37 protein-coding genes and 1 pseudogene (1 of these 38 cut by a window edge) are annotated in these 46,413 nt (G+C 55.8%); 26 read left to right on the plus strand and 12 right to left on the minus strand.

Translation table 11 applies throughout. From position 1 onward, the window contains the following. Window positions 1–328, plus strand: the final stretch of a protein-coding gene (gene pbpG / locus HA51_RS18285; protein WP_084936057.1) for a D-alanyl-D-alanine endopeptidase. It extends 602 nt beyond the left edge of the window; 328 of the gene's 930 nt are visible here — the last part of the coding sequence; the start codon falls outside the window, past its left edge; its stop codon occupies window positions 326–328. Window positions 329–665: 337 nt separating this feature from the next. Then, complete coding sequence (locus HA51_RS18290) at window positions 666–3,110, plus strand: DUF3772 domain-containing protein (protein WP_084936020.1); 2,445 nt, start codon at window positions 666–668, stop codon at window positions 3,108–3,110. A 91-nt stretch (window positions 3,111–3,201) separates the two neighbouring features. Here the strand turns inward: HA51_RS18290 and dld are convergent, their stop codons facing one another. Then, on the minus strand, window positions 3,202–4,911 hold the full coding sequence (dld, locus tag HA51_RS18295; RefSeq protein WP_084936021.1) for a D-lactate dehydrogenase: 1,710 nt from the start codon (window positions 4,909–4,911) through the stop codon (window positions 3,202–3,204). Between the two features lie 155 nt (window positions 4,912–5,066). Between dld and bglX the strand changes: the two genes are divergently transcribed. Further along, the gene (bglX, locus tag HA51_RS18300) at window positions 5,067–7,364 is read left to right on the plus strand and encodes a beta-glucosidase BglX (RefSeq protein ID WP_084936022.1); all 2,298 of its coding nucleotides are present in this window, start codon (window positions 5,067–5,069) and stop codon (window positions 7,362–7,364) included. A gap of 109 nt (window positions 7,365–7,473) precedes the next feature. After that, window positions 7,474–8,352 (plus strand): oxygenase MpaB family protein, encoded by an 879-nt coding sequence (locus HA51_RS18305; protein ID WP_084936023.1) that lies wholly within the window; start codon window positions 7,474–7,476, stop codon window positions 8,350–8,352. Here the strand turns inward: HA51_RS18305 and HA51_RS18310 are convergent. Beyond that, window positions 8,343–8,636, minus strand: a complete 294-nt coding sequence (locus tag HA51_RS18310; protein ID WP_084936024.1) for a hypothetical protein — start codon at window positions 8,634–8,636, stop codon at window positions 8,343–8,345. The two genes, HA51_RS18305 and HA51_RS18310, sit on opposite strands and share 10 nt — an antisense overlap. A gap of 225 nt (window positions 8,637–8,861) precedes the next feature. Between HA51_RS18310 and HA51_RS18315 the strand changes: the two genes are divergently transcribed. The 3 genes from HA51_RS18315 to idi all read left to right on the plus strand — a co-directional run bounded on the left by HA51_RS18315 (window position 8,862) and on the right by idi (window position 12,876). Then, the gene (locus HA51_RS18315) at window positions 8,862–9,974 is read left to right on the plus strand and encodes a suppressor of fused domain protein (protein WP_084936025.1); all 1,113 of its coding nucleotides are present in this window, start codon (window positions 8,862–8,864) and stop codon (window positions 9,972–9,974) included. 256 nt (window positions 9,975–10,230) lie between these two features. After that, window positions 10,231–12,126 carry a methyl-accepting chemotaxis protein gene (locus HA51_RS18320; RefSeq protein ID WP_084936026.1) on the plus strand — a complete coding sequence of 632 codons (1,896 nt, stop codon included), beginning with the start codon at window positions 10,231–10,233 and terminating at the stop codon, window positions 12,124–12,126. 216 nt (window positions 12,127–12,342) lie between these two features. Beyond that, entirely contained in the window at window positions 12,343–12,876 is a 534-nt protein-coding gene (idi, locus tag HA51_RS18325) for an isopentenyl-diphosphate Delta-isomerase (RefSeq protein ID WP_084936027.1), read from the plus strand. Window positions 12,877–13,290: 414 nt separating this feature from the next. Here the strand turns inward: idi and HA51_RS18335 are convergent. Next, window positions 13,291–14,755: pseudogene (locus tag HA51_RS18335) on the minus strand (MFS transporter). Window positions 14,756–14,972: 217 nt separating this feature from the next. On the opposite strand from HA51_RS18335, the gene osmF reads away from it, so the two are divergent. The 4 genes from osmF to HA51_RS18355 are packed head-to-tail and all read left to right on the plus strand — an operon-like array spanning window position 14,973 to window position 18,710. After that, window positions 14,973–15,881, plus strand: coding sequence for a glycine betaine ABC transporter substrate-binding protein OsmF (gene osmF, locus HA51_RS18340; protein WP_084936028.1), 909 nt, complete (start codon window positions 14,973–14,975; stop codon window positions 15,879–15,881). A gap of 3 nt (window positions 15,882–15,884) precedes the next feature. Then, window positions 15,885–17,051, plus strand: a complete 1,167-nt coding sequence (locus HA51_RS18345; protein ID WP_084936029.1) for an ABC transporter permease — start codon at window positions 15,885–15,887, stop codon at window positions 17,049–17,051. Then, window positions 17,044–17,979: an ABC transporter ATP-binding protein gene (locus HA51_RS18350; RefSeq protein WP_084936030.1), complete on the plus strand. Its 936-nt coding sequence runs from the start codon at window positions 17,044–17,046 to the stop codon at window positions 17,977–17,979. The genes HA51_RS18345 and HA51_RS18350 overlap by 8 nt, the downstream gene beginning before the upstream one ends. Further along, the gene (locus HA51_RS18355) at window positions 17,979–18,710 is read left to right on the plus strand and encodes an ABC transporter permease (protein WP_084936031.1); all 732 of its coding nucleotides are present in this window, start codon (window positions 17,979–17,981) and stop codon (window positions 18,708–18,710) included. Before HA51_RS18350 ends, HA51_RS18355 begins: the two co-directional genes overlap by 1 nt. Before the next feature lie 171 nt (window positions 18,711–18,881). Here the strand turns inward: HA51_RS18355 and HA51_RS18360 are convergent, their stop codons facing one another. Further along, window positions 18,882–19,616 (minus strand): MerR family transcriptional regulator, encoded by a 735-nt coding sequence (locus tag HA51_RS18360; RefSeq protein ID WP_084936058.1) that lies wholly within the window; start codon window positions 19,614–19,616, stop codon window positions 18,882–18,884. 151 nt (window positions 19,617–19,767) lie between these two features. Between HA51_RS18360 and HA51_RS18365 the strand changes: the two genes are divergently transcribed. Together HA51_RS18365 and HA51_RS18370 are read left to right on the plus strand one after the other, a co-directional pair. Continuing rightward, complete coding sequence (locus tag HA51_RS18365; RefSeq protein ID WP_084936032.1) at window positions 19,768–20,331, plus strand: helix-turn-helix domain-containing protein; 564 nt, start codon at window positions 19,768–19,770, stop codon at window positions 20,329–20,331. Next, entirely contained in the window at window positions 20,328–20,846 is a 519-nt protein-coding gene (locus HA51_RS18370; RefSeq protein WP_084936033.1) for a GNAT family N-acetyltransferase, read from the plus strand. The genes HA51_RS18365 and HA51_RS18370 overlap by 4 nt, the downstream gene beginning before the upstream one ends. 30 nt (window positions 20,847–20,876) lie before the next feature. Here the strand turns inward: HA51_RS18370 and HA51_RS18375 are convergent, their stop codons facing one another. Then, a complete protein-coding gene (locus HA51_RS18375; protein WP_084936034.1) occupies window positions 20,877–21,848 on the minus strand; it encodes a LysR family transcriptional regulator in 972 nt (323 codons plus the stop codon). 157 nt (window positions 21,849–22,005) lie between these two features. Here HA51_RS18375 and argH point away from each other — a divergent pair, with 157 nt between their 5' ends. Genes argH through HA51_RS18410 form a run of 7 tightly spaced genes read left to right on the plus strand, consistent with a single transcriptional unit; the run spans window position 22,006 to window position 29,024 of the window. Beyond that, entirely contained in the window at window positions 22,006–23,433 is a 1,428-nt protein-coding gene (gene argH, locus HA51_RS18380; protein ID WP_084936035.1) for an argininosuccinate lyase, read from the plus strand. 10 nt (window positions 23,434–23,443) lie between these two features. Then, window positions 23,444–24,322 (plus strand): amino acid ABC transporter permease, encoded by an 879-nt coding sequence (locus tag HA51_RS18385; protein WP_084936036.1) that lies wholly within the window; start codon window positions 23,444–23,446, stop codon window positions 24,320–24,322. Between the two features lie 13 nt (window positions 24,323–24,335). Then, window positions 24,336–25,100 (plus strand): amino acid ABC transporter ATP-binding protein, encoded by a 765-nt coding sequence (locus HA51_RS18390; RefSeq protein WP_084936037.1) that lies wholly within the window; start codon window positions 24,336–24,338, stop codon window positions 25,098–25,100. Window positions 25,101–25,119: 19 nt separating this feature from the next. After that, window positions 25,120–25,941: an ABC transporter substrate-binding protein gene (locus HA51_RS18395; RefSeq protein WP_084936059.1), complete on the plus strand. Its 822-nt coding sequence runs from the start codon at window positions 25,120–25,122 to the stop codon at window positions 25,939–25,941. Window positions 25,942–25,953: 12 nt separating this feature from the next. Beyond that, window positions 25,954–26,799: a polysaccharide deacetylase family protein gene (locus tag HA51_RS18400; protein ID WP_084936038.1), complete on the plus strand. Its 846-nt coding sequence runs from the start codon at window positions 25,954–25,956 to the stop codon at window positions 26,797–26,799. Next, on the plus strand, window positions 26,792–27,679 hold the full coding sequence (locus HA51_RS18405; RefSeq protein WP_084936039.1) for a polysaccharide deacetylase family protein: 888 nt from the start codon (window positions 26,792–26,794) through the stop codon (window positions 27,677–27,679). Before HA51_RS18400 ends, HA51_RS18405 begins: the two co-directional genes overlap by 8 nt. Then, window positions 27,663–29,024 carry an MmgE/PrpD family protein gene (locus HA51_RS18410; RefSeq protein ID WP_084936040.1) on the plus strand — a complete coding sequence of 454 codons (1,362 nt, stop codon included), beginning with the start codon at window positions 27,663–27,665 and terminating at the stop codon, window positions 29,022–29,024. The genes HA51_RS18405 and HA51_RS18410 overlap by 17 nt, the downstream gene beginning before the upstream one ends. Window positions 29,025–29,899: 875 nt before the next feature. Here HA51_RS18410 and HA51_RS18420 read toward each other — a convergent pair. Then, complete coding sequence (locus HA51_RS18420) at window positions 29,900–30,985, minus strand: iron-containing alcohol dehydrogenase family protein (RefSeq protein WP_084936042.1); 1,086 nt, start codon at window positions 30,983–30,985, stop codon at window positions 29,900–29,902. Beyond that, a complete protein-coding gene (speB, locus tag HA51_RS18425; RefSeq protein ID WP_084936043.1) occupies window positions 30,982–31,941 on the minus strand; it encodes an agmatinase in 960 nt (319 codons plus the stop codon). The genes HA51_RS18420 and speB overlap by 4 nt, the downstream gene beginning before the upstream one ends. 124 nt (window positions 31,942–32,065) lie before the next feature. Between speB and HA51_RS18430 the strand changes: the two genes are divergently transcribed. From HA51_RS18430 to ybiB, 3 genes are all read left to right on the plus strand, one after another. Continuing rightward, the gene (locus HA51_RS18430) at window positions 32,066–32,962 is read left to right on the plus strand and encodes a LysR family transcriptional regulator (protein ID WP_084936044.1); all 897 of its coding nucleotides are present in this window, start codon (window positions 32,066–32,068) and stop codon (window positions 32,960–32,962) included. A gap of 54 nt (window positions 32,963–33,016) precedes the next feature. Next, window positions 33,017–35,194: an ATP-dependent DNA helicase DinG gene (gene dinG, locus HA51_RS18435; protein WP_084936060.1), complete on the plus strand. Its 2,178-nt coding sequence runs from the start codon at window positions 33,017–33,019 to the stop codon at window positions 35,192–35,194. A gap of 73 nt (window positions 35,195–35,267) precedes the next feature. Beyond that, a complete protein-coding gene (gene ybiB, locus HA51_RS18440; protein ID WP_084936045.1) occupies window positions 35,268–36,236 on the plus strand; it encodes a DNA-binding protein YbiB in 969 nt (322 codons plus the stop codon). Between the two features lie 242 nt (window positions 36,237–36,478). Here the strand turns inward: ybiB and HA51_RS18445 are convergent, their stop codons facing one another. The 3 genes from HA51_RS18445 to hutH all read right to left on the minus strand — a co-directional run bounded on the left by HA51_RS18445 (window position 36,479) and on the right by hutH (window position 41,196). Beyond that, the gene (locus tag HA51_RS18445) at window positions 36,479–37,636 is read right to left on the minus strand and encodes a M20 aminoacylase family protein (RefSeq protein ID WP_084936046.1); all 1,158 of its coding nucleotides are present in this window, start codon (window positions 37,634–37,636) and stop codon (window positions 36,479–36,481) included. A gap of 310 nt (window positions 37,637–37,946) precedes the next feature. Continuing rightward, window positions 37,947–39,632: a urocanate hydratase gene (hutU, locus tag HA51_RS18450; RefSeq protein ID WP_084936047.1), complete on the minus strand. Its 1,686-nt coding sequence runs from the start codon at window positions 39,630–39,632 to the stop codon at window positions 37,947–37,949. A gap of 10 nt (window positions 39,633–39,642) precedes the next feature. Continuing rightward, window positions 39,643–41,196, minus strand: a complete 1,554-nt coding sequence (gene hutH, locus HA51_RS18455) for a histidine ammonia-lyase (protein ID WP_084936048.1) — start codon at window positions 41,194–41,196, stop codon at window positions 39,643–39,645. Between the two features lie 318 nt (window positions 41,197–41,514). On the opposite strand from hutH, the gene hutC reads away from it, so the two are divergent. After that, window positions 41,515–42,270 carry a histidine utilization transcriptional repressor HutC gene (gene hutC, locus HA51_RS18460; RefSeq protein WP_084936049.1) on the plus strand — a complete coding sequence of 252 codons (756 nt, stop codon included), beginning with the start codon at window positions 41,515–41,517 and terminating at the stop codon, window positions 42,268–42,270. Here hutC and HA51_RS18465 read toward each other — a convergent pair. Further along, window positions 42,254–42,793: a HutD/Ves family protein gene (locus HA51_RS18465; protein ID WP_084936050.1), complete on the minus strand. Its 540-nt coding sequence runs from the start codon at window positions 42,791–42,793 to the stop codon at window positions 42,254–42,256. The two genes, hutC and HA51_RS18465, sit on opposite strands and share 17 nt — an antisense overlap. Beyond that, the gene (locus tag HA51_RS18470; RefSeq protein WP_084936051.1) at window positions 42,790–44,145 is read right to left on the minus strand and encodes a formimidoylglutamate deiminase; all 1,356 of its coding nucleotides are present in this window, start codon (window positions 44,143–44,145) and stop codon (window positions 42,790–42,792) included. Before HA51_RS18470 ends, HA51_RS18465 begins: the two co-directional genes overlap by 4 nt. Before the next feature lie 85 nt (window positions 44,146–44,230). Here HA51_RS18470 and hutI point away from each other — a divergent pair, with 85 nt between their 5' ends. Continuing rightward, entirely contained in the window at window positions 44,231–45,448 is a 1,218-nt protein-coding gene (hutI, locus tag HA51_RS18475) for an imidazolonepropionase (protein WP_084936052.1), read from the plus strand. Continuing rightward, the gene (gene hutG / locus HA51_RS18480; protein ID WP_084936053.1) at window positions 45,445–46,236 is read left to right on the plus strand and encodes an N-formylglutamate deformylase; all 792 of its coding nucleotides are present in this window, start codon (window positions 45,445–45,447) and stop codon (window positions 46,234–46,236) included. Before hutI ends, hutG begins: the two co-directional genes overlap by 4 nt. Window positions 46,237–46,413 lie beyond the last annotated feature (177 nt).

Genomic DNA, 46,413 nt, shown 5'->3' on the forward strand with positions numbered 1-46,413 from the left:
CACCAAGGAAGACACCGCGGTATTTAAGCATCCTAACTATGCGTTGCCATTCCGTAACACCAACCATCTGGTTTACAACAATAACTGGCGTATTGCGTTAACCAAAACCGGTTATACCGATGAAGCGGGACACTGTTTGGTGATGCGTACGGTCATTAACAACCGTCCGGTGGCGTTGGTGGTGCTGGATGCCTTTGGCAAGTACACCCATTTTGCCGATGCCAACCGTCTGCGTGACTGGCTTGAAACCGGCAAAGCCGCCCCTGTGCCTGCCGCCGCGCTGGCGTATAAAAAACAGAAATCTTCGCAGACGGCGAATAACGAATAACCCGGCACCCACAGTGGGCTGTTGTCGTCGCCATTCATGGTGTAATGCTTGTTACTTAGGTGCGTTTCGGTCGCCATTAATGGCGACCCTACGTTGCTCCGTGCGGTTGTTGTAGGGTGCGCATTCATGCGTACCGGGTTAATTACGCACTGATTGGCTTAAGTGAGCGGCATCACGCCGTTTATGGCGACCTTTTTATAAGCAAAATCCCTTATCGTTAGCACCAATGATTTACCGCTTCATTCCTATAGTTTCCGCTTCGGCTACGCTCTACACTGGCCGCCATTCATGGTTAACTGGCAATTATCGGCTGTTCTTACGCTGGAATCTTACTCTTATGTCCAAGCTTCGTTCGCTCTTTACCCCACTATTACTGCTGCTGGTGCTGTTAAGCCCGGCACTGAGTTTCGCGGATGACAACACGGCCGCTGCGGCTCAGCAAGAGGACGCCGCACCGAAAGTGAATCCATCGGTCGAGCTGCCGAAAATGCAGAAAATCCTCGATAAGCTCAAAGGCCAAGTCTCTGGCGATACCAATGAAAGTCAGCTGAACCAGCTCAATGAGATGGCGCTGGAGTTATCCGGTAACGCGGAAACCCTTAGCCAGGCGCTGATCCCGCAGGGGCAGCAGCTGGATGCACAGTTGGCGGTGCTCGGTCCAGCGCCTAAACCGGACAGCGGCGTGAAAGAGACGCCGGAAGTGACGCGCAAACGTGCCTCGCTGGAGAGCCAGAAAAGCAAACTGGATGACCAAATCAAGCAGGCCGATGGCATCAAAAACGGCGCGCTGGTGCTCTCCTCCCAGATCGTCAACCTGCGTCGTGACCAGTTGAAAAGCCAGCTGGCGCTCAATTCTGGCAGTATCTTGGGGCCGCGTTTTTGGGCACCCATGGTCAGCCGTCAGGATTTGGACGGTGAGAAGATCAGCGATTTTATCGCTGAACTGCAGGACACGGCGGCACTCTCCTGGGAGCCGGGCTGGCGTTTTGGCACCATCGCTTGGTTGATTGCGGCGATGTTGGTGATGACCTTAGGTCGTCGCTACAGCGAAGAGTTTTTGGCTTGGGTTAGCATCAATAAATTGCCAGAAGGGCGTCTGCGTCGTAGTTTCCTCGCTGCGGCAATTGCCCTGACTACCTTGGCCGCCGTGGTGCTGACCTTTAACTTTATCTCGCTGGCCTTTACGCGTCGCGATGAAGTTTCCACTGACGTGCAAGATTTTGTTGAGCGCCTGGTGCAACTCAGCGTCTATTGCGGTTTGATCGCGGGGTTAGGTCGTGCTTTCCTGTCAACCCGCCGTCCAAGCTGGCGTTTGCCGAGCATATCTAATGAAGTGGCTCAAGCGCTGAAGCCATTCCCACCAATTACTGCTGCGCTGGTGTTTATTTTCCAAACCGCCGAATCCTTTAACTACAGCGTTGGCACCAGCCTGAATACCACCATTTTCGCCAACGGGTTGACCGCGTTGCTGATCGGGAGTACTGGGCTGGCGATTAGCATGCGCACTAACCGTGTGCGTCGTCGTATGGTGCAAGAGGGCAATGCGCCGGAAGCGAGGCCGACCATCGTCGGATTGGTGCAGCTTGCGCTGACGATTACGGCGCTGGCAATCCTGATTTCACTGATTATTGGCTATGTCACCCTGGCGCGCTTCCTGAGTTATGAAGTGATCTGGTGTGGCATTCTGTTTGGTTCGTTCTACTTCCTTAGCCACTTGGTGAATGACGGCTGTGAAAGCCTGTTCTCTACCAATAATGCCACCGGAAAACGCCTGCAAACTTCGTTAAATATCGACGAACGGCATTTGCAGCAGGCGGCAACCCTGCTCGGTGCCATCTGCAAAACCGTGCTGATCGGCTTTGTCGCCCTGGCGCTGCTTAACGGCACCTTTGCGTCATCTACGCCGATTGAACTGATTCAGAAGGTGATTGAGTTCTGGGGGGGCAAAGGCCTGGAGTCGTTGAACATTGTGCCGGCGCACATGGTCAATGCCATTCTTTGCCTGGTGGTGGGCATTTACGTGCTGCGTTCGGTGCGTCGCTGGCTGGATAAAGATTTCCTACCAAAAACCACCATGGACGTTGGCATGCGGGTGTCGCTGGTGACGCTGTTCAGCAATATTGGATATGTGTTGATCATCCTGCTGACACTGTCGATTATGGGCCTGCAATGGAACAAACTGGCATGGATCGTCAGCGCCTTGTCAGTGGGTATCGGTTTTGGCTTACAAGAGATTGTGAAGAACTTTATCTCCGGCCTGATTCTGTTGACAGAACGCCCAGTCAAAGTGGGAGACTTGGTGACCATCAGCGGTATCGAAGGGGATATTCGTCGCATCAATGTGCGTGCCACCGAAATTCAGCTCAGCGACAAATCCACGGTGATTGTGCCCAACTCACAGTTCATCTCGCAAAACGTACGTAACGCCACCATGGGCAATGCGCAAGGCGTGGTGACCATTTTGCTGACGTTCCCGTTGGATATCGATCCGGTGCGGGTGCGTGAAATTCTGCTGGAGGTTTACGAGGAGAACGAGCGCATTCTGGACACGCCGGAACCTTCGGTGTCATTCAAAGACCTCACCTCGGCAGGGATTGTATTGAGTGTGACGGGCAACGTGGCGGGGCAACGTCAGATTTCCAGCGCGAAGAGTGACTTGCTGTTCGATATTCTGACGCGTCTGCGCAAAGAGGGCATTATGCTGTCTACGCCGCAGACGATGATCATCGAACGCCGTGCAGTGCCTGCTGCGGCGCACGATGAAGGTGAGCCGTTACCCTAATTGCAGCCAACCGTAGCGGCGAGATTTACTGTGCATTTTGACGCAATCGCGTTGCAGAAAGACGCAGCCGCTACGGTAATTTCACTGAGTATCAGACTTTCACCGCCCAACCTTTCTGTTTGCTGGTTTTACCAATCCCTGGATTAAAGGTATTGGTCGGGTCCAACTGGCGGTAAAACGCCTGCAGCTGCGGTTTGGCCTGATACAGATGTCCAACATTGTGCTCGGCCGGGTACTCGGCCCCGCGCTCGCTCAGAATCGCCAGCATTTTCTCTTTTAATGCGTGGGCATCTACACCTTTCTTCACGATGTAATCCTGATGGAACACATGGCAGAAGAAGTGACCGTAGTAAAGACGATGGCTGATGTCTTGGTCAAACTCCGCCGGTAAGCGCTCGAACCACTCTTCATCGTTACGGCGTAGCGCAATATCCAGCGCCAGAATGTCTTCCACTTCATTCGCATGCACCGCGTGATAACGCACGGCGGCTCCGGCAGCGGCGAAGCGATGCAGGAAAGCATGTGCGCCTTCCTTGCCGTCGCAGGCAAAGAACTCACCGCCACCTTCACGGAAATACTCGTGCAGATACTCCTGTGCTTCTGCTACGCCGTCACCGGACATTTTCAACATCAGGTGATGCTCAAACTTATCGCGATACTGCTTCATGCGTTTTGGCAGATGCGCTGGCAGCCAACCGCTGACGCGTTGCAGTAGGCGATCGGTGAAGTGCGGTTTAACAAAACTCAGTTTGCCGAGCCAGGCATCCACGCGACCTTTCAGCGTGAAGAACTGCGGCATTTTGTCAGTGCCGAGTTTGTCGATCATCACAAAGGTGTCTTTGCCGTAAACCTCGGCGATATCGAAAATATCGCGATGCATGTACTCACCGGCCACTGGCAAATGGCTAAACTCGGCCAAAATATGGCGGCGCAAATCGCCCAGTACCGCCGGATCGTTGGTGCCGATATAAAAGACCTGCTGCTTCGGCTCGGTGGGGAAGGTATCAAGACGCACCGCAAACACCGCCAGCTTACCGGCACAGCCTGAGGCTTCGAACAGACGGCGTTCATCGGCGTTAAAACGCGCAGGGGTGTCGGCATGAATATCGCGCACGCGCTCTGCATATTCGTGATCCGAGGCGTGGCGCTCATCCCAGCGCACATCATGTTGCTGCCAGCGATCGTCATCAAGGCGACCCAGTATCTCTTCGGGTGAGTGACCGAGATCCATGCCCAGATGATTCACTAATTTGAGTTTGCCTTCGGCATCAATCTGCGCGTACAGCGCCATTTCGCTATAGGCTGGACCGCGTTTAATCAGCGACCCGCCAGAATTATTACAGATCCCGCCCATCACGGACGCCCCAATGCATGAGGAGCCAATCACTGAATGCGGCTCGCGGCCCAGCGGTTTCAGTGCTTTTTCCAGCTGATACAGGGTGCTACCGGGGAAGGCGAGAATCTGATTGCCGCCATCAATCAGCTGCAATTTATCGAGACGCAGGGTGCTGATGATCACCACCGGGCGATCGTAATCGTTGCCATTCGGCGTGGAGCCTTCGGTCAAACCGGTGTTAGCGGCCTGCATCAGAATCACCGCATCGGCTTGCACCAGCGCCTGCAGTACGCGCCACAGTTCCAACAGTGAACCAGGGAATACCACCGCCAGCGCATCGCCTTCACCAGAACGAAAGCCTTTGCGATAACGCGCGGTCTGCTCCGCCTCCGTTAACAGGTGCGAAGGCCCGACGAGGCGGCGTAGTTCAGCGAGCAGTGTAGGGTGTGAGGTGTTGTTATTCATGAACCTGTCCTTGTCGTTTACGTAGCGCTTCTACTGTAGCACGCGTCAATCGCATGGTCGCGGTGTGACATCAGTGGCTACCTGCTATCCTCATCTTATGGCACACTGCCCCGGTTATTTTTATATTGCGCAGTCACTTAAGAGAACCCGACCTGATGAAATGGATTTGCTCTGTTAGCCTCGCTGTCTCACTTGCCATGCAACCTGCCTTCGCAGATGACCTGTTTGGCCCCCATCCGATGACTGAACAGGCGCGCGACGCCTTTGTGAATCAACTGCTCGGCAAAATGACCCTCGATGAAAAAATTGGGCAGATGCGTTTGATCAGCGTGGGGCCGGATACGCCGAAAGAAGCGGTTCGCGACATGATTCAGCACGGTCAGGTCGGCGCCATTTTTAATACCGTCACGCGGCAAGATATCCGCGCGATGCAAGATCAGGTGATGCAACTCAGCCGCCTGAAAATTCCGCTGTTCTTTGCCTATGACGTGGTGCACGGGCAGCGCACGATTTTCCCGATCCCGCTCGGTTTAGCGGCCAGTTGGGATCTGGATGCGATTGGCGAAGTGGGGCGCATTTCAGCCTATGAAGCGGCCGATGACGGTCTGAACATGACGTGGGCACCGATGGTCGATGTGTCACGTGAGCCGCGTTGGGGACGCGTGTCTGAAGGGTTTGGTGAAGACACCTTCCTGACCTCGCAAATGGGCAGCGCCATGGTGAAATCGATGCAGGGCAAAAGCGCCGCCGATCGTTACTCGATCATGACCAGCGTGAAGCACTTTGCCGCTTATGGCGCAGTAGAAGGCGGACGTGATTACAACACCGTCGACATGAGCCCGCAGCGTCTGTTCCAGGATTATCTGCCGCCGTACAAAGCCTCTCTGGATGCCGGCAGCGGTGGCGTGATGGTCGCGCTCAACTCACTTAACGGCACACCTGCCACGGCCGATGGCTGGTTGCTGAAAGATCTGCTGCGCGGTGAGTGGAAATTTAAAGGCATCACCATCAGCGACCACGGCGCAATCAAAGAGCTGTTGAAACATGGCGTAGCCAGCGATCCGCAGGATGCAGTGCGCATTGCGCTGAAGTCCGGCATCGACATGAGCATGAGCGACGAGTACTACAGCAAATATCTGCCGGGCTTAGTGAAAAGCGGCGCGGTAAGCATGGCGGAAATCGACGATGCAGCGCGTCACGTGCTGAACGTCAAATACGATATGGGCTTGTTCAACGATCCCTACAGCCACTTAGGGCCGAAAGAGAGCGATCCGCAGGATACCAATGCCGAAAGCCGTCTGCATCGTGCTGAGGCACGTGATGTGGCGCGCAAAAGTATTGTGCTGCTGAAGAACTGGCATGAAACCTTGCCGCTGAAGAAAGAGGCGACCGTGGCCTTGGTCGGCCCATTAGCGGACAGCCAGCGCGATATTATGGGCAGCTGGTCAGCCGCGGGTGTGGCAAAACAGTCGATTCCGCTGTTGCAGGGGATGCGTAACGCGATGGCAGGTAAGGGCACGGTACTGTATGCCAAAGGTGCCAATATCACCGACAACAAAGGGATTCAGGATTTCCTCAACCTGTATGAGCAGGCGGTCAGTGTTGATAAACGTTCACCACAGGAATTGATCGATGAGGCCGTCGCTCAGGCGAAAAAAGCCGATGTGGTGGTGGCTGCCGTCGGCGAAGCGCAGGGCATGGCGCATGAGGCCTCCAGCCGCAGCGATTTGGTAATCCCACCTAGCCAGCAAAAACTGCTGGCGGCGCTGAAAGCAACCGGTAAGCCGTTGGTGATCGTGCTGATGAACGGTCGTCCGTTGACGGTGGTGAACGAAGACCGCATGGCGGATGCAATGGTTGAAACCTGGTTCAGCGGCACTGAAGGCGGCAACGCGATTGCCGATGTGCTGTTTGGCGACTACAACCCGTCGGGCAAATTGCCGATGTCCTTCCCGCGCTCCGTGGGCCAGCTGCCGATTTACTACAACCACTTGCCAACCGGTCGTCCGTACAACTTCGCCAAACCGAACAAGTACACCTCGCACTACTACGATGCGGTGAACGGCCCGCTTTATCCGTTTGGTTACGGCCTAAGCTACACCACCTTTACGGTCTCACCCGTGAAGATGTCCGCCAAAACCATGCCGCGCACTGGTACGGTGGAAGCCAGTGTCACCGTCACCAATACCAGCAAGCGTGATGGCGCAACGGTGGTGCAGATGTATCTCAACGATCCGGTGGCTAGCATTAGCCGTCCGGTGCAGGAGCTGCGTGGCTTCAAACGCATTATGCTGAAAGCCGGTGAGTCGCAGACCGTGAGCTTTAAGATCGATGTCGAAGCATTGAAGTTTTGGAACCAAAAAATGCAGCACGTGGCGGAGCCGGGCAAATTCAATGTGATGATTGGTCTGGATTCCGTGCGCACGCAAGACGGACAGTTTGATTACCTTTAAGCGTTAATTTTTGCACCTGATGTAGCGGCGCGATTTATCGCGCCGCACCCAATCGCAGTATATGATATGCCTCAGCGAATTTTGCCAACGGGCATAACCACAGATCACCATGAACCTCCGAAACCGCATCGAGCAGCAAGTCTTTCGCCTTAACGGCCTCTCTCTCAACGAATTCGATATCTCGCAACCTCCTGGCGATCCTGGCTTGTTTGGTCCCGATCACGTGATCTGGCGGGTGCACGGCGACTTTCCATCGATGCTGTGCGGTGGTATTAGCGCGCTGATGCTGCAAATGCTGCACCCGGCGGCGCTGGCGGGCGTGTGGGATCACTCTAATTTTCGGCAGGACATGATGGGCCGCCTGCGTCGAACAAGCCAGTTCATTGCCGTCACCACCTTCGGTAACACGGTAGATGCCAACATCCTGATTGAGCGTGTCAAACGCATTCATCTGCGCGTGACTGGCATCGACAATGCCGGGCAACCTTATGCCGCCAGCGATCCGCATCTGCTCACGTGGGTACACGTGGCCGAAACCAGCCGTTTCCTTGCCGCCCATTTACGCTACAAAAATCCGCAGCTCACGCTGGCTGAGCAGGACCGTTATTACGACGAAGCCGCGCTTATCGCCGAAGCGTTAGGTGCGGAAAAGGTGCCCAAAACGGTACAGGCGGTGGAAGATTATCTGCAGGCGATGCGCTCAGAACTGATCTGTGATGAACGAACGTTGGAAGTGATGCAGTTGCTGATCAACGCTCCTGCGCCAAGCTGGCAGGCCAAACCAGCAATGCGGGTGATGCTGAAAGCCGGGATGGGATTGCTACCGGATTGGGCGCAACAGCAAATTCAACAGCCGATTAGCCCGTTGACTCAGTGGCGCGTGGATAAAGAAATTGCGGTGATTGCAGGCTTACTGCGGTGGTCGATTCAACGCGGTGCTTATGCGCGCGCCATGAAACGCATGGGACGCGCTGCGCATTACAGATGAAGTTCATCCCGCTTTTTCGTGTAGGTCCGGGGTGTTCGCGCTTCTCGCTTCAGCGCGAGTTGGCGCAGTTGATAATCATGGAATAGCATGCCCAGACCTAATCCCAGCAGGGCCAGCGGAAGTAAACTGTAATAGATATCGAGCGGCAACAGTATTAACAGTGCCGCGCCAGCAAGAATAATCGTCAGTGCCGACATGACCCAGGTGTAGCGCATAAACAGCCACACCAAAATCGCGAAAATCACGATATCGCGTAGGTTAAAATCGAGGTTTTGCAGCACCATGCTGGGTTTGTCCGTGAGAGAGAATACGCTGACAATAACATGCGAAGCGGCAAAAGAATGGCGAATTAATTTGATGCTTGTCAGCGCATCATGCTGGCAATGATTAACACTCCTCACGTTTCAAATCAGCACTTTGAGAGTTTTACCCTTGTGTCACATGGTGCGAGTGTCGATCCTGCTCTATTCTCAGGGAAAATGGATCCCTCAAGGCTTTGTCGAGGCGTTATGACACACCAACCTCTGATTGCTGAGGTGCCGAATCAGCAAAATACACTTACTGCGATCGTTGAACAGGACGCGCGTACCGCCTATTTCTACATCTGGCCAAACGACCTGTTCCGCAGTCAGTATGCCGTGCGCGGCTGTTGGCTGCGCAACTTACTGCCGGCACCGGCACGCGAAGATCGTGAAGCGATGGAGCAGGGCATTGCGCCGCTGTTGAGTGCGGAGTATTGCCGTACGCTGGAAGCTGAGCCGATGCTCGATCCCGCCGGTTTGCAAATTCTCTGGGAGCCGAGTGATGACGGTGCAGCGCTGTGGTATTACGGTCAGCTGCTGGCGGTGATCCCCGGCTGGAGTTTGTATCAGGACAAGCAGGTGAGTTTCTCTGCGGGTTGTATTAAAGAGAATCGCCTTACTGCGCCGCTAGGCTCGGCCTCGACCAACGATTACTACGCACGAGCTGAGCAACAGCGCCACTTTTGGCGAGACTGGCATGATGGCCACCTGTGGGATGTGGTCCAGCGCGAACTGATGCAGTGCTATCAGGCTCAGTTTGGTGAATCGGTGAAGTATTACGCCATCGATCAAGGTAATTGGCCACCGATGGCCATCTCCCAGCACTGGCACCAAGGCGTGTGGTATTTTCTGACGCTCGGCATGGGGATTCGCCCGATGCCACAGGTGGATTATCTGTTCGATGAGCTTGCTCCTCAGTATCGCCGTGTTGAATTAGCAATGGCAGTAGATGGTGAGGTGATGACTGAAGCCAATGCGGTTCAGATGGCCAGCGCGCTGGCCGAGTTCGCGCATCTACCTTGGGCGCGCCTGACGTGGATAGGTGAAGGGCACACGCTGGCCTCTGAAGTGGCACCGGTCGGTTTTGAGAGCTTCCTGCTGGCGAATGGGCTGGCACCAGAAGTGGCGCAATTCCGTTTGCCGAAGCGCGATGGCGACAGGCCGAATCTACTGTGGGCAACACCGATCACCGAAGCGGAACGCCAGTTTGCACAGTCAGATGAACGCGGTGGCCAGCAACTCTTGCAGCGTTTGCAGGCAGAAGGGAACGATCATGTCTTCCGACCACGCCAGGAAGTGGTGGACCCTCCCTCTGCCTAATGAAGATGATTTCACCGGGGAGTGACGCAATTTATTGCGCACTTTTCAGCGAAATTTCTGTGCCAAACAGGCGCGATAACCCGCGCCCTTACAGGATTCAACGGCGTTTTTGGACATAAGCGCACCGTTAATAACCCAGCTAATGATCACTTAAATCAACTATTTGCATTTTTGTGATCAGGCTCACCTCAAGTTCCCCGATAACACGCCGTTAACCTCGATCAGGCAACTCGCCAACCAGGGTAAGGGCACATCGATGTTAAAAACTACACAATCTCGTTTTACCGCGACCTTAGTCGCCTTTTTCGTGGTCCTGATGCTGGTGACCGTGGTGGTGATTAATCAGTTTATTGCACCGCAACTGAGCCAAAATGAAAGCCGCCTGGTACGTTATGAAGTGGACGGGCTGGCGGGACGTATTGTTGAACAGATGAACCGGGTACAAGCCCAGCAGCGAGCCATCACGGAGGCCGCGGGCGTGATGGACAGCGCCGCGATCGATACGCTTTTGCCTGCTCTGGTAAACCAATACCAGGACAGCAACGTGTTTGGTGGCGGTATTTGGCCGTTGCCCAACCGTCGCGATCCGGCAAAAGAAAAAGACAGTTCATTCTTCGCACGCAATGCCAGCAATCAGTTGCAGGTCAACACTTACTGGAACTCGGATGCGGCGGATAAATACTGGGAACAGCCGTGGTACAAAGACGGCATGGCAGCAGCGAAGGGGCAGTGTGCCTGGGCGAAAGCCTATCAGGATGCAGCCAGTCCACAACCGCGAACCAACTGTGCCATGGCGATTTACCGTGACGGCACAGTATGGGGCGTGGCAACCATCGACGTGACGCTTGGCTTCTTTAATCAGTTGGCGAAACAGATGGGTGATGCGATTCAAGGCCGCGTATTGATCGTTGAAGCTGATGGCAAAGTAGTAGGCAATGCCGCGCTGCTGGAGGGCACGCCGAAGTTGGAAAATCTGTCTGATACCCAACTGCCAATGGCTACCGCATTGAAAGGTCTGTTGACACAAGCGGGCAGCCAGCCGACACAAACCACCTTCAAAGGCGAAGATGGCGAACACACGCTGTTCCTGCAGGCCATTGCGGGAAGCCCGTGGTATCTCGCCAGTGATGTGCCTTCCAGCTTGTTGGATGCGCAAACCCACAGCATGCTGACGCGTCTGGGCTTGGTACAGATCCCTCTGGCGGTGATTCTGCTGTTGGTATTGCTGGGCTTTGTGCGTGCCATGATGAAGCGTTTAAGCTCGTTGAATCGCAACATCGAAGCCCTGTCGACCGGTGGTGCGGATTTAACGCAGCGTCTGCCTGCCAGCAACAGCCCGGAATTTAACGCTGTGGCGCAGAGCTTCAACCAGTTTATCGAGTATTTACAGGGGTTGATGCGTCAGGTGGGCGACAGTGCGCTGGCGATCACTGCGGCGTCGCGTGAAATTGCGAGCGGCAATGCTGACCTATCAGCACGTACTGAGTCTCAGGCCAGTTCGATTGTTGAGACGGCGGCTTCCATGGAAGAGCTGACGGGCACCGTTCGTCAGAACGCGGACAATGCGACACATGCAAATCAGCTGGCAGATGGTGCATCACAAGTGGCGGCGCGCGGCACCGATGTGGTACGTCAGGTGGTGAGCACCATGGGCGCGATTAATCACTCATCACGCAAAGTGGTGGATATCATCAGCGTGATTGACAGCATTGCCTTCCAGACCAATATTCTGGCACTTAACGCTGCGGTTGAAGCTGCACGTGCGGGCGAGCAGGGGCGAGGATTTGCGGTGGTGGCGTCTGAAGTGCGTAATCTGGCGCAGCGCTCGGCCAACTCAGCACGTGAGATCAAGAAGCTGATTGAAGAGTCTGTCGCCAACATCGATACCGGTAGCCAACTGGTTGAGCAGGCTGGGCAAACCATGGATGAGCTGATGCAAGGTGTGAGCAGTGTGACCACATTGATGAGCGAAATTATGTCTGCCAGCCGTGAACAAAGCATGGGCATCGAGCAGGTTAACGTCGCGATCACCCAGTTGGATGGCAGCACGCAACAGAATGCCGCGCTGGTGGAGCAGGTCTCCGCTGCAGCCCGTGCCATGGAAGAACAAAGCGTGCAGCTGGAGTTGGTGGTGCAGAGCTTTAAGCTGTAATCATGGCGGTGTCGACGCTAATTCAGAGTCACTAACGCGACAAACTGCCTGGCGTGCATTGATGCACACCAGGCAAACCTTGTCACAGATTCCCCCCTTTGACTTAGGGCTGCTAAGATTATCTTCATCGTACCAGCGCACGGAATGTGCGCTTTTTTCTCCGCCGCGCTACGCTCGATTGTGTACAATGGCTGAGAATTATCCGAAGGAGTTGTCATGCCCGCCATTGAAGTTATTCTCGTTGACCACCTCGATCGTCCCACCGGCAAGATGGAAAAGCTGGAAGTACATGAGAAAGGATTGCTGCATCGTGCGGTGACGGTTTACGTGTTCAATTCGCGTCATGAATTGCTGCTGCAACGCCGCGCTAACGGTAAATATCACTGTGGCGGCTTGTGGAGCAACACCTGTTGTGGTCATCCCTATCCGCAAGAATCGACGCGTGATGCCGCTGAACGCCGTCTGCGTGAGGAGATGGGCATGCAACTGGCCCTGACGCCGGTGTTTGAACTGAGCTACAACCTGCCATTGAGCAACGGATTAACGGAACACGAGTATGGTCACGTGTTCTTTGCCATCAGCGATGCAGAGCCAAAACTGAATCCTGAAGAGGCCGATGCCTGGTGCTATCGCTCGATTGAGCAGATTCAGCAGGAGATGCAGGACCAACCTGAGCAATTTACCCCTTGGTTCCTGCATACCTTCCCGCGCATTCCCCACACGCTCGGTGATTTCCGCCTGACGGCATAATAAATGGCCCATAGTTGGGACCATGTTTGCCAGTTCAACATGTTGTGATAACGCAGTCTGGTGCCGCTCTGGGGCTGGCTGTCCTCGCGCCGCTGACGCGGTACCTTCACTTCACTCGTCAGCCTGACGGACCGGCGCAGACGGGACTTTCCCTGTCCCGGCTGCACCTTTCGCCAGCATCCATGCTGGCTCTCCTGGCTTCCTCATTCCGTTCAGCGCTGCGAAATGCCAACCCCAGAGCGGCACCAGCCTGCTTGCTAACATCTGTTTACGCTGTTGGAAAGGGCGCGATGGCCCGCACCAACATGCCCACCCGCGCATAATAAAAAAGGCCGCCATTTCAAGAAAATGACAGCCTCATCAGAACAGGGCCTTAACTAACAACCACTACCCCATGATTAGGGCGTTGTGATCTCAATTGAAGTCTTCTGCATCCACGTCGTAGCCCGATGCTCCCAGCGGATCGCCAACAGCGCCAGTAATCCAATCAGCGGTGCGAGGAAGATCACCCAGAATACGCCGGTGCCGAAGGCTGCCACCAGCAACGGGAAGACAAACAGTGACACCGTGGAGCTGCCACGCATCAGCGTCTGGTTAAAGCCCACGCCGACGCCGCGCAGCGAAGCGGGGTAGCTTAACGACGCAAAGGTCATGGTGTGAGAGCCAGGACCAAACCCCTGACCAAACAGGAACAGCGCCAGCATCGCGATCGCCACGGCGGCTTGTTCGCCACCTTCAGGACGACCAATCAGTGCCAGCCCGAGCAGTGCCACGCACTGGCAAGTGTAACCCGTTACCGACATCTTCCATGCCCCAAGGCGCGGCACCAGACGCACGGCGAGCAATCCCCCGACAAAGGCGAAGAGCAGGTTCAACGCCAGCGACACCAAAATGGTGGTCAGCATGGATTGCGCGAAGAAACTGGAGATAATCACGGGCAAGCCAAACGCGACGGCGTTATAGGCAAAGGAGGAGGCGATGGAGGTGACGGTCGCTAAAATAGTGCGACGACGATAGACACCCTGCAGCAACGCGCCATAGTTGCGCCAGCTGGCCTTGCGAACCGGTTTGGTTTGCGTCAGATCGGCATCATCTGCCACTTGTGCATTGATGTTGTAAGAGCGCTGCAGAATCTCCGCCGCGCCTTGTAGATTGCCCTGATTCGCCGCCCATACCGGAGACTCGCTCATATAACGACTGCGGATGGCAATAATCAGAAGCGCAGGCACGGCGCCAAAACCAAGAATCAAGCGCCACAGCCAATCAGTGTGACTCTCCGGCAGCACGGCGTACAACAGCAACACCAGCAGATAGGAAATACTGATCGCCGCGTACCAGGTGGGGCACCACATCGCCACGCTGGCCGCTTTATTCCCTTGCCCGCGTAATTTGGAAAACTCAGCAAGAAACGCCATCGCCACTGGAAGGTCGATGCCCACACCCAGCCCCATCACAAAACGCGCGCCACCCAACACATATTCGTTGGGGGCAAAGGCGCAGGCCAGTGCGGCAACCACGAAGAAGAACATATCGGCCATAAACACGCGATAACGGCCAATTTTATCGGTGAGATAACCGCCAATCAGCGCACCGACGATAGCGCCAAAGGTGATGGCTGATGCCACCATCCTGTACCGGTCGGGGTGAGATTAAACTCACGAGTGACGTCTTTGATACCAAAGGCCAGTGCGCCCAAATCATAGGCATCGAGAAACACACCGCCCAAGGCGATGGCGACCACGATGCGTGCATTGCTACGCGATTCGTTACTGTGGTTGACGAGATTCGACACGTCAGCCGCGCTGCGAATCCATTTGGTTTCGCCGGTTGGCGTATTCCCTGTCAGCGCAACGTGCGCCGGAGATGCTAAGTCTGACATGATGTTGTGTATTTTATTGTAAAGAGTGGGCCTATGAGAATAATCCTCAGTTAACGCTTTAAAAATTCCATTTGGTTATAAGTCCTGCGTAATGGTTATAAACAATGCGCAATGCATAGCAGAAAAAGCTCGAAGTTCAGCCCTTGACCATCCCCATCTGGTTTCGCCAGGCTACGCTTGATAGTCACAGAGCGAAACATAAGCAGAGGAAAGCGACATGATTAAGCAGGGTTTATTGGGGATGATCGCATTAGCGATGAGCGTGAGTGCGGCCAATGCTGCCGATCCGGTGAAGGTAGGTTCAAAGATCGATACGGAAGGTTCGCTGCTGGGCAATATCATCCTGCAGGTGCTGGATAAACACGGCGTGAAAACCGTTAATAAAATCCAGCTCGGCACCACGCAGGTTGTACGTGGAGCAATTACCGCAGGCGAGTTGGACATTTATCCAGAGTACACCGGCAACGGTGCGTTCTTCTTTAACGATGAGAAGGATGCGGCATGGAAAAATGCGCAACAGGGCTATGAAAAAGTGAAAAAGCTCGATGCGGATAAAAACCATTTGGTATGGCTAACGCCTGCACCGGCCAACAACACCTGGACCATCGCCGTACGAGGCGATGTGGCGCAGAAAAATAATCTTAACTCCCTCGACGATCTCAGTGCTTATCTGAAAAAAGGCGGCGCCTTTAAGCTTGCCGCGTCAGCGGAGTTCATCGAACGGAGTGATGCTTTGCCGGCCTTTGAAAAAGCCTATAACTTCAAGCTGGATCAAGCGCAGTTGCTGTCGCTGGCAGGTGGTGACACTGCTGTAACCATCAAGGCTGCGGCGCAACAAACCTCGGGCGTCAATGCGGCGATGGCGTATGGCACTGATGGTCCGGTAGCCGCGCTAGGCCTGCAAACGTTGACCGATCCTAAAGGTGTCCAGCCGATCTATGCACCCACTCCGGTGGTGCGTGAAAGCGTGTTAAAGCAGTACCCTGATATCGGCAACTGGTTACAGCCAGTATTCAGCAAGCTGGATGAGAAGACCTTACAGCAGCTCAATGCGCAGATCGCCGTGGATGGGCAAGATGCCAGCCAGGTCGCGAAGCAGTGGTTACAGCAGAATAAGTTGCTGTAAGCGGTGATATCTCGGTTTCTACAACCGCGTCAGCAGCCGGTGTTGCTGACGCTGACGCTGCTTATCACGCTGGCCTTGTTTGCAATGCCGTTACTCAGCTTCGCCGCGAATCGGCTGGTCTCCGGTCAACCATTGATGCTTTGGCAGGTGGCGCAATCCTGGTTATTGCTGCTACCCCTGCTGGTATTGTGGCTGAGACTGTGGTGGCAACCTAGCCGACGCAATGCATTTGTGGCTCTGCTGGCGACGGAGGTGCTATTCGCGCTGTTAGTCGCCCTCGGCGGCCATACGGCCAGCGCATTGGCGAACGGCGGCAGCACGCTGGCACGCACGGCTTTTGGCAGCGGGTTATGGTGTGCCGCAGCGCTGGCATTATTGCTGGCAGCGGAGGCGATTCGCCAGCTCACCAATAACACGTCCTGGCGCATCTTGCTGAATCTGCAAATCTGGCTTGTGCCGCTCATGTTGTTACTTAGCGGTTACCTCGACCAACTCTCCCTGCTGAAGGAGTATGCCAACCGTAGGGCGGTGTTTGATGCCGCTTTCAGCCAGCATCTGTTGCTGTTGGGCGGCACCTTGTTACCCACGCTGCTGATGGGATTGCCATTGGGTATCGCCATAGCGCGACGGCCCCGCTGGCAAAGTGCAGCGTTTAACGTGCTTAACCTGATTCAGACCGTGCCCTCGGTGGCGCTGTTTGGTCTATTGATTGCGCCCTTGGCGGGCTTGGCCGCCGCGTTCCCGCTGCTGGCAAGCTGGGGAATTAGCGGTATCGGCCTGGCACCCGCGCTGATTGCCCTGGTGCTTTATGCGTTGTTACCGCTGGTGCGCAGCGTGGTGGCTGGGCTGCAACAGGTGCCGCAAGAGGTGCGGGAAACCGCTAAAGGTATGGGGATGAGCGCACTGCAACAGTTCTGGCATGCCGAGCTGCCGCTGGCGTTACCGGTATGGCTATCTGGCTTACGTGTCGTCGTGGTGCAAACCATTGGGTTGGCGGTAGTGGCGGCGCTGATTGGCGCGGGGGGATTTGGCGCGATTCTGTTTCAGGGATTGTTGAGCAGTGCACTGGATTTGGTGCTGCTTGGCGTGATTCCGGTGGTGGCATTGGCGGTGATTTTTGATGCCGCATTACGCTTACTTTCGGCACTGCTGGAGAGAGCACATGATTGAGTTTCACCAGGTAAGTAAAGTGTTCGCGGGGAAGGAGGCAGTACGTAATCTGACACTGCATATTGAGAAGGGCAGCTTTACGGTACTGATTGGTACCTCCGGATCAGGCAAATCCACCACGCTGAAGATGATCAATCGTTTGGTCGAGCATGACAGCGGGGAGATCCGCTTTGCCGGGGAGGCGATCGAACGTATGGATGCCCGTGCATTGCGACGACGCATTGGCTATGCCATCCAGTCGATTGGCTTGTTTCCGCACTGGAACGTGGCGAAAAACATTGCCACCGTACCTGCGCTACTGGGTTGGCCGAAGGCAAAAATCAATCAGCGCGTCGAAGAACTGCTCGCACTGTTAAATCTGGACACTCAGCTGGCGTCGCGTTTTCCACACCAGCTCTCTGGCGGACAGCAGCAGCGTGTCGGCGTGGCGCGTGCGCTGGCGGCCGATCCGGAACTGTTATTAATGGATGAGCCCTTTGGCGCACTTGACCCAGTGAACCGCCAAGCGCTACAGCAAGAGATGTTGCGCATTCAGAAGCTGTCAGGACGGACGGTGGTGCTGGTCACGCATGATATCGATGAAGCCTTAACCTTGGCCGACCAGTTGGTGCTGATGGACGGCGGTGAAATTGTTCAGCAGGGCCGTCCTGTCGAACTCCTAACGCAGCCCGCTAACGCATTCGCCCGCGAATTTTTTGGACGCAGTGAGTTAGGTGTCCGCTTATTGGCGTTGGGGCGTGCAGGCAGTGCAGCAAGGCGAGGGGAGTGGCTTGAGGGGGAACCCATTGCGGCTACTTTGACCTTGCGTGAAGCATTGTCGCAGTTTATTGCCCGGCGCACGGATAAGCTGCCGGTGGTTGATCAGCAACATCAGCCGTTAGGGGTCCTGCATTTCAGCGATCTGCTGCGCCAGCGGGAGACGAACTGATGCGCTTACTGCGCGATCCACTCTCCTGGCTGTTGCTGGCATTTCTGCTGTTGCTGTGGGGATTACCGCACAGTGGCCCGCTGTTTGCCCACTGGTTTCCGCAGCTGGAACGTCCTCTGTACCAGCAGGAGAGCTTCTGGAAGTTAGCCTTGGCGCACCTCACCCTGGTGCTCAGTGGCAGTACCTTGGCGGTGGTGGTTGGCATAGGCTGCGCGGTATTTGCGACGCGTCGGGCAGGGCGAGCCTTTCGCCCCTTGCTGGAGACGCTGGCGGCCGCGGGGCAAACTTTCCCACCTGTCGCGGTGTTAGCGATTGCGGTTCCGGTCATGGGCTTTGGCGCAGCACCGGCGGTCATGGCGCTGTTTCTTTACGGTCTGCTGCCGATTTTACAGGGCACGCTAGCCGGTTTAGACAGCGTACCGGATAGCAACCGCGAGATTGCTATTGGATTGGGCATGGGAGCATGGCAGCGTTTGTGGCAGATTGAGTTGGCGCTGGCCGCACCGGTGATCATGGCGGGAGTGCGCACTTCAGTGATGATCAATATCGGCACCGCAACCATCGCTTCCACCGTGGGGGCAGAGAGCCTGGGCTCACCGGTGATTATCGGACTGAGCGGCTTTAACACCGCCTACGTCATCCAGGGGGCGCTACTGGTGGCACTGCTGGCGTTAATCTGCGATCGCGTGTTGGAGCGCGTGCAGAGAAAACTCAGTGGCTGGGAAGGATAAGACTGTAACCCACTAACATCATGCCGCCCATGCCACCAATGGCCATCACGGCAAACAGCGTGCCGATGAAAATTTTATTCCAGTTCATATCGGAAACCTGAGAAAAGTCATGGAGTGCGGCATGATAACGCGCACACCCGGCCAGGCAAAGGCCGTGTGTGCGATTTTTCACTAGGAAGGGTCGTGAATATGGACGGCAAATCCCTGCGCCTGCCAGTGTTCGAACTGCTCAAGCTGGCGGCGGGTGGGCTTTTTACCGGTCCAGATAAACAGATTCTGGCCTGGGAACAGCTCGGGACGTGGCATATCCAACGGCTCTGCTAACACATCCATGCGCCAGCCCTGCTGTGATAAACGCCAGGCTTCCAACCAGATGCGGGTGCGGTCTTCTGCCCCCCAGCCAATCATCAGAGCATCCTTACCGGCTTTTTTACGTCCAGAGGCCAGGCAAAATGCGACGTAATCAATCAGCGCACCATCCAGCAAACTGCACATAGTGCGTGCGGTGTTTTGATCTAAGCCGAGGCGTTGACGCACCGGAACAAAGACGTGATCAATCAACGCATCCACCGGATGTTCGCGTCCGATCGTGGCGATTTTTGTTCGGAGTTTTGCCGGACGAACATGACGCAGAACGCTCATTAACTCTTCCTGAAGCGCCCCCCAACCGTCATGCACATTGATCGTTTCGCCTTCCAGTAGGGCTTTTACCTTACCGACAGGCACACCACTCTCAATCCAGCGTTTAATCTCTTCAATACGCTGAACATCTTCATCATCGAATTGGCGGTGTCCGCCTTCGGTGCGCTGGGGTTTTAACAGACCGTAACGGCGCTGCCAGGCGCGAAGTGTTACCGGGTTGATTCCACAGCGCTCGGCAACATCGCCGATACTGTATAAGGCCATAGCATCCTCAAAAATTCTGACCTGCATAACAACACCTTAACCGTCACGCTTTGGTTGTACAATGATTTTTTTTCTGTACAACTTGACGGGGTGCACGATTTTTGGTCACATCTCATATATGAGATTTAATTCCCGTAAATGAGAGGTGACGATGACAGCTTCAAATTCCGATGATCGATTGGCTGCCCGGTTGGCTGAGTTACGCGTGCAACGCGGCTGGTCACTAGACGAGCTGGCGATGGCGACAGGCATCAGCCGGGCATCATTGTCGCGCATTGAGCGTGCAGAGACTAGCCCCACAGCCGCTTTGCTTAATCGGCTGTGTGTGGCCTATGGATTGACCATGTCGCGCCTGTTAAGCGAAGTGGAAGAGGAGGCGGCGCTGTTGTTAAAAGTCGCTGATCAAACAGTGTGGCATGACGATGCCAGCGGTTATCAACGCCGCAGCGTGTCACCCCCTGCGAGTCATTTTAAGGCAGAAGTGGTGGAAGGGGTATTGCGACCCGGCGCTCGTATTGAGTATGACGCGCCGCCGGTACAGGGTCTGGAGCAGCATATCTGGCTGCAATCCGGCGAGTTGACCTTCGCTATGGACGATCAGCGCTGGACGCTTCAGGCGGGCGATTGCCTGCGTTTTCATCTCACCGGTAAATCCTCTTTTACTGCCCACGCGGAAGGCGGGGCGCGTTACATCTTGGTGGTGTGTAAACCATGATTGAGATCGAACAATTATCCGCGACCCAAGCGCAGCCGTTACTGGCGGCGCTGACCGATGTGTTACAGGGCTGCGTGGCGGACGGCGCCAGCGTGGGTTTTATCGATGCGGCAGACCGTGAGGCAATAGAACGCTTCTGGCAGGACAAAATTTATAGCCTGGCAAGCGGCGACAATCAGCTGCTGGTGGCCTGGCAACAGGGCGTGATTGTGGCAACGGTGATGGTGGGCTACAGCGCCATGCCAAACGGGCGTCATCGCGCCGAGATCAGCAAATTATTGGTGCACCCAGGGGCGAGACGTCAGGGGATCGCACGACGTTTGATGCAGCAGGCTGAACAGCTGGCTGTAGAGCGGGGTAAAACGCTGCTGGTATTGGATACGCGCAGTGGCGACGTCGCGACCGATCTCTATCTTTCGATGGACTGGCAGGTTGCGGGTTCAATCCCCGATTATGCAGAGTCCACGGCAGGGGTGCTGGATGCCACCACCGTAATGTATAAAGGGTTGAAGTAAACGCGCCAGCCCACAGTGGCTTGCACCAACTCAGTGCGCGCCTTCGGCATCACTGAGCCCTAACGCCTGCATAAACAATCGAATAATGGGATTAATTTTCCGACCTTTTTTGATTATCAGGCAAAACGGATTTTCACGTCGCACGGTTTCATCACCTAACTCGCAGAGCTGGCCACGTGCAATAAAGGGCGCGGCGTAATGTTCGGGCAAATAACCGATAAAATGACCGGTTAAAATCAGCATGGCGACAGATTCAACCTGCACGGCTTGCGCGCCGCTGTCTTGCAGCGGAATGATGCGGCGATCGTCACGCGGCGTGACATATAAATGATTTATAATCTTCTGCTCACGTAATATTTCCACTGATACTTTTTTATCACAAGATCCAGAATATAAATGATGTGACATAGAGCAATATAATTTCGAATATTCTTTATAAAGCGGGAAGTAATCAAAATCACTTTTCATTTCATAAACTGGCGCAATCCCACAATGAAAACGACCTTCGCTGACGCCACGTTCAATATCATCTAATTGCGCGGTTTGTAATCGGATTTGCACTTTTGGCGCATTCTGGTGCAACTGCTGCACCGCGGCGGTGACGGGGGATTGGGGATCGGAAATGGTGTTATCCACCACGCAGATGGCGATATCACCGAGCAGTTCATTGCGGCTGTTGTGCAAGCGTTCACGGAACAAATTCAGCGATACGAACAGCTCCAGCGTGGCCTGATAGACATTGATACCGTATTGCGTCAGCTCAAAGCCTTCACGCCCACGACTGCATAACGTCATACCTAGCCGGATCTCCAGATCGGAAACCTGTTTGCTGATTGCCGCCAAGCCAATATTCAATTCGTGGCTGGCGGCCGTTAATCCACCGGCTTCTACCACGCATTTAAATACTCGAAGCAATTTTAAATCGATATTACTCAGTGCCAGAACCGCATTGTCGCCGCGATTATTTGCATTGTTTCCAGACTGGGAAACTTTACTTTCCATCTTTGCTATTCAACTCCGGAATAATTGCGGTGAAAGTACAGTGAACCTGAAATATGACGTATTTACCAGCGTGGTAATAAAATAAGTTTTTATTATCACTTCTGAGCTAACCATATCTTTTTCATATTGCTGACGATTATCTGTAAGGAGAAATAGCATGTCTGATAATGCCGAACTGTTATGGGGCGCGCGTTTTAAAGCGGCACCGGCGGCCAGTTTAACCGCACTGTCACGTAGCCCGGATTATTACTTTGCATTGGCTCCTTACGATTTAGCGGGCTGCCGGGCACATGCGCGTGAACTGGCGCGTGGCGACCTGCTTAGCGCTGATGAGCTTGCGACCATGCTCGCGGCGATCGAGGCGCTGGATGCGGATTACCGCGCGGGAAAACTGTATCCGATTGCGGCCGATGAGGATGTGCACACCTTTATCGAGCGTGCGCTGACAGAACGTTTAGGTCCATTGGGCGGCAAACTGCGCGCTGGACGTTCGCGTAACGACCAGACCGTTAACGACCTGCGACTTTACCTGCGCGATAACGGCCGCAAGGTGGTTGCCGCCTTGCTGACATTGCAGCAATCATTGGTGGAACAGGCGGCTCAGCATACCGAAAGCGTGGCGCCGGGTTTCACTCACTTGCAGCAAGCACAGCCGATTGTCTTTGGTCATCAGCTGTTGGCGCATGCCCAGTCGTTTGCCCGAGATATCGAACGGATGCAGGACTGGGATCGCCGCAGTGCGCGTTGTCCACTCGGTGCCGCAGCAATGGCGGGATCGGCGATTGCGCGCCAGCCGGAAAAAGCGGCTGAAGACCTGGCATATCTCGCGCCGTGCGAGAACTCCATTGATGCCGTCGCCAGCCGCGATTACGCCGCAGAGTTCCTGTTCGTTACCAGCATGATCGGCATCAACCTGTCGCGCCTGTGTGAAGAGGTGTGCATGTGGGCCTCGCGCCAGTTCCGCTGGGTGGAGCTGCATGACAGTTACGCCACCGGCAGCTCAATCATGCCGCAGAAGAAAAACCCAGATATCGCCGAACTGACACGTGGTCGCTCTGGCCGCCTGGTGGGCAACCTGATGGCGCTGCTGACCACCATGAAAGCCATGCCACTCTCCTATAACCGCGATCTCAGCGACGACAAACGCAACGTCATCGACGCTGTCGACACCCTGCTGCTGGTGCTGCCAGCGATGGCGGGCATGATGTCCACGCTGAAATTCAACAAGGATGTGATGCGTGAACAGGCGCCCGATGGATTTACGTTGGCAACCGAAGTGGCCGACTGGCTGGCGATGCGCGGCGTGCCTTTCCGTGAAGCCCATGAAATTACCGGCCAACTGGTGCAACTCTGCGAGCGCGAAAACTGTGGATTGTCAGATCTCAGCGATGCGCAATTGCAGGCGGTCGATATACGTTTGACGCCAGAGGTGCGCAGTGCGCTGACGCTGGAAGCCGCACTGGCGGCTCGCAGTGGTTATGGCGGGACTGCACCGGAACGAGTGCGTGAACAGTTGGCTCGTTTGCAAACGCTGATGCAGGACCAGCAGCGCTGGACTGAAGATTACGCTGGCCCGCGTGCCTGAGGAGACGATTATGTCGCAATCGACCCCGGTTGAACCCAGCATCAACAACAGCCGTGAGCAGACACACTACGATCTGGATCGTTATCAGGTGGTGCCACGTCGTTATTACGGACGCATCACCGCATCGGCAGTGATCCTGATTCTGCTGGCACTGCTGGTGAATGCGTTCGCGCATGGCAACATTGAGTGGTCATTCGTCGGCCAGTTCTTTACCGCGCAAGCCATCCTCAATGGCGTGGTGAATACCCTGATCATGTCAGTACTGGCGATGGGGCTGGGCATCCTGTTCGGTGTGGTCACTGCCATTATGTACATGTCGCCGAACCCGGTGTTGCATTACATCGCCGTGGGCTATGCCTGGATCTTCCGTGGCACGCCGTTGATTCTGCAATTGCTACTGTGGTTCAACCTTGCGCTGGTGTTCCCTACCATCGCCATCCCCGGCCTGTTCAGCGTGCAAACTGTCACCATCATGACGCCATTCCTGGCGGCGTTGCTTGGCCTGAGCATCAACCAGGGGGCTTATACCTCGGAAGTGGTGCGCGCCGGTTTGTTATCAGTGGATACCGGTCAATATGAAGCGGCAAAAGCCATTGGCATGCCGCGTCTGCAAGCGCTGCAACGCATCATTCTGCCGCAGGCGATGCGCGTGATTTTGCCGCCCGTGGGTAACGAATTCATCAGCATGATCAAAACCACCAGCCTGGCGAGCATGATCCAGTACTCCGAACTGCTCTACAACACGCAAACCATCTACTTCGCCAACGCGCGCGTGATGGAGCTGCTGTTCGTGGCGGGCATCTGGTACCTGATCATCGTGACCGTGCTGTCGTTTGGTCAAAGTCGCCTTGAGCGCTTCTTCTCACGCGGTCACCGCCAGCGTCAGTAATTGGGAGAGAGAGATGAGAAACATCGTGCGCGCCGTCAAGGTGAACAAATATTTTGACCAGTTCCATGCGCTCAAGGATGTCAGCCTTGAGGTGAATTACGGCGAGGTAATGTGCATCCTCGGTCCCTCCGGTTCGGGCAAAAGTACCTTCCTGCGCTGCATCAACCAACTGGAGAAGATCGATCAGGGTGGCATCTGGGTCGACAACGAATTAGCGGGCTATCGCATAGCTGGCAACAAACTGCATGCGTTGAGCGATAAGCAGATTGCACGTCAGCGGTTGCAAACCGGCATGGTGTTCCAGCGCTTTAACCTGTTCCCGCATAAAACCGCGCTGGAGAACATTATCGAAGGACCTTGCCGGGTACTGCTGCGTCCCAAGCGTGAAGCCAGTGAAGAGGCAATGGCGCTGCTGGATCGGGTGGGACTGGCGCACAAAGCGCATGACTATCCGCAGTCGTTGTCTGGCGGGCAACAGCAGCGTGTGGCGATTGCCCGTGCGCTGGCGATGAAACCCAAACTGATGTTGTTCGACGAACCGACGTCGGCGCTGGATCCAGAGATGGTTGGTGAAGTGCTGGCGGTGATGCGGCAGTTGGCAAAGGAGGGCACCACCATGCTGGTGGTGACCCACGAAATGGGCTTTGCCCGTGAGGTGGCTAACCAGGTGGTGTTTATGGACGAGGGACGCATTATCGAGCAGGGCGCACCAGAAGACATTCTGTTGAACCCGCAAAATCCACGGATGAAAAACTTTATTAACGCGATTCTTCTTTAACGTGACCGGGGTGAAAAACATGAAAAAACTGTTATTGAGTGCCATCAGTGCCGCGCTGTTACTGCAATCTTCGGCTTGGGCGGATATTGCCGTACCCGCCGCGATCAAAGAGAAAGGGCTGACGGTGGCCATCATGCCGAACTACCCGCCGATGGATTTTAAAGATCCCGCGACGAACCAGCTGACAGGCGTGGATTACGATCTCGGTCAGGCGATTGGTGAAAAACTGGGTGTGAAGATCAACTGGCAGGAGATCGCCTTTGAGCAGATGGTCAACGCGGTGGTGACCAAACGCGTCGATCTGGTGATGTCCGGTATGACCGACACCAAAGAGCGCCAGAAAGTGGTCAACTTTATCGACTACTTCAAAACCGGTCCGCAGTTCTACACCTTGAGTTCACACAGTGAGATCAATAGTGCGATGGATCTGTGCGGCAAGAAAGTCGGCACCAGCCGTCGCACCACCTTCCCACAAGAGATTGCCAACTGGTCAAAAGCACACTGCGAAGCTGCCGGTAAACCTGCGATTGTCGTGGTCGGCGCAGAAGGGACTGCGGATGCACGTACCCAATTGCGCCAGGGACGACTGGATGGCGCGGTGCAGGGGAGTGAAACGCTGCCGTACATCATGAACCTGGAAAAAGGCACCTTTAAGCCGCTGGATAAAGCCTTCTCCTTCCAATACACCGGCATGGCGATGGGCAAAGACGCCACTGAGTTGACGACGGCGGTGCAGGCAGCGATTGATGCCATGATTGCCGATGGCAGCTACCAAAAGATCCTCAGCAAGTGGGGCTTGACCGACAACGGCATCACCAAAGCGCAGATCAATCAGGGCTAAAGGAGCAAGCAGATGCAACAACCGGGCGCAGTACGCTGGCCGCAGGGTAAACGCGGCTGTATGGCGCTGGCGTTTGACCTTGACGGTCCCACCGGCGATGCCATGTTGAATGGCAGCCTGTGGTCAACGCCAGAGTATTTTACCTTTGGGGCTTATGGCCCGCACCGTGCGCTCGGCCGATTGCTCGACCTGCTGCGCGCTTTCCAGATTCCCGCCACGTTTTTTGTGCCAGCATGGGTGGTGGAGCAGTGGCCGCAGCAGTGTCAGGCGATTATCGAACAGGGCCACGAAGTGGCCTATCACGGCTACCGTCATGAATCCTTCTGGGCGATCTCACCGGCAGAACAACGTGCGGTGATGGCGAAATCGGCCGAGATCTTTAAACAGCATCTGGGTATTACCGCCTGTGGATTCCGCACGCCGTCAGGTGACTGGCATGCAGAAACACCGCAAATTTTGCGTGAGGCTGGCGTGATTTACTCCAGCAGCATGCGCGGTGACGATCGTCCCTACGCAATGCCAGTAGCAGGTCATACTCCGTTGGTCGAGATCCCCGGCAAGTGGGAAATGGATGACTACGCCTCGCTGGCTTACACCCGCCAGCCTGACTTCCCTAAAGGGGGCGATCGTATCGCCAGTTATGCGCAGACGCGCGATAACTGGCAGCGAGAGTTTGACGGTGCAATGGATGAGGGCTTGTGCCTCACCACGCTGTTTCATCCGAAAATTTCTGGCCAGCCGGGACGTATCCTGCTGCTGGAGCAGTTGTTTGAACATATGACGGCGCGTGACGACGTGTGGTTTGCCCGTTGTGATGCAGTTGCGCAGTGGTTTTTGCAGGAGCAACAGTATGACTGAATCTTCCCGCTGGCCGCTGGGCTTCCAGTCAGCCGCACTCCTCACCATTGATTTCAACGATATTCACGGCATTTTGACCCAGGCACCCGCCGTGGCCGGACGGGATAAAACCTTGTCCGTCTGGCGATACGGCACGCTGCGGGGTGTCGATCGTTTACTGGCGCTGCTGGCAGAAAAACAGCTGAAAGCCAGCTGGTGCATCCCGGCGATTGTCGCTGAGGAACAACCCGAACTGATTGCCCGCATCGTTGGCGAGGGGCATGAAATCGCCTGCAGCGGCGATCGCCATGAAGATTTCTCGGTGCTCTCACTGGATCAGCAGATAGCCAGCGTTACGCGCGGCTGCGACAAGCTGGCGCAGTTGACCGGCCAGCCCATTCAGGGATTCCGCACACCCGCAGGACAGTGGAAACCCGGTCTGGCAGCAGCGCTGGTGGAAAAAGGGATTCGCTGGTCATCCAGTTGGCGTGGCGACGATTTACCGTACTTTCATCCGGGCACCCGCTTAGTCGAACTGCCCATGCATTATACGCTGGAAGACGAACCCTACTTTGCCTTCAACCTCAGCCCTGCGATTCCGCCGGGGCAATCGCGCATTGCGCCATACGCAGAGACGTTGGCGAACATGACGCAGGACTTCCAAGGGTTCCACCGTTTTGGCCTGTGTTATCTGTTGCGCCTGCATCCGGAAATCATCGGCACCGCCGGGCGCATTGGATTGCTGCGCGAACTGATCGAGACGTTACAACAGCACAACGTATGGATCGCCACCGGGGAACAGATTGCCGCACATTGGCAATCACAGCCGGACAATGATTTCTCCCATCCAGCCGAAGTCTTTACTCGCATTATTGGAGGTGCGCATGGCCTCAACGCTTGAGCAACTGGCGGCGTTCATTGCTGATACCGATTTTGAACAGTTGCCACCGTCGCTGGTGGAGCAGGCGAAGCGTCATTTGCTGGATACGCTCGGGGCTTCACTGGCGGGCAGCGACAGCCCAATCTGGCGCGAATGTCTGGCATTGGTGCTCGCAGAAGGGGGACATCAGCAGGCGCAGGTTTGGGGCAGTTCACGGCAAGTCAATCCGCGCCAGGCTGCGTGGCTCAATGGCGTGGCCGCACATATGTATGAACTGGATGATACCGGCGGCTGCGATCACTCCGGCGCGGTGGTCATTCCCGCCATACTGGCGGCACTGCCTTTGGCGACACAGCCGGTTGACGGTCAGGCATTGCTGGTGGCGATGGTGATCGGTTATGACGTTGGACGCCGGGTGCTGGAAGCCTGCGGTGGCTACTCTGCCCACAATGGTGCAGGCTGGCACTCCACCGCCAGCTGTGGCGTATTTGGTGCAGCGGCGGCTGTGTGTTCACTGTTACAACTGGATCGCGCCCAGTGCGCCTCAGCATTGGGCATTGCAGCCAGCTTTAGCGGCGGTTTATGGGGCTTCATTCATGACGGCTCACACACCAAAAAGCTGCATGCGGCGCGTGCGGCAGAAAGCGGCGTGCAGGCAGCCTTGCTGGCGCAGCGCGGTATCAACGGACCATCAGCGGTATTTGAAGCGAAGTGGGGCGGATTCCTGCAAACCCTTGCGCCAGAGACACAGCAGCCGGATGCCTTGACCGCCGATCTCGGCACGGTTTGGAAATTAGCGCGCTGTTCTATCAAACCCTATGCCGCCTGTCGTGGCACCCATTCGGCAATCGATGCGCTCGGCATCTTGCTAACGCAGCATCAGGTTACCGTTAACAATATCGAACGCATTGTGGTGGGGCTGAATCCGTTCCTACTGGAAATGTGCGGTGGACGAGAGTTGCAGAGCCTGGCAAGTGCGCAGATGAGCCTGCCGTATGCATTGGCGGCGCGTGCGTTGTATGGCTCAGCGGAACTGGCAAGTTACGATGATGCGAAACGACTGCATTCGCAGGTGGATGCCTTGATGGCGCGAATTGTGTTGGTGATTGATGAGCAACAGGGCCGCGACGACGAGCCGTGGGTGCGGATTGAAACCCAGCAGGGCGATCACTGGCAGCAGCATGTCGCTATACCATCGGGGGCGCCGGCTAATCCGCTGAGCCTTGAAGCGCTGCTGGCTAAATACCGTAGTTTAGCGGGGCGCGTGTTGCCGCTGGAGCAGGTTGAACAGCTGGAGGCGATTTGTATGGAGTTGGATGACGTCGCGGATGTACGGGAAGTTGTGGCGCTGCTGGCTCGTGTATAGGGTTTGGGTGCTAATTTTTCACCTGAATTTGTAGAAAAAACTGAGGCTGCTGATGCATTTGCATGCTCGCAGATTAATTCACGGCTGATGTTGTTGTTCGCAGGTAATGATGATGTTCACAGGTGTTAACGCAGGCTGGGAACGCGTTGGCGCTGGCGTCCTCGCGCCGCTGACGCGGTGCCCTCACATCGTTCGTCTGCCTGACCGGCATGGCCGTCAAGAAAGTAACGTACGACCTCTAACTTGAACTGAAAAGAATATTTTGGCTCCATGATTTATCCCCATTATGTCGGTTTAAAGTCCAACATTTTGGGTTCAGTTCAGGATGGCACATCCCTGTGCCGACCCGCCTTTCGCCCGCATCCCTGCGGGCTATCCTGGCAAACTTACTCTGCTCGGCGCTGCGGATTGCCTGCGCCAAAGCGTACCCAGCCCGCTGATTAACCATCGTGCCTGCTGTTGAAAAGGACTGTTTGTAAAGGCCATGGCGTATGTTGATCCCAATATCCCAGTCTGCTGATGAGCTGAAGTGAATGCTGTTGAAAGGGGCACAATGTTTGAAGTAATGCTTGTCACTAAAGTGTGTGGCATTACGTCAGACATGGCGCATTTGCAAGGTTCAGCGCACTGTTTTGGGCGCCATAAATGGCGCATCTGCAAGATTCAGCGCACTGTTTTGGGCGCCATAAATGACGCCCCTACGATGTTCAGCGCGGTTTTTGTAGGGTGCGCATTCATGCGTACCGGGTTGAATATTCACTCATTGGCTTAAGTGAGCGGCATTACGCAATGTTTGAGGCCGTAGCACCTCTGATGCTGCAAGGGCTATTCGCAGCGCTGAGGCCCGCACTCAGTACCTCGCACTCACCCCAGATTTAAACCCGCTCTGCCAACCCTTCAATCCGCTGCATCGCCGCCAGCAGACGGTCTTCGGTCACCGCCACCGACATATTCTCCATATCCGGTGCATGCACCGACTCACGCACAATCAGTGTCAACTCGGCATTATCCAACTCGGCAATCTCACGCAGCGTTAATGGCACACCGCAGTCACGCGCCAGACGCATCTCATCCAGCACCTCTTCATCGCTACGATCTTCCAGCGCCAGCAAGCACAGATTACCGAAACCCACCAACAGGCCATGACCAAACTCACGCGTCTTATCGCAGAAGGTAAATCCTTCATAAATCGCATGTGAAGCCGCTGCGTGGGCACCGTTGCTCATCAACGAGGTTAATCCAGCCCAGGTAAAGATCGCATCCAGCACCTGATCCAGTGAGGTGCTGCTCTCACCACGCAACACGGCGGCATAAGCGGCTGGGCCGTGCTCGGCAATCACGTCATAACAAATCTGGCTGTGAGCCAGTGAAGACAAGGCATTGCCTTCACGCGCCGGATGACGCGTACTGACCGCGCGGAATTCGTACCATTTGGCCAAGGTGTCACCCAGCCCGGCGGCAAGCCAGCGGGCTGGGGCTTTAGCCAGCAGCTCGCTGTCGATGATTACCGCTGCAGGAGCTTGCGGCAGCGGGAAAATGTCAAAAAAGTTGCCGTTGTCATCGTAGCGAATACTCAATGGCGTCACCGCCGAACAGGTGGCGGCGATAGTGGGAATCGTCACAAACGGCAAACCCAACTGGGCACCGACCGCTTTTACTGTATCCAGCGATTTGCCGCCGCCGACACCAATGATCACTTCAGCTTGCAGTTCAGTAGCGATGGCCGCCAGACGGTTGATTTGATTGATCGAGGTTTCGCCGCCAAACCACTCCTGTGCCAGCAGCGTGACATTGGCTGCCAGCAGCTGTGCACGCACTTGTGCTTCCACGACTTGCAGCGCCTGGTGCCCGCCGATCAGTAAGGCGCGTTTGCCCAGTCCTGCGCAAATTTCGCCAAGCTGGTTGATTACGCCCGCACCGCGCAACACGCGCGCTGGAAACACTAAATTCTGTTGTGTCATTGCTTGTTCTCTGAGTAACGGACGCCGGGCAACACGCACAGCATCTCATAAAGGATATTGGCCGCCAGTTGCGAAGTCATGCCGCTGATATCATAGGGCGGCGATACTTCGACCAGGTCACCGCCGATCAAATTAAGTCCGCGACAGCCGCGCACGATCTCCAACCCTTGCATTGAGGTCAATCCGCCCACTTCTGGCGTACCGGTACCGGGTGCCCAGGCAGGATCGAAACTGTCGATGTCATAGCTGAGATAAACCGGGCCAGTACCCATGCGGGCGCGTACCTCGGCCATCAGCGGTGCCATGGAGCGATACCAGCACTTTTCGGCAGGCACCAAATGGAAGCCCTGATCGACACCCCATTGAAAATCACCCGCCGCATAGCCTTGTGCTCGCTGACCAATCTGTACCACGCGCTGGCAATCGAGCAGGCCTTCTTCCACCGCACGGCGGAATGTGGTGCCGTGGGCAATCTTTTCACCAAACATTTCTTCATTGGTATCGGTGTGCGCATCAATGTGGATCAAGCCCACCGGCCCATGTTTTTTCGCCAGGGCGCGCAAAATCGGCAGTGTCAGGGTGTGATCGCCACCGAGCGTTAACGGGATAATCGGCCAATTGTTCAGCTCGGTATAATAGTTTTCGATGATATCGACCGACTTCAGCAGGCTGTAGGTGTTGATCGGCACATCGCCGAGATCACCCACGCGTAGCGAATCAAAAGGGGCTGCGCCCGTTGCCATGTTGTACGGACGAATCATCACCGAATCGGCGCGAATCGCGCGTGGACCATATCGCGTACCGCTGCGTTGTGATGTTCCGATATCCAGCGGAATGCCAACGAAGGCGACATCAAGACCGGCGGGTGATTCGGCCGCCGGCAAACGCATCATGGTGCCGCGTCCGGCGAAGCGTGGCATGTCATTGCCGCCCTGCGGCTGAGGAAAATCGGTCATCATGAACTCCTTCGGCTAAGTGAGTCCCATCATGGCTTGATGGGGGCACGGGAAAAATCCTTGACAGCAAATAATCACTTCATAGATTGGTTAACTTTAGTCAGTAATCACTGAAGGAATTGCAGTGCAATCACTCCCCAATCTCAAACTGCTGCAGGTGTTTGCCAGCGTGGTGGAAAACCAAGGCTATTCTCGTGCACAGCAGGCACTCAATATGACGACGCCGGCTATCAGCGCTTACATGAGCGAACTGGAGACGCAGCTCGGTTTCATCCTGTGCCAGCGTGGGCGTGGCGGGTTTACCTTAACCACCAAGGGCGAGCAGTTTCATCGTTACAGTCAGGAGATGTTGGCAACGCTGGCTGGTTGGCAGGAGCAAGTAGAAACACTAAAGAGTGCGCAGGGCGGGACCTTCTCGCTGGGCGTAGTGGATGCCACGGTAACGGACAGCACGCTGGATTTACCGGCGGCGATTGCACGGTTTAACCAACGTTTTCCGGCGGTGTTTTTCAATCTCAGTATGCGCGATCCAAACGAGTTACAGCAGCAATTACTGGAGGATCGGCTCGATCTCGCTATCGGTCACTTCCCGCTGCGTGCCAGCAATTTAGTGACGATTCCGCTCTACGAGGAGCAACACTGGCTTTACTGCAGCCCGGCGCATCCTTTGGCGAAGGGTGATCCTGATGTGCGCACCGTGCAGCAAACCGGCATGGTGACCCGGCGCTACTGGAACCAGCAGGAGCTTAACAAGCGCGGATTTCGCCAAAGCAATGCCTCGGTCGAGAGCATTGAGGCGCAGTTGACGCTGATCCTCTCTGGGCGGTTTATCGGCTATTTGCCCGAGCACTATGCGAAAAGTTGGGAGCAGCAGGGCGTGCTGTGTCGTTTGTTACCGCAGCATTTCCATTTCCGCGCGCCGTTTTCCTTTGCCTTCCGCCGCGGGCGGGCGCGCGAAACGCTGATCCGCGCGATGCGTGAAATCCTGAATCCAGCGCGAAAAAATAGCAGTGAAAGCTGACGCTGCGGCGATACTGTGTAAAAATACAGGCCAATTCAGCAAACAGTAATGAACATGGCCCTGACAGCAGCGATAAAAAGCCAGATTGCGCAATGGTATAAGGCGCTGCAGCAGCAGGTTCCTGACTTTATCCCGCGCGCGCCCCAGCGCCAGATGATCGCCGAAGTGGCGAAAAGTCTGGCTGGAGATGAAGGCCGCCATCTGGCAATTGAAGCCCCAACCGGCGTGGGTAAAACCTTGTCTTATCTGATCCCCGGCATTGCGGTGAGCCGCGCCGAGGAGAAACGTTTAGTGATCAGCACCGCCAACGTGGCGCTGCAGGATCAAATCTTCAGTAAAGATCTGCCACTACTGAAAAAAATCATTCCTGACCTGACGTTCACCGCGGCTTTCGGTCGCGGCCGCTATGTGTGCCCGCGCAATCTCGCGGCCCTCGCGGCAACCGAAGACCAGCAAGGCGATCTGTTGCTCTATCTCGATGAAGAGGCGGTAACCGGTTCGAAAGAGGAGCAGAAGTTCTGCGCCAAGCTGGAGAAAGATCTCAGTCGTTATAAGTGGGATGGTCTGCGCGACCACACCGATGTCACCATTCAGGATCACCTGTGGCAACGCCTCTCCACCGATAAAGCCAATTGCCTCGGCCATCACTGTCGCTGGTATCGCGAATGCCCGTTCTTTGTGGCGCGTCGCGAGATCGAACAGGCGGATGTGGTGGTGGCGAACCATGCTTTGGTGATGGCGGCGATGGAGAACGAATCCGTGTTGCCGCCAGCCAAACACCTGATGCTGGTGCTGGATGAAGGCCATCATCTGCCGGAAGTAGCGCGTGATGCGCTGGAGATGAGCGCTGAAATTACGCCAGGCTGGAGCAGCTTGCAGCTCGATCTGTTCGTGCGGCTGGTGGAAACCATCATGGCGCAGTTTCGCCCTAAATCGCCGCCGCCACTCACCAATCCTGAACGCTTGAAAGGCCATTGCGATGAGATGCGTGAATTGTTGCAGATCCTGTGCGATGCGCTCAACCCCCTGTTGCCGTCAAACAACCAGCCCGGTGAATTCCGTTTTGTGCTCGGCGAGTTGCCGGAAGAGTTGATGACGATGTGCGCGCGGCTGTTTAAGTTGAGCGATGCCCTGCGCGGCTTAAGCGAAGGGTTACTCAATGAGCTGGGCGATCAAACCGGCAAAGCCGATATTATGCGTCTGCACAGGGCAATTATTCAGCTTAACCGCCACTTTGGCTGGTTCGAATCCATCAGCAAACTGTGGCGTTTGGCAGCCATGGCTAAAGCGTCAAATGCGCCGGTTTCTAAATGGGTCACGCGTGAGATTCGCGATGGCCAGGCGCATCTGCTTTTCCACTGTGCCGGGATTCGCGTCAGCGATCAGCTAGAGAAATTGCTGTGGCGCAAGATTCCGCATGTGGTGGTGACGTCCGCCACGCTGCGCTCGCTCAACAGTTTCAACCGGTTACAGGAAATGTCAGGTCTGAGCGAGAAGGCGGGCGATCGCTTTGTGGCGCTGGATTCACCATTCAATCACATCGATCAAGGCAAGCTGGTTATCCCGCAAATGCGTTATGAGCCGTTGATGGCCAACGAAGCGGAGCACATTGCCGAAATGGCGCGCTTCTTCCTGCATCAGATGGCGGAAGAAAAGCACAAAGGGGTGCTGGTGCTGTTTGCCAGTGGGCGAGCGATGCAGCAATTTGTCAGCCATCTCACGTCGCTGCGCTTATCGATGCTGGTGCAGGGCGACCAACCGCGCTCGCGTCTGGTGGAACTGCACCGTCAGCGGGTGGAGGCGGGCCAAACCAGTATTTTGGTTGGTCTACAATCCTTCGCGGAGGGGCTAGATTTGAAGGGGGATCTGCTCACGCAGGTTCATATCCATAAAATTGCTTTTCCCCCGGTGGACAGTCCGGTAATTTTGACCGAAGGGGAGTGGCTGAAGAGCCTCAAACGCTACCCGTTCGAGGTGCAGAGTTTGCCGAGTGCCTCGTTTACGCTGATTCAGCAGGTTGGCCGTTTGATTCGCAGCCACAGCTGCTTTGGCGAGATCGTGATTTACGATCGACGCCTGTTGAATAAAGCGTACGGCAGCCGACTGTTGGCCGCCTTACCGGTGTTTCCGATTGAGCAACCGGCGGTGCCGGAAGCCAGCAAAAAATCAGATGTAAAAGTAGAGAGTAAAGCAGCGGTAAAACCAGCGAAGCGTAAAAGTAAGAAATCTTAGGTGTGCTCAGGTGCACATCAATGACCTTTTTGGCAGCCGTATATCGGCGCGCCCTGGAAGCGGGAATGCCCTGATGGAACTGAATAAAGTTATCAAAGAGATTGGGCGCGGTAAAAACCACGCCCGCGATATCGATTTCGACACTGCCGTTGCGCTCTACAGCGCCATGCTGGCGGGAGACGTGCCGGAACTGGAGCTGGGCGGGGTGCTGATCGCACTGCGCATTAAAGGTGAAGGCGAAGAAGAGATGCGCGGTTTTTACCACGCGATGCAGCAGCAAATGATGCAGTTGCAGCCGCCTGCCCATCGCCCAATGCCCATCGTTATTCCTAGCTACAATGGGGCTCGCCGTCAGGGCAATCTCACACCGTTGCTCGCCTTATTGCTAACCAAACTCGGTTTCCCGGTGCTGCTGCATGGCGTCAGCGATGATCCTACTCGCATCACGACCGAAGCGGTGCTGGCCGCGCTGGATATCGCCCCGGTGATCAACGCGGAGCAGGCACAGGCGAAACTGGATAACGGCGAACTGGCCTTTATCACTATCGACCATCTGTGTGCGCCGATGGCAAAACAGCTGTCGCTGCGCTGGCGCATGGGTGTCCGTAACAGTGCGCATACGCTGGCGAAGCTGGCGACGCCGTTTGCCGAACGCGCTGCGTTGCGTCTGGCGAGCGTGTCGCATCCCGAGTATGTGCCGCGCGTGGGTAAATTCTTCCAGGACATTGATGCGCCAGCCATTCTGCTGAACGGCACCGAAGGGGAAGTCTATGCCAATCCGCAGCGCTGCCCGTCGATCAACTACATTGCTGGTGCGAACGCGGAAGCTGAAGTGTGGGTTGAACGCCAGCCAGAGATCAGCGTCGAATTGCCGGAAAGTAAACATGCCCAAGATACCGCCGACTGGATCAAACAGGTGCTGGCCGGTGAACGTGCTGTACCTCAAGCACTGCGCTTGCAGTTGGCCTGTTGTTTAGTCGCAACCGGTGAATCTGCCAGTTTGGACGAGGCCGAAACGCGACTGCAGCAGGCCGGGATTTAGCGACCGGGATTGACATCTTGCGGTGATGTATTCAGTTGCCATTAATTGCATCCCATTAAGGGCAACCCAGGAATGCGGATAACGTAGCGGCGCAATTTATTGCGTATCTGGTAGCGGCATAGCTATTTCAGGTACGCGCGATAAATCGCGCCGCTACAGACCTGAATCATGTTCATCAAAATGTTACGGCTGATCTAATAGCGACGCAGTCATTTTGGATCATCGCAATAAATAGTCATTGATTATGCTTTTATCAACACGCTTTCCACCAACTGCTGCCAGAAGGTGATGCCAATCGGCAGCAGATCGTCATTGAAATCGTAATGGGCATTATGCAGCGGGGCAGAGGGCTCCGCGCCATCAGCACCCAGCCAGAAATAGGCGCCAGGACAGTCTTGCAGCATGCAGGCGAAATCTTCTGACGCCATGGAGGGATTAACCTGCCAATGCACATTGGATTCCCCTAACACGCGGTTGGCCACGTTGCGCACTTGTTCAGCCGGTGCAGCATGGTTAGCCGTCACGGGATAGCCTGGATACCAGTGAATTTCCCCGCTGACGCCAAACGGCCGCGGCAGCGTGGTAACAAAATCTTCAATCAGACCGCGCACGCGATTACGCACGTCGGTCTGTAAACATCGTACCGTGCCACGCAACACAATTTGCTCTGGAATCACGTTAATCGCTTCGCCGCCGTGAATCTGCGTCACGCTCACCACCGCCGATGCCAGCGGGGACAGGCGACGTGAAGGGATAGTTTGCAGCGCCAGAATCAATTCTGCCGCGACCACCATGGGGTCGGCACCGCTTTCCGGCATTGCTGCGTGGCAGCTTTTGCCGTTCAAGGTGATCTCAAACGAATCAAGCGAGGCCATCATCGCCCCAGGATTCACCGCAAGCGAACCCACTGGCAGACCGGGCCAGTTGTGCATCGCATACACAGCATCCATCGGGAAGCGTGTAAACAAGCCCTCTTCCACCATTTTGCGAGCACCGCCTAAATTTTCTTCAGCTGGCTGGAAAAGGAAGTGCACTGTCCCTTTAAAATTACGCGTCGCGGCCAGTTGGCAGGCCGCAGCCAGTAAAATCGCCGTGTGTCCGTCATGGCCGCAAGCGTGCATGACACCCGGCTGGTTGGATTTCCACTGCGGCGAACCTTTTTCGGTTATCGGCAGGGCGTCCATATCGGCACGCAGGCCAATGACGGGGCCTGGACCGTTCTCCAGCGTGCCAATAACACCGGTACCTGCGAGTCCACGGAACACCTGAAGTCCTGCTTCGGCAAGCACCTTTGCCACCAAGTCGCTGGTGTGCTGTTCCTGGTAACCCAGTTCAGGATGTTGGTGTAACTGACGACGCCAGTTGAGGGCGTTTTCCAGCAGGACGGCAGGCAGGCTCATAAAGTAAGACTCTCCATCAGCAGCATGGGCTGCGATTTCTCTGACACGCTAAGTGATACGTCCACTGTAGTGGTAAGCGCAGGGCGGCGTCTATCGTGGAAAGGAATAATTTGGCTATAGGGTATAGCGGAATGGAATATGCAACGGATTCACAGAAGGTGGCTAACCGTAGCGGCACGATTTATCGTGCATCTTACTGCGACATCATCGCTTCAATTAGCGCGATAAATCGCGCCGAAACGTATCAAAACTGAATTCAACGCGGTATGAATGTTGCCCTGTGACAGGCAACATTCATGCGGGGGGCAGGTTACTTCTGCATCGGCAGATTCAAGCCATGCTCTTTCGCACAGCCCTGCGCCAGTTCATAGCCTGCATCCGCATGACGCATCACACCGGTTGCCGGATCGTTCCACAGCACACGGCCCAGACGCGCATCCGCCTCAGCGGTGCCGTCGCAGACAATCACCACGCCGGAGTGCTGAGAGAAGCCCATGCCGACGCCGCCGCCGTGATGCAGGCTGACCCATGTCGCACCGCCTGCGGTGTTCAGCAAGGCATTAAGCAATGGCCAGTCAGAGACGGCATCTGATCCATCTTTCATCGCTTCGGTTTCACGGTTAGGTGAGGCGACAGAACCGCAGTCCAGGTGGTCACGGCCGATCACGATAGGCGCTTTCAACTCGCCATTGCGCACCATTTCATTGAATGACAGCGCCGCTTTATGACGTTCGCCCAGTCCCAGCCAGCAGATACGCGCCGGTAAGCCCTGGAAGGCAATACGCTCCTGTGCCATATCCAGCCAACGGTGCAGGTTCTTATGTTCCGGGAACAGCTCTTTCAGCTTGGCATCCGTTTTATAGATGTCTTCCGGATCGCCTGACAGCGCCACCCAGCGGAACGGTCCTTTGCCTTCGCAGAACAGCGGACGAATATAAGCAGGAACGAAGCCTGGGAAATCAAAGGCATTCTTCACCCCTTCGTCCAGCGCCACCTGACGGATGTTGTTGCCGTAATCCACGGTCGGCACACCCATATGATGGAAATCAAGCATGGCCTGAACATGAACCGCCATGGAAGCGCGCGCGGCTTTTTCGACGCCTTTCGGGTTGCTGACGCGCTCAGACTGCCAGCGTTCGACATCCCAACCTACCGGCAGATAACCGTTGATGGGGTCGTGTGCGGAAGTCTGATCGGTGACGATATCCGGCTTCATACCACCCGCTTTGGCACGTTTTACCAGCTCCGGCACGATTTCAGCCGCGTTACCCAACAGGCCCACTGAAATCGCCTGTTTGGCTTTTGTCGCTTTATCAATCAGATCCAGCGCTTCGTCGAGGGTGTAGGCTTTATGGTCCACGTAGCGGGTGCGCAAACGGAAATCGATACGCGATTCCTGGCACTCAATGGCTAATACGCTGGCTCCGGCTAACACGCCCGCCAGCGGTTGTGCGCCACCCATGCCACCTAAGCCGGCAGTGAGGATCCAGCGGCCACTCAGGTCGCTGTCATAATGCTGACGGCCCGCTTCGGCGAAGGTTTCAAAGGTGCCCTGCACGATGCCCTGTGCGCCGATGTAGATCCATGAACCGGCGGTCATCTGGCCATACATCATCAGACCGGCTTTATCTAATTCGTGGAAATGATCCCAGTTGGCCCAATGTGGCACCAGGTTGGAATTCGCCAGCAGCACGCGCGGTGCATCAGCATGGGTACGGAACACACCCACTGGTTTACCCGACTGGATCAGCAGGGTTTCTTCAGGTTGTAAGGCACGCAAGGAACGCAGAATCTGCTCGAAGCACTCCCAGTTACGCGCAGCCTTACCAATGCCGCCGTACACCACCAGATCTTCCGGGCGTTCGGCCACATCAGGATCGAGGTTGTTCTGGATCATGCGGTAAGCCGCTTCAATCAACCAGTTCGCACAGTGCAGTTCATTACCGCGCGGCGCACGGATTTCACGGGCTACAGCCTGAGACAAAGTTTCGCTCATCATCGGTTCCTTAATGGGTAGTTGAACGCTGGCTTGGCAGCAGCGCAGTCAAAGATTCCGGCCAGGCATGGCTACTGGCCCACAGACGCATGGATTCAATATCCGGCGCCATTAAACGGTCATGTTCGAGGAAGGCGACGTTTTCACGAATGCGGCTGATTTCCTGCTCCAGCGCAGTGGAACTTTGCAGCGGACGATGAAAATCAATGCCTTGCGCTGCAGCCATCGCCTCAATTCCCACCACGGCGGCGGTGTTAAAGCACATGTCACCGAGGCGGCGTGCGGCGTAGGTTGCCATGGAGACATGATCTTCCTGGTTGGCAGAGGTCGGCAGGCTGTCTACGCTGCCCGGATGTGCCAGTGATTTATTCTCTGATGCCAGTGCCGCAGCGGTGACCTGCGCGATCATAAAGCCAGAGTTCACGCCGCCATCACGCACCAGGAACGGAGGTAATCCGGAGAGGCCGGTATCCAGCAGCAGCGCCATACGGCGCTCTGAGATGGCACCGATTTCGGCAATCGCCAGCGCGATGATATCGGCAGCAAAAGCCACTGGCTCGGCGTGGAAGTTGCCGCCAGAGATGACATCGCCGCTGTCGCTAAACACTAATGGGTTGTCAGAGGCAGCGTTGGCCTCAATTTGCAGCACGCGCGCCGCATGGCTGAGGTTGTCTAAACAGGCACCCATCACTTGAGGCACACAGCGAATCGAGTAGGGGTCCTGCACGCGCCCGCAGTGAGTGTGTGAGCTAAGGATTTCACTGCCTTCCAGTAAGGAAGAGACGGCAGCGGCCACCGCGATTTGTCCGTGCTGACCGCGCGCCTCATGAATACGGGCATCGAACGGTTTGACCGAACCTTTGATGGCTTCCAGTGAGAGTGCGCCCGCCATCAAGCCTGCGGCGAACAAATTCTCTGCTTCAAACAAGCCGCGCAGCGCCAGCGCGTTGGAGACTTGGGTACCGTTAAGCAGCGCCAGACCCTCTTTTGGTCCCAGCACGATGGGTTGCAAGCCGACGCGCGCCAGACCTTCAGTGGCAGGGATCAGTTCACCCTCTACGCGCACCTGTCCTTCACCCAGCAGCATCAGCGAAAGATGTGCCAGCGGCGCTAAATCACCGGATGCGCCCACCGATCCTTTTTCTGGAATGCAGGGCATCACGCCAGCGTTAAACAGTGCCAGCAGGGCTTCGATTAATTGGATGCGCACACCGGAATGGCCGCGTGCCAGGCTGATGATTTTGGTGGCAACCACCAGGCGAGCGACGTTATCCGGCAGCAAATTGCCTAAGCCAACGCTGTGCGATAACACCAGATTACGTTGCAATTCGGCCAAGCGTTCAGCGGGGATCTGCGTCTGCGCCAGTTTGCCAAAACCGGTATTAATGCCATAAACCACTTTGCCCGATGCCACGATGGCATCAACGGTTTCATTCGCACGATCGATGGCCGCACGGGCGTCATCTGCCAATGTGAGCGTCACCTTGCTTTGATAAATGGTCCGCAAGGTGGCGAGGTCCACTTCACCGGGAACAAGGCGAATTTCCTGAACCGAACCTGACATAGTCTACTCCTGTCTATACAAGTGATCTGGCGCTGCCCGGTAGCTTCATTTAGTGATGAGCTTATCCGGACGACCATGGAATGTTGTGAGTGAAGCATAAGTGTCTAATCTTGTCTATACAAGTAGCAAGCGCTGTGCCAGATTGATCTCATTCTGTGAAATGCGCCGCAATGCGCTTTAGCAGGCGAAGCGTGTAACGCATTGCACCGAAACAGGGAGCAAGCTGCACTGTTGGCGTGCTATCTGCACAATCGGATGTATATACATTTACGTGCTGAGACAGTAAACTTTGGGCATTATCCGGAAAAGGAACAGGACATGGCGGAGCAAACGGCAGTAGCACAGCTAGCCGCAGCGATGGGCGATGAGCCAGCACCGATTTATCAGCGCGTGAAACAGGCGATCGTCAGCCAGATCCGTGAAGGCCACTGGAAAGCCAACCAGCGCGTGCCCTCCGAAAGTGAACTGGTGAATGAGCTGGGCGTCAGCCGTATGACCATTAACCGCGCGCTGCGTGAACTCACCAGCGAAGGTTTCCTGGTGCGTATGCAGGGGGTGGGCACCTTTGTCGCTGAGATGAAGGGCTACACCGCAATGCTCGAAGTGCACAACATTGCCGATGAAATTGCTCAGCGTGGTCATCGCCACAGTTGCAAAATTTTGTCTATTGGGCAGATGAAAGCCGATCCAGAACAGGCGGCGGTGCTGGGATTATCGACGGGACAAACGCTGTATCACTCGTTGATCGTCCATTATGAAAACGACATGCCGGTTCAGCTTGAAGATCGTCTGGTGAACCCGCTGGTGGCACCGGATTATCTCAGCCAGGATTATCACCAGCTCACGCCTTACACCTACCTGATGCGTGTCGCGCCTTTGACGGCCGGAGAGCATATTGTCGAAGCGGTGCTGCCCGATCTGCGCCAGCGTAAGCATCTGGCGCTTGATGAACACGAACCTTGCTTGTTAATTCGCCGCCAGACCTGGAGCGATAACAAGATTGTGACTTACGCGCGCCTGCTTTATCCAGGCTCGCGCTATAAGTTACTGGGGCGTTTTAGAGGACACGGCTAAGCGTCACGAACAGCAGGCTGGCTTCGGCGGAAACCGGAGCCAGCTGCGTATTCTCATCCAGCCACCACATTCCCTGATTCACCGCCAATGTTTCTCCGTTTACGGTTTGCCACTCCCCAGCCAAAACCCATGCCACGCCGTGAGGACTGACGGCAGTCTGCTGTACCACCTTCACCTGAGCCTGCCAGCTGTCACGGCGCGTCATGATATTGAAGTCCTGACAGCTACCGCTGATCTGGGCGTTAATCGCCCATTCGCCGGGAAACGCCCAAGGCTGATGCGGCAACAAATGCTGTTGGCCTTGCTCGCTACTCAGCAGCACGCTGTCACCGTGCAGCAGCGTGATCACCCGGTCGATATCGGGGAAAGGGGAGAAAGGACCGCTGGCATCGATAGTGGCAATACTGGCACGCCAGCCAAACTGCGCCTCTCCTGGCGGAAAACTGACGATCTCACGCGTTTCACCGCCGCCATTGCGCCAGCGGCTGACAGGCAGGTCGCCATAGTCAAAGCGTGTTTTCATTGCAATGCACTCATGGCTTTAGCAAAGCGCGCGGCGGCGGCTTCTTCTGCCGCGTGGTGGCCTTCGCTAATCACCTGATTACCCGCAACAAACACATCGCGAATCTGACTTTGCGTGCCGCCAAACAGCCAGCGATTGAGCAGCGAAGCCGAACTTACGCTACTGAGGAAGGCGTCATTTTCCAGCACCAACCAGTCGGCACGTTTGCCGATGGCTAACTCGCCGGTGGCAATGGCGCATGCCTGTGCACCACCTTGTGCGGCCTGCTGCCAAAGTAGATCACCCACTGAAGGTTGATGAGGCAGAGTGATGCGGTTACGACGACGATCTCGCAATCGCTGACCATACTCCAGCCAACGCAGCTCTTCTAACGCACTGAGCGACACGTGACTGTCTGAACCAATACCCCAGCGCCCGCCACGCGCGATGTACTCTACTGCCGGGAAAATACCGTCACCGAGGTTGGCCTCGGTAGTCGGGCACAATCCGGCGACAGCACCGCTGGCGGCCATACGCTGGATCTCACTATCATCCAAATGCGTAGCATGGATGAGGCACCAGCGTTGATCCACCTCAAAGTGATTGTAAAGCCAAGCCACCGGGCGCTCGCCGCTCCACGCCAGGCTGTCATTGACCTCTTTTTCCTGTTCCGCCACGTGGATATGCACCGGCAGATCGCGCTGACTGGCCGACAGCACATCATGCATCTGCGCTTCACTGACGGCGCGCAAGGAGTGGAAACAGATGCCATGATTGAGCAGGGGTTTGTTGGCACTCCATTGCGCCACGCGCTGTTGCTGCAGCAAATAGGCATCCGTTTGCTGAATGAAGCGCCGTTGTCCGTCGCTGGCGGGCTGTGAACCAAAACCACTGTAGCTGTAAAGCACGGGGAGCAGGGTTTGACCCATGCCGGCGGTTTCAGCGGCGGCGATCAGATGTTGCAGCATCGCATCATCCGCATAAGGTTGGCCGTGCGGATCGTGATGTAAATAGTGGAATTCCGCTACCTGGCTGTAGCCGCCTTTCAGCATGTCGATGTAGAGATGGGTGGCAATATCACCGACCTGTTCTGGCGACAGCCGCTGTACCATGCGATACATCAGATCGCGCCAAGTCCAGAAACTGTCCTGGGGATCGCCCGCCACTTCGGCCAACCCAGCCATGGCGCGTTGAAAGGCATGCGAATGCAGGTTGGCGATGGCAGGGATCACCGGCCCAGCAAGGCGTGAGGCGCTGCCGGGGGCGCTGTCAGGCAAGAGTTCGGTAATTAATCCTGATGCATCAGTGGTGATCAAAACGTCTTCGTGCCAGCCGTCGGCCAGCAGCGCGCGTGGGGCAAAAAACACGGCCATGGTTGATCCTTAATGGCGGAAAGTTGTATATACATATACATACTTTAATGCGCAGTGTAAATCGTCAGACGTGAAGGGGAGTGGGATGGCAGAAGCGAAGCAGATCGACAGCCTTTGGCTGGGGGCCGATATCGTAACGATGCGAGACGGACACTATAACCTGATTGCCGACGGTGCCTTGGCGGTCGATAACGGTGAGCTGATTTGGGTAGGGCCGCGCAGTGAGATGCCGGCGTTCTCGCCGCGTCAGCAGCAGCAGTTTGACGGCGGCATCATCACGCCAGGCCTAGTGGATTGCCATACGCACCTGGTGTTTGGCGGTGACCGCAGCCAGGAGTTTGAGCAGCGCTTAAATGGCGTCAGCTATGCGGAAATTGCGGCACAGGGCGGCGGTATTCTCTCTACGGTGCGGTCTACCCGTGCTGCCTCTCAGCAGGAATTAGTCGCGAGCGCCCGCTGGCGGTTGGAAAGACTGCTGGCAGAGGGCGTGACGACCGTGGAGATCAAATCCGGTTACGGCCTGGATGAGACCAGTGAACTCACTATGCTGCGTGCGATCCGCGAATTGGCGGAAACGGTCCCCGCTGATGTCCTTGCCACTTGTCTCGCTGCACACGGTTTCCCACCGGAATTTAAGGAAAATCCACAGGGCTGGATCGATATTATCTGCGATCGCCTGTTACCCCAGGTGAAGGCGGAAGGTCTGGCAGATGCCGTCGACGCTTTCTGCGAGCACCTGGCGTTTTCTCCTGAGCAGGTCAGCGCGGTATTTGATAAAGCCACAGCGTTGGGGATGCCGGTAAAACTGCACGCTGAGCAGCTTTCTGCGCTGGGCGGCGCCACGCTGGCGGCCGAATACGGCGCCTTGTCAGCGGATCATCTTGAGTACGCCACTGAAGTTGATGCGCAAGCGATGGCACAACACGGTACCGTCGCAGTGTTGCTGCCTGGCGCATTCTATCTGCTACGCGAAACGCAACGCCCACCGGTGGATTTGTTCCGCAAACACGGTGTGCCGATGGCGCTGGCCAGCGATGCCAACCCTGGAACTTCACCGGCACTCTCGCTGCGTTTGATGCTTAACATGGGTTGTACCCTGTTTGGCATGACACCTGAAGAAGCGCTGGCAGGCGTGACTTTGTGGGGCGCAAAAGCACTGGGATTACAGCAGTCACACGGTTCGCTGGAGCCGGGAAAAGTGGCGAATTTTGTGCACTGGCCGCTAGCCCGTCCGGCTGAGTTGGTTTACTGGCTGGGCGGCGAACTGCCGTGCCAGGTTATCTATCGTGGAGAAGCGCAATGACACCTTTTCATTTCACCGCTGGTAAGCTGCCGCTGCTGGTCAGCATCCCGCATGCGGGCACCCAACTCACCCCAGAAGTCGAGGCCGGACTAAGTGACGCGGCGCGTGGCCTGCCGGATACCGACTGGCATATTCCGTTGCTGTACGATTTTGTGCGCGATCTGGGTGCCAGCGTGCTGATTGGCCATTACTCCCGTTTTGTGATCGATCTGAATCGCCCGGCAGATAATCAGCCGTTGTACACCACCGCGACGACTGGGCTGTATCCAGAGACGTTATTTGATGGCACGCCTACTTTTGCAGAGGGTAAAACGCCAAGTGCCGCTGCTCGTCAGGGGTATCTGGATAACATCTGGCAGCCGTATCACCAGCAGATTCAGCAAGAGCTGGCACGTTTGAAAGCTGAGCACGGCTACGCGTTGCTGTTCGATGCACACTCAATTGCCTCGGTGATCCCGCGTTTGTTTGACGGCCAGTTGCCGGATATCAATATCGGTACCAATGAAGGCGCGAGCTGTTCGACGGCGGTGATTGAGGCGATTCAGGCCGTCTGCGCGGCGCAAAGCGATTACAGCTGGATAGTGAACGGACGTTTCAAAGGCGGTTATATCACGCGTGCCTATGGTCAACCGCAGCAAGGTGTACAGGCCGTGCAACTTGAGCTGGCACAGCTAAATTATATGGATGAGACCCCGCCGTTTGCCTGGCAGCAGGATCGCGCCGCACAGCTGCAGAAAGTGTTAAAACCGCTGATGCAGGCGTTTATTCAGGCGGGTAAAACAGCATAATCCTCAATATATCCTTGTTGCGGCGCGATTTATCGCGCGCATCGGAAGCCATGACGTTGCTATCCGGTGCGCAATAAATTGCGCCGCTACCCACATGCGCGACGTAAGCACTAGCCCTGCAAACTGCATAAAACCGTAGCGGTGAGATTTATCGCGCGCATAGGAAGCCATGATGTC

It is taken from the genome of Pantoea rwandensis (genome assembly GCF_002095475.1).
GTDB classification, from domain to species: domain Bacteria; phylum Pseudomonadota; class Gammaproteobacteria; order Enterobacterales; family Enterobacteriaceae; genus Pantoea; species Pantoea rwandensis.

Excerpts from the sequence above, each read along its gene's own strand:
- HA51_RS18290 (WP_084936020.1), top strand. The coding sequence starts at position 666 with ATGTCCAAGCTTCGTTCGCTCTTTACCCCACTATTACTGCTGCTGGTG.
- dld (WP_084936021.1), bottom strand. The coding sequence starts at position 4,911 with ATGAATAACAACACCTCACACCCTACACTGCTCGCTGAACTACGCCGC.
- bglX (WP_084936022.1), top strand. The coding sequence starts at position 5,067 with ATGAAATGGATTTGCTCTGTTAGCCTCGCTGTCTCACTTGCCATGCAA.
- HA51_RS18305 (WP_084936023.1), top strand. The coding sequence starts at position 7,474 with ATGAACCTCCGAAACCGCATCGAGCAGCAAGTCTTTCGCCTTAACGGC.
- HA51_RS18310 (WP_084936024.1), bottom strand. The coding sequence starts at position 8,636 with ATGGTGCTGCAAAACCTCGATTTTAACCTACGCGATATCGTGATTTTC.
- HA51_RS18315 (WP_084936025.1), top strand. The coding sequence starts at position 8,862 with ATGACACACCAACCTCTGATTGCTGAGGTGCCGAATCAGCAAAATACA.
- HA51_RS18320 (WP_084936026.1), top strand. The coding sequence starts at position 10,231 with ATGTTAAAAACTACACAATCTCGTTTTACCGCGACCTTAGTCGCCTTT.
- idi (WP_084936027.1), top strand. The coding sequence starts at position 12,343 with ATGCCCGCCATTGAAGTTATTCTCGTTGACCACCTCGATCGTCCCACC.
- osmF (WP_084936028.1), top strand. The coding sequence starts at position 14,973 with ATGATTAAGCAGGGTTTATTGGGGATGATCGCATTAGCGATGAGCGTG.
- HA51_RS18350 (WP_084936030.1), top strand. The coding sequence starts at position 17,044 with ATGATTGAGTTTCACCAGGTAAGTAAAGTGTTCGCGGGGAAGGAGGCA.
- HA51_RS18355 (WP_084936031.1), top strand. The coding sequence starts at position 17,979 with ATGCGCTTACTGCGCGATCCACTCTCCTGGCTGTTGCTGGCATTTCTG.
- HA51_RS18360 (WP_084936058.1), bottom strand. The coding sequence starts at position 19,616 with ATGGCCTTATACAGTATCGGCGATGTTGCCGAGCGCTGTGGAATCAAC.
- HA51_RS18365 (WP_084936032.1), top strand. The coding sequence starts at position 19,768 with ATGACAGCTTCAAATTCCGATGATCGATTGGCTGCCCGGTTGGCTGAG.
- HA51_RS18370 (WP_084936033.1), top strand. The coding sequence starts at position 20,328 with ATGATTGAGATCGAACAATTATCCGCGACCCAAGCGCAGCCGTTACTG.
- HA51_RS18375 (WP_084936034.1), bottom strand. The coding sequence starts at position 21,848 with ATGGAAAGTAAAGTTTCCCAGTCTGGAAACAATGCAAATAATCGCGGC.
- argH (WP_084936035.1), top strand. The coding sequence starts at position 22,006 with ATGTCTGATAATGCCGAACTGTTATGGGGCGCGCGTTTTAAAGCGGCA.
- HA51_RS18385 (WP_084936036.1), top strand. The coding sequence starts at position 23,444 with ATGTCGCAATCGACCCCGGTTGAACCCAGCATCAACAACAGCCGTGAG.
- HA51_RS18390 (WP_084936037.1), top strand. The coding sequence starts at position 24,336 with ATGAGAAACATCGTGCGCGCCGTCAAGGTGAACAAATATTTTGACCAG.
- HA51_RS18395 (WP_084936059.1), top strand. The coding sequence starts at position 25,120 with ATGAAAAAACTGTTATTGAGTGCCATCAGTGCCGCGCTGTTACTGCAA.
- HA51_RS18400 (WP_084936038.1), top strand. The coding sequence starts at position 25,954 with ATGCAACAACCGGGCGCAGTACGCTGGCCGCAGGGTAAACGCGGCTGT.
- HA51_RS18405 (WP_084936039.1), top strand. The coding sequence starts at position 26,792 with ATGACTGAATCTTCCCGCTGGCCGCTGGGCTTCCAGTCAGCCGCACTC.
- HA51_RS18410 (WP_084936040.1), top strand. The coding sequence starts at position 27,663 with ATGGCCTCAACGCTTGAGCAACTGGCGGCGTTCATTGCTGATACCGAT.
- HA51_RS18420 (WP_084936042.1), bottom strand. The coding sequence starts at position 30,985 with ATGACACAACAGAATTTAGTGTTTCCAGCGCGCGTGTTGCGCGGTGCG.
- speB (WP_084936043.1), bottom strand. The coding sequence starts at position 31,941 with ATGACCGATTTTCCTCAGCCGCAGGGCGGCAATGACATGCCACGCTTC.
- dinG (WP_084936060.1), top strand. The coding sequence starts at position 33,017 with ATGGCCCTGACAGCAGCGATAAAAAGCCAGATTGCGCAATGGTATAAG.
- ybiB (WP_084936045.1), top strand. The coding sequence starts at position 35,268 with ATGGAACTGAATAAAGTTATCAAAGAGATTGGGCGCGGTAAAAACCAC.
- HA51_RS18445 (WP_084936046.1), bottom strand. The coding sequence starts at position 37,636 with ATGAGCCTGCCTGCCGTCCTGCTGGAAAACGCCCTCAACTGGCGTCGT.
- hutU (WP_084936047.1), bottom strand. The coding sequence starts at position 39,632 with ATGAGCGAAACTTTGTCTCAGGCTGTAGCCCGTGAAATCCGTGCGCCG.
- hutH (WP_084936048.1), bottom strand. The coding sequence starts at position 41,196 with ATGTCAGGTTCGGTTCAGGAAATTCGCCTTGTTCCCGGTGAAGTGGAC.
- hutC (WP_084936049.1), top strand. The coding sequence starts at position 41,515 with ATGGCGGAGCAAACGGCAGTAGCACAGCTAGCCGCAGCGATGGGCGAT.
- HA51_RS18465 (WP_084936050.1), bottom strand. The coding sequence starts at position 42,793 with ATGAAAACACGCTTTGACTATGGCGACCTGCCTGTCAGCCGCTGGCGC.
- HA51_RS18470 (WP_084936051.1), bottom strand. The coding sequence starts at position 44,145 with ATGGCCGTGTTTTTTGCCCCACGCGCGCTGCTGGCCGACGGCTGGCAC.
- hutI (WP_084936052.1), top strand. The coding sequence starts at position 44,231 with ATGGCAGAAGCGAAGCAGATCGACAGCCTTTGGCTGGGGGCCGATATC.
- hutG (WP_084936053.1), top strand. The coding sequence starts at position 45,445 with ATGACACCTTTTCATTTCACCGCTGGTAAGCTGCCGCTGCTGGTCAGC.